This window comes from Mucilaginibacter pineti, assembly GCF_900101875.1.
GTDB lineage: Bacteria > Bacteroidota > Bacteroidia > Sphingobacteriales > Sphingobacteriaceae > Mucilaginibacter > Mucilaginibacter pineti.
This window is the reverse complement of sequence record NZ_FNAI01000005.1, coordinates 345,487-403,157: the sequence shown is the minus strand read 5'-3', so window position 1 is coordinate 403,157 and position 57,671 is coordinate 345,487. Positions and strand designations below refer to the sequence as shown.

Sequence of the window (57,671 nt, the reverse complement as noted above, 5' to 3'; positions counted from 1 at the left end):
CACATCTATGCTGGTCTCATTCGGCATAATCATTCACGCGGCATTATGCCCCTTATGCCGATATCGGCATAAAGGTCACTGGACCGGGCACAAGGACCGGCTGAATCGTCCGATGGAAAGCAAGTTTGGGAGCGAGGCCTATGCGCGGGAAGAATTGCGGGCCGAGATCAGTTCCCTCATGATGGGGAGCGAGCTGAATATCGGCCATGACTTTGGCCAGCATGCCGCCTACGTCGAAAGCTGGGTGAAGATACTAAAAGAGGAACCTTTTGAACTGCACAAAGCTGCGGCCGATGCACAGAAGATCGTGGATTATATGCTCGACCTGGAGCAAAAAAGGGATTTAAAACACGAGGTAACCGAAAAGCCTGCCGTAGCTGTTCTGAATAAAGGCGACCAGATTCCCTATAAAAACACGGAATACAAAGTGGAAGCTATTCTAAAAGGACGGGTCGCGCAGATGCAGGATCTTTCCAACGGCAACCGTTTTAAACTTAGTCCGAAGGATGGCTTATACACTTCGCTGATCGAAGCGAAGAACAACCCGCTGGGCAGAACAACCGAGCGTCAGCAGCCGCAAGCTCAGGAACGGCACCAGGAACCCGCCGAGGCCATCGCCGCAATGGCACTTCCCGAAGAAAAGTCCACTTACCAACGTAAACGCTAAACACCCTTATGAAACAGCAACAATTTGAAGTGCAGGAACTGCCGCTGGCAGAACTGCAAAAGATCGGGCTGGCCCAAAACGGCCGCATTTCTCTACAGGAAGAAGACTTACAGGCCCTGCTTGCTGGCCGCCGAACCGGTATGCTCCGCCTGGAGAACCTAACGGGCGATGGCATGCATATCCCGGTGATCGATGCCAAGCTTTCTTTTAAGCGCAATGCTCAGGGTAATATGGATATGCTTTTGCATCCCATCTATAAAGAAGCCACCTATCCCGACTACCTCACCGATGTGGAGGCCGAGAAATTACAGAACGGCACCGCGGTGAACATTGAAAAAGTGATCACCGACAAGGAAGGCCACCGGCAGGATGTGCTGATCGAATATGATCCCGAAACCAAGGAGTTTATCATAACCGATAGTGAAAAGATCCTGGTACCGGATATGGTTAATAACGAATTTCTGTCGCTGGAACAGCGCGAGCGTTATAAAAAGGGTAAAGAGGTAAAACTGGCAGATGGAACTGTATTCCAATATTCCGGCACGGATAAGCAAGGGCTGACCTCCAATAAGCTGGCGCTGGTTGCTTCCATTGTGATTGATGGAGGCTTATCCTACCTATTGTATAAAGGGCTGAATGCACTGCTTAACAAGAAGCGTGACGAAAAGGAAGCGGCAAGTTTCAGCCGCGGCTATGACCAGGCCGTACTGGACATGAAAGATAACCAACTGATCCCTGACCAGGGGAAAGCCGCTAAACAGGATCAGCAGTATCGCCGGCCGGGCAGGTAATGCACCCGTATCTGATCCGGCTGGGTGTACCGCTTGCGGTACAGGATTTTTTTAGCCCTTACTGGCAAACGGATACCGGTGGCAACCTGCTTTTTAATTACCGGGATAGTTTTGAGCATTACGGCATGGCCTATCACAAGGTGCCTGCCTCTGCGCATTTCTGGACAGCCGGTGATCCGTTTCTAAGCCGCGAGCTTATTGTTACGGGTTCCGCAATTGAAGCCATCGCTTACCTTACCTTACATCCCAATCATATTAGGAATAACTGCGTATGCGTGGCTACCGGAGCCCGTTTAAACATGCAGCAACTCTATTGGATCAGGCAAAATGCCAAAGGAAAGTCCTGTACACTGGTTTTTGAAAACAGCCCGCTCGGACATATCGCCGATCTGAAAATGGCCGCAGGTATCAAAGGCGTACCTGTGGCTGTTTTTACTGAACCCGAAAATAGCCTGCGCATCCGCTTCCGGATGAAAGACTATCGGTTTAACGCCGAACAGTTCACACTGAGCCGTTTTGAGAGAGCCTGCGGTTTTCGTTTCGGACTGCGAACTGCTAAATCAAAGACTGCTATAACTTTTCTTGACCAGCTCAAAGCTGGCCCTTTTATTCCCAACCTTTAATCTGTTTTCTATGAATTATTTGTATTCGCTGCGGCCATCGCCGCTTTATGCCCTGGTCTGTGTAATACCCCTGATCTTACTCAGCTGCGGTTTCCTCGCGCTGGCTTATTACAAGTGGCCGGTTCTTTGCATCCCTGCGGTAGGCTGCCTGCTCATCGCCTGGTATCATTACCTGCAAATTCTTTTTATCCGTTACCACATTTCCGCCGAGGTACTTCAGATCAGCTCTGGCATTTTTTTTAAACAAGCAGATAACCTGGAGCTTTTCCGCATCAAGGATTACAGCATCACTCAGCCGTTCTGGATGCAATTGTTCCGCCTGATGAATGTGCAACTGATCAGTACCGATCAAACCAGCCGGTCCGTTAGCCTTCGCGGCATCCCCAATTCTGACCTGATGGACAGCCTGCGCGAACTGGTGCAGCAGGCCAGATTACGTAACCATATTGTTGAAATAAGTTAAGAAAATCCTTGCAGATAACTAACCTTTTTAGTATTTTTAAGTATTGAATTTTATGAAAACGACGATCTATTTCATCATCACCTGTTTCATCTCCACCGGCGCTTTTATGGCCGCGTTGAACCTTAAAAATCCGTTTCCGGCCTTTGCGGTTGCCTTCGGTATCTGGGGTTTGTTTGTATGGGGTTATGTTCGCCGCTCAAAAAAAGCAGCCGAGCGTGAAAGCCGTGAACGGTTGTTCCAAAGCCACATGCGGCTGCAATACCGCAATCCAAACAAATAATATTTCAGCTATATTGCAGTTCTATTGACGTTGGCGTCTTGCCAACTGTGATAAGGTTTAGGTTGAAAGGCCCGGCAGCGATTGTCCGGGCTTTTCTATTGCTTATCTTAGCGGCTTCAAACCCTGTCATGAAGAAGATTTTTATTTTTTTATTCTCCGTATTTCCTTTCTCTTTAAGTGCACAGGCTCCCAATGCCGCTTATGTCAAAGCACTCTATCTAAAATATCCTACTCAAAAGTCTGACCTGTGCCCCGCCTGTAAACTATGGGTCAACCCTTATTACAAGTCCATCGCAGATACGCAGCAACATACCCCGCTAATCACTTATTACGTCTATACCAAAGCCCACCGGCTGGAACAGGAAAGCGCGGATGTTCCCCGCACCGGAATTTACGCGGGCTGGCACCCGGCCTTCGGTCAACCTGATGAAACACCGGTTTATCGCGAAGCCAACCGTATTATCGCTAAACCCAATTCGCCGGAAATGATTGCCAAAGGCCATTGCCAGGCCTGGATCTTATTGGCCTGGTGCGTTGATGGTGCTATCCTTTCAGACACCTATACTTTCAATGCCGGAATGGAATTTCAGGGACAGAATGTTGGCACCGAGATCGCTACTGAAGAACTCTGCCGAAAACTCACCGGTTACAAAGGCGACGCCGTAACTGATAGCGTAAAGATCTGGTGCGGCACCTATGGGAAACTGCAAACCTATACCAAGAACGGTTTGACCGTTACGGTTCCTTCCCATTATTACAAAGTCATCGCTTACCATGATCAGCAGTCCGGTAATCAGGTTTTCGTAACCTACTGGATGCCTAATGATCCAACAGAAAAGAAAAATAAACTTAAAGAGCGGATGATCACTTATCCCGAATTAGTGGCGAAAATCGGTTTCGATCCGCAACAAATTTTTAATTAACCTTTTTCAATTACTAAATATGTTAGTATATTTGAATAATGGAGGATCCAAAAGTATTTGATGTCGAACTTTACGGCCATCTGGCGCAGGTCTTCGATCATACAATCAAATCGGCCCGTCTTTTTCATATCGTTTTTGGGGACGGAGAACGCCGTCCGCTCAATATAACCATCGCCGAGGCCGAGGGCGGGGAAAAGTTCTGGACTTCGGTTCCTGAAGGACGTCAGGAAGAAGCGGAATTTGCTGGTAAGATTATTGCTGCGTATATTCGTGATTACAGGAGGAACCCAGCATGTGTTACTACAACGGACAAAAAGTTAGCCGCACCGAGTTTATTCGACTGAAAAGCCTGGAGAAGGCGGTCAGTAAATATACTTTTCTCAATGTGGGCGTGCATAACGGTTTTAATTACGCGCCCTGCGCTATTCTTGTCCCATCTGAAGATGGTAAAGACTTTGATATTGTCCAGGCGGAATGGGGCTATGTGCCCGGCTTTGTGAAAACGCGTGCGGAGGCCAATATCTTCCGGGCCAAGTACACGACCCTGAATTTCAAATCTGAAAACCTTTTTGTGAAAGAAGACGGCAAGCCATCGATGTGGGCATCGGCCGCCAAGAACCGTCGATGCCTCGTGCTATCTACGGGCATCGTGGAAAGCCGCCATGTACCGAAAATCGGTAAAAAGGGCCAGCAACTCAAAGAAACCATCAAATATCCCTACTATATTACGGTAAAAGGCCAGGAATATTTCTTTATGCCCGGCTTGTACAATGAATGGCTGGATCCCGAAACGAGCCAGTTCGTCAACACCGTGGCTATCGGTATTACTTCAGCAAACGCCCTGATGAGCCAGATCCACAATTCTAAACTGCGCATGCCGACGATCTTAACGGAAGACCTGGCTTATGAATGGTTGCTGGAAAAACCGGACAAGGAACGTTTGAGCACTATTGCCAGGACGCAGATACCGTCACGCCTGCTGGAGTTTTGCACGATCGACCCGGATTACCGGACCGCAAAAGAAGCGACACCGCGCGAGTTCCAGGAGTTGGCCCCGATCGATACGACCTATTTGTACCGCGAGGAATTGGAATTTGATCACTGGCCTGTGGCACCGTTTGAGACCCAACCTGTCGGTCAGCAGGCGGCGCTAAATGAAGAAACCGTGCTGGCCGGACGGCCAGGAAATCTAACGCTGTTTTAAGCTAACCGATCTATCTGAAATTCCGGCTTTTCGGGAATGGCCTTTGCAGGTCCTCGGCGCTCAGCGTATGCTCGAAATAAGCATCCGCATAAGGGTCGATCTTTTTGGCAGCCGTAGAGTTTTTAAGCTGGCGCGCTTCGGCTGCTTTATCAAGGGTCAGCTGGCCGATCAGCCGCGAATAATCATAACATTTGGTGACGATCAGGTGGGTACTGCCGCCTTCCTGCTGCACGCGGCCTTCGACGCAGAGCACGTCCGAATACAAAATTTCCTTCGTAAATTTCTTAAAGTTTTGTTTAAAGACCACCAGGTTACAGGTATCTTCTTCATCTTCCAGCGTAATAAAGCACACCCCTTTGGCGGTTCCCGGTCGCTGGCAGAACAGCATAATACCGGCCAGCCGTACATAGGTGCCGTTCGGTACAGCTTTAACTTGTTTTGTGGTTAATGCTTTCAATTTTTGCAGTTGCGGCCGCAGGAAGCTCAGCGGGTGCGCTTTGATGGACAGGCCGGTCGTGGCATAATCCTGCAGCACGTGCTCGGAAAGCTGCATGAAGGGCAGCTGCAATTGTGGCTCGAAGGCGCTGTTGGAAGCCTGTCCCGCGAACAAACCGATAGGCCGGTCTTTTAGGGCTTCGGCTTCCCATAAAGCCTGCCGGCGGTCCAAACCGATTGAGCGGAAGGCATCGGCTTTGGCCAGCAGGACGATGCCCGCCTGCGAGACGCCGGCTTCGGCGAGCTGTTCCATGCGGGTAAATGCCTTTGTTCTGGCTGCGGTCAGGAAGTGAGTATCTTCTTCCCGCAATCCTTTGACCTGCCGGAAGCCGAGCCGCATCGCGCAGAACTTGCCCTTGGTTTCTTCCAGTGTATAGTCCCATTGCGAATGGTTGATGTCGATATGGCGCAGCGATACGCCATGCTTATAAGCATCACTGACCAACTGGGCGGGTTGGTAAAAACCCATAGGCTGGCTGTTGAGAATGGCAGCGGCAAATACATCGGGGTAATAGCATTTGATCCAGCAGGAAACGTACACTAAATGCGCAAAACTAATGGCATGACTTTCCGGGAAACCATAACTGCCGAATCCTTCAAGCTGTTTGAAGATACGCTGCGCAAATTCCAGGCTGTAGCCCCTGGAGGTCATGCCATTGATGAGCTTATGCTCGAACTTGGTCACCAGTCCGTTGAATTTGAAGGTCGCCATACTTCTACGCAGGAGGTCGGCCTCGGTCGGCGTAAAACCCGCCGCGACGATGGCCAGTTCCATCGCCTGTTCCTGAAACAACGGGATGCCAAGTGTGCGTTCCAGTATGGCTTTGATCTCATCGGATTCATAAGTAACGGCTTCGAGTCCCTGTCTGCGCCGAATGTAGGGGTGCACCATGTCGCCCTGTATCGGGCCGGGCCTTACAAGCGCAACCTGGATCGCCAGGTCGTAGAAGTTCTTCGGCCGCAATTGCGGGGCCATGACCATTTGCGCGCGGCTTTCGACCTGGAAAGTGCCGGCCGTGTCAGCGGCAGTGACCATCTCAAATACCTTAGGATCATCCTGCGGAATGTTGGCCAGCGTCAGGTCGAGCCCGTGATGCTTTTTGGCGAGGTCAAAAGCCTTACGGATCGCAGTGAGCATACCCAGTGAAAGCAGGTCCACCTTCATAAAGCCCAGCGCATCGATATCATCCTTATTCCATTCGATATTGGTACGGTTGATCATCCGCGCACGAAAGACCGGGCACAGGTCGCTCAGTTTACCTTGCGTAATCACGAAGCCGCCCGTGTGCTGCCCGAGTTGGCGCGGGAAGCCGATCAGCTCGCTGGTCAATTGGATGACCTTGCGCAGGTGCCTTTCTTTGGGATTCAGCCCCAACTTGATGATCGTTTCTTCGTCGATGTGATCCTCCGCGAGCTCTCCGAACGCCTTCGATAACTTTTTAACAGTATCGACCTGCAGGCCCATCGCGCGGCCAACATCCTGGATGGCACCCTTGCTTTGCAGCACAGTGACGGTCGGCAGGATCGCGGCGCGGTCACGACCGAAGCGGTTGAACACATACTGCATCACCTCTTCCCGGCGCTCGTGCTCAAAGTCCACATCGATATCAGGTGGTTCCGGGCGGTCATCGGACATAAAACGTGAAAAGAGCAGCCGGTACTTCATCGGATTCACCGGGGTAATTCCTAAACAATAACACATCGCAGAGTTAGCCGCCGAGCCGCGGCCCTGACAAAGGATTTTTTGCGAACGCGCCCAGGCCACGTAATCATGAACCGTTAGGAAATATTTGGCATGGCCGCGCCTTTTGACAAAATCCAACTCAAAATGAAGCTGCTTTTCCAATTTGGGCGCCAGCTTTTCCCCAAAGAATTCATGCGCTCCTTTGAACGTTATTTCGGCCAGGTATTCATCGGCGGTCATCCCATCCGGCACGAGCTCATCCGGGTATTCGTACTGCAAACTCTTCAGATCGAAGTTGCAGGCCGCTGCGATCTTTTCCGTGTTGGCGATGGCTTGCGGGTAAGCATGAAACAGCCGTTCCATTTCTTTGGCTTCTTTCAGGTAACGCTCTGCATTCTGATGCAGCAGGAACCCGGCGTTGAAGATAGTCCGCTTGTGCCTGACGCAGGTCAAGACATCCTGAAGCTCCCGCCGTGAGGGATCGTGATAATGTACATCATTGGTAGCGACCAGTGGGATGCCCAGTTCGGAGAGCAGGAACAGCCGTTTGGCGTCGCCATCGGTAAACGTCCGGCTGGCCGCGAGATAAAGGTTCCTGATATTTTGCCGGTATTCGGCGGCTTCTTTTTTAAATTTTTTGGGCAGCTCGAAATCGGCGGTGATGCTTTGGGGCGGGATGATCACAAAGATGCTCCCTTCGCTGTACTCGTAAAGATCCTCCTTATAGAGATAGCATTTTTCTTTTTCAGCCCGGAGGTTGCCTAAAGTGAGCAGACCGGAGAGGCGGGAATAAGCGGTCTGGTTGGTGGGATAGGCCAGCAGGCTTGGGCCATCCAGCAAATCGAGCCGAACAGCGGGGATAAATTTGATACCACGGTCTTTGGCGACCACGTAAGCGCGCACCACACCGGCGAACGTATTGCGGTCCGTGATGGCGATAGCGGTATAGCCGAGATCAGCCGCCTGATCGACGAGTTCCTCCGGATGGCTGCCGCCGAGCCGGAAGCTGAAATTGCTCGTGACCTGCAGCTCTGCGTAACTCATGGGAAATAACCGTGTATGAACCAGCGCCGGGTCTGGCCCGGGAGATCGTTCGGCGTGCCGAACAACCAGTAGCGCATGCCTTCTTCATCTTCCGCCACATAATAGTCGCGGTAACCGCCGTCTTCGAGCCACCATTCATGGCTGATGCGTTCCGGTCCGTCAGCAGTAACAATAATATGCCGCTCATGCCGGTAAACAAATTGCCGGGGCGCGTAATCAGGTGTCAATGCCATCGCCTCTATGGGCTCAGGCGGCTCGAGTAATTGGACGGGACGGATCCTGTCTTCCGGCCAGGCGCTTTCGGGTGTTTGCGTCAGATCGGTCGTGTTGCCGGCAGCCCGTTCAGGCCAATGGTGCTCCTGCGGGAGGTAACGGTGGATATGGTCTTTACCAACCCGGGCACCCACATTATCCAGTAATTCAGCGATCTCTTCACTATCCGCAGTTGGTTTGCCGTTCCAAAGCAGGTTTTGCTTATCGCTGGCCGGTTCTGTTTTAGCGGCGTCTAAAATAAATGCTTCGATCCCAAGTCCGGGTGCCACCTGGTCAAATTGCAGCGCAAACAATTTAAAAATATGATCGGTCCGTTGACTGGGATGGTTCGTCCCGATCGTCAACTGTCCCGATTTGCCATCGATCCGCAGGTAGGTCAGGATGGCGCTACGCAGGCCCAGGCCTTCCGCATACAAACGCTTGCATAGTTGGTCAATCAACGCATACACCGTCGTTTCGATGACTTCGCGGGTGCGTATCGGTTCCAGCAGCGAAACCCTTTCACTGTAGGGTACCGGTTCTTTTAAGGGGAGCAGAAACTCCGCTTCCTGGCCCAGCGCTTGGTAAAGCCGCAGCACCATATTGCCGCCGAAGCGACGTTTGAGCACCGATTTCGGCAGGTGGATGAAACTGCCGACCTGGTAAAAACCGAGTTCGCGGAGCTTGATGACGAGCTCCACCCCGAGCCGCAGTGCGGCGGGCGGCAGGGGCATCAGCGCGTTACGCTGGCCGCCGGGTGGAACAAGGAGGCCACTTTCTGCACAGCGGGCCACTGCCCAGGCGCAACCGATGGTATCGGCCATACCGGGACGGATGGTATAGCCTAAAGCACGCAAACGGTTAACGATATCCTTCAGGAATTCGGTCTCGCCGCCTTTCAGGTGAGTACAGCCGGTCACATCCAAAAGCAAGCCGTCGGGCGGATCAACCATGACCAGCGGGGTATAACGCAGGCACCATTCCGCCAAGCCTGTCAGGAGTTTGATGTTTCGACCGGCTTTACATTCAAAAAGTTGGATACCCGGCGCGATGACGCGTGCATCGGCGGCCGCCATGCCTGGCTTAACACCGCAATTTTCGGCATGCCCGTTCATAGCCATGACCAGCATACGCCCATGATCCTGTTCGGTAAAAGCCACAGGCAATTCCCGGAGCGACTTCAGGCGAATGGCCTCCCGGTCGGTCAGTAAATATCTAAACCATATGGATACAAAGCGCTTAGGCATAGCGACGGTTGATATCTGGTTGTTGAACTTGGTCTTTTTGCGGATGGAGAAAAGCATTATTTTTCCATTCCAACGTCCAGGAACCCGGCTGTCCATTCCTGACTTTCAGCAGTTCCACCTGCCAGCGCGGATGTCCAACGCCCGGCATGCCCGGGCGCGGTTTACTCCGGAGCGGCTTCACGGTCCAGCGCGCGGTGCAGGCGGTGTTATTTAGCTGTCTGACATCCTTGCGCAGGATAAAGCCTGTTACCTGGCTTTGCTCAATGGCCAGTTGCAGCCGTCGCGATTCCAATAAGCTGAGCAAGCGGGTTTCACAGATCACGGCGGCGATACCGGAGCATTTCAAAGCTTCTTCGGTAACCCAAAGCACATCCTTTTCGCGGACAACATCAATAAAGATGATCCGGTCGGGATCTACGCCAAAGCGTTTGAGCGCAGGCGGGTAGATCCGGCGAGTATAACTGACCCAAACGCATACACCGCCTTTTTCCAGCAAGGTCTGCATGATGCCAGCGATAAATCCCCCAATAGCCGCGGTAAACTCCGGTCGGGTGCTGATAAACTCATGCAACGCACCGGTTGGGAACATCTGATTAGGAAAGGCATTTTCAATTGGCCCCAACCCAAAGGACTGCCGTTCTTCCGGTGGTAAAGGCCGGAAGCCTTCCCAGCCTAAAAGGTCCCGGCGCAGTTTATCGATCAGTTCTTGTTTGGTAGCGCTCATGGTCATAGGGTTAAAAGTCAAAATGCATCTGATCAAAATTCAGTTTGCGGCTACTGTTATATTCCCGGATCGCCTGGGCGATCTTCTTGACGTCGTCCAGTGCAAACGTCTCGTCCAGGTTAAAGCCAACAGCTTCTTCCGGCGGTAGTGGTTCATCTTCGATATTGACATGAATCACGCCGTTATGGTTAAATGATCGGACCTGATAGCGCATGAAGCCTGTTTCATCCGCCAACTGATCAAGCTGTTCAGCAGAAAGTGTCGTCAGTCTACCGCCTATTTCGAGTTGTAAATTAAATGGTACCATGTCAATCAAATTTGGGACTATAAAGTTATGCTAATATTTTTAGCATTTTCTTACTCTTTTTTACAATTTTTTCTTCACATTTGTTTTTATGAGAAGCAAGTTGTTTGAAGAACGGCTAAAAACAGCCCAGACAAGCACGGAAAGGTGGGTTCGCGTTTTGCCGGATAAAGGGGAAGGTTACCTGCTTTATGATGCAATGGAAGGGCGTCCGATCGGACGTATCCTGGTAGACGCAAACGATCACTGGATCTATGATGGCATAACGCTGAGTGTGGACGAGCAGGAAGATGTAGCCGGTTTTATCACCGGTCATCATAAAGAGATGGACGAATTGATCAGGAGATTATAGGATGGAGCAGTTAAGTTTTTTCGCAGAGGCGGGGCAAAGTAAAGGGTTGCCGACAGATTTTCTGGAATATTTCCCGGGCTTATTGAGCCAGGAAGAGGGCGACTATTTTCTTCAAAAATTTATCGCCGAAGCACCCTGGAAGCAAACCGTTCAAAAAATGTACGATAAAGAAGTATTGACCCCACGTCTGACTGCCTGGTATGGTGATCTGGGCACCGACTACTCGCATCCGGGGCGGATCAGCAACCCTACGCCCTGGACACCGGAATTACTGGCCATCAAGGCCAGAGTGGAACCGCTGGCCGGTATGCATTTCAACAGCGTATTGCTGAATTATTACCGGGACGGCAATGATTCAGTAGCCTGGCACAGTGATAAAGAGAGCATCCTGGGCAAACGCCCCGTCATCGCCTCGGTAAGCTTCGGGCAAGTGCGCAGTTTTGATATCCGGCGCAAAAGTGACCATCATGAAAAGTATTCGGTCAGGTTGGAACATGGTTCGTTTTGTTTGATGAAAGCCGGCTTGCAGGAAGCTTTTGAGCACCGCATCGCTAAATCTGCGAAACCGATGACGCCTCGCGTCAACCTGACGTTTCGGGTCGTGATCTGAATTAAGTGTTGGCTTTGATACGGCGCAGGATCTCTTCCAGCAAATCGCGGTCATAAATATCGCCGCCGGTGATCTCCCAGTCTTCTTCCATGAGTTCGATCTGTGCGGTCGGTTTGCCATTAATCAGCACAATAAAATGACCTTCCATTTCTTCCAGCCGGATATGGCTGACCACCTGATCCTTGCCGTATTTGAAATATAGCGACTCATCCTCCGATTGCTCAGGCTTAGGCAGGATAATGCCGTTGGCCATAGGCTGCATCTTTCCGGCAGCGTAATCCTGGATGCAGTCAACGATTTGCCAAACCTCGTTCTCCTGTAATCGGTCGCCTTCGTATTTCCACTCAAAATAACCGATACCGCTGAAGTGCAATTCACCAAGGTAACCGGGATTATCCTCGCCCATCAGCTCAATGTTTTCCATGTAGCGTTCGCGAAGTGCATCAGCGTCAAATAAATTGCTGTCAAATTCCGGAAAACCCCGGTAAAGCTGATAGGTACCCGTGGGAGTCAATTCATGACCTTCTTCAATCAGCAAAGGTGCAGCTTCGATGATATCCCAGGTTCCATCAGTACGCTTGATCTGTAAATTGATCGGATCGGTCATAGCAAATTTAAAAAAGCAGGTTATCGGGCGGAAGTCTAAAGTCGATAAACGGTAAACGCTCCTGAATGTGCCCAAATTCCATTTTGTAAAAATAAACGATTAAGAAAGTCCTTTAGCACAAAACCTTATTTAAAATGTTTTATTTGTAATGGTAAATAAGATGCAACACCCCGTGATCGGGTTCGGATTAGCGTATGGTCACCAATTGATTTATTGTGAAGCGGTGATGAATGATAACGAATATGAAGCCCTTTTCAACGGTAATGGATGGCGTCGATCGCGCATAATGACGACTGGGACTGGATGCAGTCCTCCGGCGTCATCCTGCCCGAGGAAACGATCGCGGAGATCGGTTTAAGAATAGAAAGTCATTATCAATAATAACAATACACATGCCTGAAATACCTGATCTGAATATATTCTGCACTAACCTCGCTGAGCGGCTGGTTGGCAAAACCCTGACGAATATCAGCATACTTGTTCCGCGCAGGCTGAAAACCCCGGAGGCTGACTTTAAAACAGCACTGGAAGAACAGGTCCTGCTGGCAATCAGCCGGGTCGGCAAGCAATTGTATTTTGAATTTGCGAATAACCACGTATTAAGTCTCCAATTGATGCTCTACGGGTCGATGCACTGGTACGAAAAGAAAAACGAGAATAAGTTTACGATCGCTGAGCTGATGTTCTCCGGGGGTACCGGGCTGGCCATTACCGACTGGCAAAAAGCGGTGATCTTATCGCTGGATCCGGAAGTCTCCAAAGTACCCGACGCGATGCATTTGCCCGCCGGCTACCTGGGTCAGGCGCTGAAAAAGAAGATGAAGCCTATTAAAACCGTATTGCAGGAGGGAAAGGTCGTTCAGGGGATCGGTAATGCTTATGTAGACGAGATACTCTATGCAGCGAAATTATCGCCGTTTTCAATTGCCGACAAGATCCCTGAGCCAAAAATCAGGATACTGACGAAAGCTATCAAAGATGTGCTAACGGAAGCGGAAGCTCATATCCGCAAACACTTCCCGGATACCATCACGGAAAAGGAACGGGATTTTCTAAAGGTCCACCTGCCCAAACACAAGGTGACGCCAAAAGGCGAAGCGATCCTCGTAGCTGAGATCGCCTCACGAAAAACTTATTATACCGAAGGCCAGGAATTATTTGGGTAAGGTTACGTATGCCACTTTAACGCACCAGCTGCAGGGTCGCCGGATCTTTATGGCCGTCAAAGAACTTTTTCAGCACTGCCGTGAAAACAGAATCTGTACCCTCGACCAGCGCAAATAGCGTCATGCTTGAACGTAGTTTCAGATCATCAGGGCTGCCCATCACCTGGGTTGCATTATGGCTGTCCAATTCTAATAAGGCGGCAGCAATTTCCTTTAATCGTTTGCCAAGCACCGGGTGCGCCAGGTATTCTGTCGCCTCAGACAAATCGGCGATGGCAAATCTTTTGGCCATATCACTATAGCCCAGGCCTGCGATCTGCGGAAAAATATACCACATCCAATGACTGCGTTTGCGGCCCGATTTGATTTCGGAAAGCGCCGTGGCATAATCACGCTGCTGGGCATTTAAAAAACGTTTCAGGTCACTCATTCTTTCTGATCCTCAGGCACTTCGTCCGGGTGGTGCTCAAAATGCACACGCGCCTGTTTCAGGCCGGTCGCGATGGCTTCCCCTTCGTTATGGGTGGTCTTTAATACCTCATTAGCGATCTCAACCGCTTTGTCGCGCAGGTATTTGGGTTGGTTCTTATACGATGGCGGATAGTCGCCGTTATACCAGGGCATAGTTCCTCCTTTTTAAAGAATAATTTTTATCGGTAAGGTTTGCATAACCGGTGATGCGGTTACTTGTCAGACGGCCAGATTGCCTTCGGATTTTAGCCTGACGTCTTTCAGTTTGGTAACAATCGCGCGGCCGCCGTATTTTACCCAGATCTTCGACCAATTTTTTTTATCGAACCTTAAAAACGTAACAAAAGGGTTTTCTTCCTGAAAGCCAACGAAAGCTTTTCCTGTATAAAGTAGTTCCAGCCCTTCTAATAATTCTTTCTTCGTGATCATAGCCAAAAATTTAGATGGTGACAAACGCAATTCACTTTTTCCACTCATTTTATAACGGCAGCGCACGCCAAGTGTTTTAAAAAGTCATGTGATATCCTGTAAACAATAAGGTTTTCAAATAGTTGTAAGTATATGGAAAATTACGCGATCACGATCAGCAAGGATAAGGAGGTGCACCATTTCGAGGTTGGCGAATACGCGCACCATGATGATACGAAATGCAAGTTCCGGGTATTTGAGAACGGCAGTTTTGTGGCCAGCTTTGAGCCTGATAATCATGATTTTCTGCATATCTGCCAGAATCCTGGAAATGTTGATGAGGAGGTACTGCATTTGCTGGCGGACAAGATCGAGGCGCACCACCCGCATGGTATGAATGATAACGTTAGAAAATTAAAGCTATGAGAAGTATCTGGACCGGTTCGATCGGCTTTGGCCTGGTAAGCATCCCCATTAAATTATTCTCGGCGGTACAGGAAACGCGCCTGGACCTGGATATGCTGGACAGCCGCGACCACGCGCATATCAAATTCCAGCGGGTGAATGAAAACACGAAGAAAGAAGTACCTTATGATAAAATCGTCAAGGGCTATAAATATGACGATGATTACGTGATCATCGAGGATGCGGACTTTGAAGCAGCTGCGCCGGAGAAAAGTAAGGTCATCGAGATCGAAAGTTTTGTGGACCTCGACTCCGTAAACCCGATGTATTATGAGAATTCCTACTACACAGAACCGGCCACCAAGAAGAATAAGGCTTATGCTTTATTACTGGAGGCGCTGAAGAAATCCGGTAAAGCCGGGTTGGCTCGCTTTGTATTGCGCAGCACGGAAAGCCTGTGTATCGTTCATCCGGTGGAAAAAGATATCGTCGTGACCCGCATCCGTTTTGCGCAGCAGATCCGTGATCAGGACGAGCTGAAACTCGACGATGATATTAAAGTGAGCGATAAGGAACTGAAAATGGGTTTGGCGCTGATCGATCAGTATGCCGAGCCGCTTGATTTATCGAAGTACAAGGACGAATACCACACCGAGCTGATGAACATTATTGAGCAGAAAGCGAAGGGAAAACGGCCGACGATCAAGAAACTGAAACCCAAAGCAGCGAAGAGCGACGATCTGTATGATCAGTTGATGAGCAGTTTGAATGCGAAAAAAGGTGCCTAACAGAACTGGCATCGCTAATTGGCTTCATCCTGCTGGGGTTGTCATGCTGATTTCGCTGAGCATGTTTTCTATCAATATGTACCTGCCGCTTTCCCGGCGATAGCACGTTCGCTGAACACCAGCGTGTTCCGGGTTGGCTTCCTGCTGGGTTTATTTGGTGTCGTCAGGCTTCAAAGGTGCCGGGATCGTAAACCAAAAGCGCGAGCCAATGCCTGGTTCGCTCTGCACACCAATCATGCCGCCATGCTTTTTGACGATCTCGGAACTGATATATAAGCCCAAGCCAAGGCCGGAATATTTGACGCCACTGTGGTCTGCGCGATAATAGCGCTCAAAAAGATGGGCTACCTTTTCTTTGGCGATGCCCGGGCCCTGGTCAGTTACTGAAACTTCCACCATTCCTTCAATGGTAATTGCCTGCAGGATGATCTTTTTGCTGCCGGGCGCATATTTAATGGCATTACTAATCAGATTGACCACGACTTGTTCCATACGGTTCTCGTCGGCGAACACTTCGGCGTTGGTATCACCGGACACTTCTAGACGCTGTTCATTTTCGGTTTGTATAACCGTACAGCAATTACGAAGCAAGTCGCTTATTTGAAAAAGAGTGCGGTTGAGCGGTAGCTGGCCCGTTTTGAGGCGGTCTACGTTGAGTAGGTCATCGATCAAGCCGGCGATCTTGCGCACATTTCGGGATGCCTGGTCAAGCAACTGGGTTTGTTTTTCGCCGCCGCTGTTCATCCGGCTCAACAATTGTAAGGATAGTTTTAACCCGGTAACAGGTGTACGCAGTTCATGACTGGCCACGCTGATAAACTCGTCTTTTTGTTCCACTTCCATCACATGGGCATGTATATCCAGGCAGGAGCCGAGCCATTTGACGATAGCGCCGGTCTGCGGATATGGTACACTTTTCAGCAGGTGCCATTTATAAATCCCGGAAGCATCTTTGAGCCGCAACTGGATCTGGAAAGGTTTGCCGGCACGAATGCCGCGGACCCAGCCGCGCAAACTCTGCAGGCGGTCATCGGGATGGATGCAAGCTGATAAAACAGGGATGCTGTTATTCAGCGGTTCGATGCCCAGGTAATCGGCGAAGCGCTTATTCACATAATTAATCTCACCGGCCGGAGTGGCGGTCCAGATCATTTCAGGGATATAGTCCGAAACGAATTCGAACTGGTCTTTCGCCAGTTCCGCGAACTTCTTCGCATTAAGCAGTTCTGATTCGTATTTTTTGCGGTCGGTGATGTCGATCAGCACGCAGTTAATAGCGACGATCTGCTGCGCCTGATCACGGATGACATTGGCATTCAGCAGGCCCGGAAAAGACGTGCCATCTTTACGAAAAATCTCGAAGCTGATCTCTTTAACCACACCGGTCATTTGGACCAGTGGGTAATAAAACATCTCATAGTAGATCCGGCCGCCTTTGGAAAACAGGTCGGTGATTCTAAGCTGTCCAACAACATCTCCAGCCGCATAGCCGAGCCAGGTCAGTAAGGTCCGGTTGATTTTGATAATGGTACCGTCGGGTCGGAATGAGCAGTAACCGCAGGGCGCATCCTCATAAAGCGCTTCGGCGTCTACGAGCAAATGAGCAATATCTTCGTTTACATTCTTCAATCCGCGCTGTCTTAAATAAAATTCCTGATGGCTGCGATCGTTTCCGCAGGCGCGCTCATGTGGGAGCAGTGCCCTGTGGCTTTCAGAACGACCAGCCGGTTATCAGGCAATACATTATGAATGTATTTGCCAACTTCCAGCGGTGCGATAATATCCGAGGAACACTGTAAGGTCAGGCTGGGTAACTTCAGTTTGGCCAGGTCCTCACGATTGTCGGAGAGGAAGGTCACGCGCGCAAATTGCTGGGCAATGACCGGGTCGGTCGCGCAGAAACTGGTGGTGAGTGTCTCACCCAGTTCAGGCCGGTCCCCGTTAGCCATAATCTGCGGCGCCAGCGCCTGTGCCCAGCCGAGATAATTATTATCCATCATTTCAAAAAGCCCGTCAAGATCGGCTTGTTCAAAGCCGCCGTGATAATCGCCTTTATTCAGGTAGCACGGGGAAGGGCCTAGAAAAATCAGTTTACTAAAAAACTCGGGACGTTGGTTGGCCGCCAGGACGCCGATCATGCTGCTCACCGAGTGGCCGACAAGGATCGCATTCCTGATCTGTAGGGCATCGCAGATCTCAATCAAATCCTGCGCATAACCATTTAAAGAGGAATAGCGTTTGGCGTCATAGGCGCTGAGGTCAGATTCGCCGGAGCCAACATAATCAAAAAGTACTAATTTGTAGTCATCGACAAATGCCGGCACCATATCGCTCCACACGTGTTGGTCGCAGCCATAGCCGTGGGCGAAGATCATGTATTGTTCGCCCTCGCCCATCAGCTGAACGTTGTTGCGTTTTAAAATGTCGTTCATAGGAAGCAATTAATCTCATCAAATATAAACAATCAAACTGGAAACGGATTGTGTTCAACTGACACCGGCCAAGAATATTGAGCTGCATGCGGTAATCTCCATTAATATTTGGGGATCGCAGCTTTAAATATTTGTCAACTTTTGTTAGGCAGGGTGAACCAAAACGTACTGCCTTTACCCGGCTCGCTTTCAACGCCGATCTGGCCATCGTGTTTATGGACGATCTCCGCGCTTAAATAAAGTCCGATACCGAATCCGGCGATAAATTTCATATTTGGTTTTTGGACGCGGTAATAACGGTCAAAGATCTTTTCAGTGTCGGCCTTTTCAATGCCCATGCCCTGATCGATGATCTGGATACGGACGTCATCGGGCCGCGCCTGGCAGGTGACGGTAATGGTCGTCTGCAACGGGGAATACTTGACCGCATTATTCACGAGGTTGGAAATCACAGAGGTGATCTTATCACGGTCCGCATAAACGGTAAGAGGCGCGCAGGGAACCAGCTCAATGGTATGGCTGGCTATCGTCAGCTTAACTTCCGAGATCACTTCTTCCACCAGCTGATCGATATTAAAGTTTTCTTTTTCGATGGCGATCTTTCCGGACTCCAGCCTGGAGACGTTCAAAAATCCATTGATCATGGCTGACATTCTTTTGACCTGGACCACGGCTTTAGTCATCGCGTCATTTAAGAATTTATCTTCACTATTTTTGAGCTTCGACTGCGTTACCTGGATGATGGCCTGTAGCGAGGTAAGCGGCGTTTTCAATTCGTGGCTGGTCATACCAATGAAGTCGTCCTTTTGGCTTTGCAGCTGTCTACTAACGGTCAGCTCTTCTTCCAAACGCTTTTGGATCACTTTTAACTCTTTTTCACTTGCTTCAATTTTTTGCCTTGAGACTACCTGCTCGGTAACGTCGATAGTGATTGCAATCACCCCGGCGATTTGGCGGTCAGCAGTATAAAACGCCTGGTAAACAAAGTTTTGGAAAACCGTCTGCTGTTCTCCGTAACGTGTCAGGGCAACAGGCATTTCATTCGCGTAAAACGTTTTGCCGGTTTCATACACCTCACGCATCACTTCTTCCAACCCTTGCCCGCGGGCGTCAGGCAGCGCCTCAAAAACCGGCTTGTTCATTACTTCCTGCTCCGGCTTGCCCCACAATTCAACGATCAAATGGTTAGCGACTGTAATGACATGCTGCGGGCCTTCCAGGATACATATGGCAACCGGGGCTTGTTCGATAATCTCTTTAAGATTATGCTCACTTTGCGCCAGGCGTTCGCTAATCAAAACGATATCTGAAATTTCGGCCGCCGTATTCATCACTCCGAAAATGTGGCCGTGTTCATCCGTTAGCGGGGTGAAGCTGTAATTAAAATAGAACGGCTGTATGCGGGCGTTTACAAACAGATCTACGCGCTGATTCCTCGCATGGTAAGGCTGCCCAGTTGTAAACACTTCATCCAATTTTGAGTAAATGTCCTGCCCGGCCAATTCAGGAAGCACCTCATGATAGGTTCTCCCTATGATATCTTGTCCTTTGCCCCACACGTCGATCATGGCTTGATTAGCCATCACAATGCGCATTTCACGTCCCTTGTACACGCCGATTGGAAATGGTGCAGCAGCGACAATATCTCTTGATAACAGTTCACTGGCTTTCAATTGTTCAATCGCAGCAAGTTCCTGAACCATCGATGTTTCTAATTGGTGCTGAGTTTCCAGCAATTCTTCATTGATCGCAGTCAATTCCTCGTTGCCGGCTGCTAATTCTTCGTTCGCGGTAGCCAGTTCCTCATTCAGGCTCTGCATTTCTGAAAATGCGTCCTCCAGCGATTTTTTAGACTCTACCTCCTGTGTGATCTCCAGCGTCACACCGACCATACGACCTGCTTTGCCGGTTCCATCGTAAATGACTCTGCCGGAAGCGCTGATCCAATGCAGACTGCCATCCGGCCATTCCACCTGGTATTCACAGCTGTAGGTAGACCGTTCAGCTACCGCCTTTTCAATGCACTCTTGTACGGTTTCGCGGTAAGCCGGCACGATGGATTGCATCAGATCCGCAAAATTAAACGTTGCGTCCGGCCGGTGGCCGAAATTGGCTGTACATTGAGCCGTACACAACATGAGGCCGCTTTCCAGGACCAGCTCATAGGAACCCAACCTGGCCGCTTCCAATGCGATCTCTAGTTTGTTATCCGATTCTTTTAATTCATCCCCCAGCTGGCTGACGAGTTTGAGCAGGAAATAAGCTAATGGAAGGCAGACCAAGCCGGTCAGTGTAATAAGCACGATGGTTTTTGCTGGAGCATCCAGACTGGTGTATCGGGTGACGAAAAGATACATGGCCGCCAGTAATGGCGAGGCGCCCAGTAAATAAACGGCATAGAGGAACCCCCGGTTATTCCGTTTCGCCCGAACATACACAATTTGCACCCAGCCCTGATCAACAGTTCCAAAGAGGATCGCTCCTGCCAGACTCAGGAGTCCGATAGCGGTATTGAACGCAACACCGGAATATTTCCCCAAATGATAAAAGCCGCTGATATGAAAAAGGTGGCCGATAAGTGACAGGTAAACGATCACCAAAACGCAAACGACCATTAACTGCGACACCCAGTACTGTTTGATGAATAATAAATATAAAGCTGTGCCGATCAGTAGGGCATTGATGGCGGTAAGCAGCGAAGTACGGCCCGGTGCTTCAAGCAAGCGATCTGTCGCCCTGTCTTTAAGCCAAAACTGGTCGATTGCGAGATCAACATTCAATAGGTGTTCTGCTAATATGGCGACGCTCAATAAGATGACCAAACCGGCCAATACCGGTGACAAGGCTTTCAGGCTGGTATGCAGCGTCAGGTAGGAAGCAGCTGCGAAGATCAGCAGCAGGGCAGTGTTAACTTTCATACTGGCTCCGTCGGATAAAAAGCTTTTCAGGAACTCGCTGTTAAAAAGCCAGCCGGAGAGCCCGCAACAGCCGGCTAAAAACGCTATGGCTGCTAAAACCTGCGCCCACTTTTTAATATCAATATATGCAATCGGATCGGTTTTATACATAAAAGTTAACGCTAAGATAAGCTAATCCCCGTTTGAGAGCATCAGATAAATCACCTCTACTCTACAATTTTTTTACCATAATGTTCAGTGAATTCGTCAACAAGGTGATAGGTACAATTTCTATTGTCATACAATGAGTAACAAGTTTTATTGTATTTTAACCGTTATTGGAAAATGCAAATATGAAGTCGGCACCGGTTCCTAATGTTTATAGCTAGTGAACAGCCTTAAAAGATTCCCTGCGCCTTTTGAATGGTCGCTGCCAGGTCAATCCCTTCGCCTAATACGCCTTTAAATAAGTCGCCGGTTTCTTTTAAACGTGCGATTGAATTATGAATGGTAAAGTCGTGCATCGTCAATCCGGGCTTCACTTCGTCCCAGGTCAATGGCATGGATACGGTGGCGCCGGGTTTGGGGCGAAGGGAATATACTCCCGCGATGGTCGCATCGGGCCGGTTCTGTAAAAAGTCAAGGTACATCTTGCCGTTGCGGTTTTTAACCATGCGTTCCAGGCTGGTGTATTCGGGGATTTGTTTATGCACTAAGGTTACTATTATTTTAGCGAACATTTGGCTTTGATCATAGGTATATTTCGCCGCGAGCGGAATATAAATATGCATGCCCGTCGAGCCGGATGTTTTGGGATAGCAGGGCACATCGATGGCGTCCAATATCTCCCTTACTTTTTGAGCGGCTTCGATCACCTGATCGAAATGCTGTTTGTCCGGGTCAAGATCGATGACGCAGAAATCCGGATTGTCCGGTGAAGTCACGCGGCTGAACCAGGGGTTGATCTCGATGCAGCCGAGCGAGGCCATCCAGAGCAGACTGGCTTTGTTTTTGGCGACCAGGTACTCTTTTTCGACACCGTCGCTGGTCGTATGCGGCATGGTGCTCATGCAGTCGGGCGCTTTATCCTTCACATCTTTCTGGTAAAAGGCCGGTCCATGGATGCCGTTCGGAAAACGGTGCAGCGACATCGGCCGGTCTTTCAAGTAAGGCACCATATATTCCGCCACCTGGTCATAATAATTGAACATGTCCCGCTTGGTGATCCCGTCCTCCGGCCAGTACAGTTTGGACAGGTGGTTAAAGGTTAAGGGACAGCCATCCACCTGAACGGTTTGGCTGTCTTTCGTGTCATCGAGGAAACTTTTTGTCTTCATCATTTTTTTAGGTTTGCTGTCCGCCAGTCCGATCCAAACTGGGGCATGATCGCTGCTGCCCTCCCAGCCACGGACATGTTTGTCGACTACCGCTGATTTTAATTTGCCGGCGATATTTTTGTTGAGCAAAAAATGGTCCAGCCGCAAGCCCGCATCCCGACCATAGGCATTGCGCAGGTAATCCCAAAACGTATAGATGCGGTCAGTCGGGTGCAAATGCCGGATGGCGTCGGTCCAGCCCTGATCCACGAGGGCTGCGTAAGCGGCGCGCGTCTCGGGGCGAAACAAGGCATTGTTCACGTATTTTTCCGGTTTATAGGTATCCAACTCCGTCGGCATCACATTGTAGTCACCAATGAGAATCACGGGCAGGTCCCGGTTCACCAGGTCCTGCCCGTGTTCGGTCAATCGTTGGAACCAGCGCAGCTTGTAATCAAACTTCGGGCCGGGCCAGGGATTGCCATTGGGCAGGTAAATACAGCCGATGACAAGTCCGTAGGTGAAAGCTTCGATATAACGGCTGTGGGTAAATTCGTCATCTTCGCCAGGCAGGTCGTTGCGCAGTTCTTTAATCTCCGTTTTGGAGAGGATAGCCACACCGTTCCAGCTTTTCTGACCCTGCCAGACGGCGTGGTACCCGGCATCTTTCAGTTGGCGTTCCGGAAACTTATGCTGCTCGCATTTCAGTTCCTGCAGGCAGACAATATCCGGGTCGGCTTCCTTTAACCAGCGCAGAAGGTTGGCCAGGCGGCCATTGATGCCATTGATATTATAGCTTGCGATCTTCATCTGCAATAGGTTAAGCGCTAAGTTGTTTGTCAATAGCCTGGCCGATGGCATGAATGAGGGCGAGATCCGCCCGGCTTTCGCCAAGGGCAACCCATTTGTTATCTTTCTTCACCAGCTTAAGAGGCACTTCAAAGGGCAAAGTAACTTCCCAGACGGTCTGCTTATCATGTTCCTGCGTCCTCGCGTTTAAACGAAGGCTGCTGTTATTGCCGGGAGTTTTAACCAATATTTCCCGGCTGTCATCATCTGGTCCGCGCCTTTCATCAAGGGCACTTCCCCGCCCTATAGGATAGTCATTTTCGTTGCTGTTCATCCCGTTTTCCCCTTATTATCCCAATGATCTTTGCCGCCTTGCAATTGGCGGGCAAATCGTTCCCCTTTGATCTTACCATTTTCATCTGCCTTCCCGATAAATAAAATAACCGGGCGGCCTTCTTCGTCGGTTTTAAAAGCCAGGTCATAGCGGCCGAAGCGCTGGCTGATCATTTCTTCCGGCGTATATGTTTTTGTTAATATTTTGAGCAATTCAGGTCCGATTTTCATAGCTGCTGGCTTTAATGTCATTCAATTCAAAACCAATCTGCCATAACAAATGGTGAGCCGGATGATTTTTAAACGCGTCAGGTTCATCCGTCGCCCACAGGCCGTTCGTCGTCGTGATATGGTATTGCATTTGGCAAAAAACGTCTACCAGTTCTTTCAGGTCAACCGGGATTATTTCCGCATCGCTGATGCGTTTCGGCTGGTTGCTGCCGATGAGTTGATGGTAAACACTGTCAATGTCGGCATCTTCCGGTTCGAGCGCAGCCATGACTTCTTCGGGCACCTGCTCGAAAATGAACTGGTCGCCGCCTTTCAGGTGGATAAACAATTCTTTGTTATAATGTTCGGGGGCATAAAAACCTACGACGCCGGAATTGGGCTGGTGCAGGTGAAAGGCGCTGTCCAGTCCTTTGAGCTCGTAAACCTTACCGTTCACGGTCTGCAGGATCGCATTATAGTCTGTCATAACATCTCCTTTAATATTTTAGTGTTGGCCTTGCGCCATTGGTCATTTAACAGGTCGGCAAACAGGTCGCCTTTCTTTTCCAGCCGCTCCGGCAGTGTATCTATAGTAAATTTGCCCGGATCGAGTTTGTCTTTCACTTCCTTCCAGTCCAGCGGCGTCGAGACAGTCGGATGTTTATACGGCCGCACCGAATAGGCGGCGGCCAGGGTGTCGGCATAATCGTTTTGGCTCGGATCGACAAAAAGTTTGTCGCCGCGGTGGTCGATACTGACCTCGGTGGTGGCGATCTCGGGCACTTGTTTAGCAATCTCGTCGCAAAGTTTTTCGGCTATTGTCCTTGCCTGCGGGTAAGTGAAACCTTGGCAGGGTATAAAAATATGAATGCCAGTCTTGCCGGAGGTTTTGACCAGGCTTTGCAGTTTGTACTGATCAAACACCCTTTTGGCTGCCTGGGCGGTTTTGATTGCTTTGCCGAAATCTTCGTCCGACGGATCGAGATCGATGCTGATCAAATCCGGTTCCTGCGGGTTGCCGGTAGTTGAGCTCCAGGGGTTCAGGTCAATGTTGCCCAGATTGATGAGGTAAAGCAGGGCTGCCTCATTGTTGCAAACGGCATAATCGATCTGGTCGCGCTTGCCTTTCTTTTTGTGGCGGCGCTGGTCACTGAAAATATCGAGGTAGTCCGGCTGGCGGCCTTCCATGTCTTTGATATAAAAGCCGGGCGCGTTAGCACCGTCTTGTTTGATATGCAGGGATAGCGGGCGGTCTTTTAAATACGGCAGGATGTACGGACAGATGCTATGATAATAGGTGATCAGCCGGGCTTTGGTAATGCCGCGCCAGAGTTCCTGCTCGATATTATTCATGGTGACGGTCTGGCCGGCGAACTCAAACTCGCGTTCAGAATTGATCTTTTTGCTGTCGATCTTGGGCCAGTTGCTGTCGGTATCGGCAATAACCGGTTTTGGCGCTTCTTTGATCTGTTCTTCCTGGTCGTCAGAAAGGGGCACTTCCCGCACGACCTGGCTCGCTTTTTTGTCTTTACGGAAGCCCAGGAAGGTGGCAGGTTTACGGATACGCCCCGTTTTTGTCCAGGTCGCAAACTCAAAATTGGCCACCAGTTCCGGTTTTACCCAATGGATCTTTGCGCCTTTGGTATCCAGGACCTTGTTAATGAACGGGGTCTTTTCTATTTCGAGCTGCTGCAGCCTGGCCAAAATGCCGGGCATTTCGCTTTGCTTATAACCGCCGCCGGAACGTCCGATCCACTCGAATTCCCCTTTGTTATTGTAAGCTCCGAAAAGCAGGGAACGGAAGGAACGCGATTTGTCTGATTCGGCCCAGCCTCCGATCACAAATTCCTGGCGTTTACGGGTCGGTGTTTTCAGCCAGCGGTTGTCACGCGCGTCGGGCACATACGCACTGTCTTTGCGCTTGGCTACGATACCCTCCAGGTCAAGATCCAGCGCCTGCTGGTATAACGCAACGCCGTCATCGAAAGATTCGCTGAAGCGCAGCACGTCGTTATCCGCTACCAATTCTTTTAGGATCGCTTTGCGGTCGGTCAGCGGCAAGTTCATCAGGTGATAACCGTCCAGCCAAAGCAAGTCAAATACACAGTAGTTGATCGGTGCATCGTGACCGTTAAAAGTTTGCAAAGCATCAAAATCAGGCTTGCCTTCTTCATTGAAAACCACCACCTCGCCATCCAGTACGGCATCGTGGCCGAGTGCTGCCAAAGCTTTGGCCACTGGCGGGTATTTTTTCGTATAGTCTAGTGCGCTGCGGGAGTCCATGCGGACCTTTTTATTTTCGATATAGGAAATGATGCGGTAACCATCCCATTTTACTTCGTAGAGGTAGTCATCATCCGGCACGACCTCTTTGGTCAGGGTACAGAGCATCGGCTTGACCGAATGCGGCATGGCTTTTCTGATGCCTTGTGTTTTTAGGTCCGGTTCAGGTTTTTCAGGCGCCCGGTTACTGTTCCACACTTCGGCACCCTGTTTTTTTCCCATTTGTTCAACCGTCAGTTTTGATTTGACCGACTTGTCTTTTAATAAAATATCTGCTTTAGTTGCGTATTCATCGTCAGCCTTAATGAGCCGCCAGCCGCCTTCATATTTATCTTCTTTGAACTTGATGAGGATAAAGTCGCCTTTTAGTTTGTGACCGTGCAGCTTGATCTTCAGTGCGTTCTTGTAGTAATTGGACATCATCCAATGTTCTTTGGCGGCTTTGTCCTTCAGCTTTTCATCAGATGCAGGCTCGTACCAGCCCTCGTCCCAGACGATGACGGTTCCACCGCCATATTGGCCTTTAGGGATGATCCCTTCAAAATCTTTATAATCGTAAGGGTGGTCTTCGACCGCCATGGCCAGCCGCCTTTCTTCCGGATCCATCGACGGACCACGGGGAACCGCCCAGCTTTTCAGGACACCTTTGACCTCTAAGCGAAAATCATAATGCAGGTGCGAGGCTGCATGTTTCTGAACCACAAATAGCAACTTGTCCGAGCCGGGCTTACCGCCAGCCGGTTCCGCGGTCTTTTTAAAGTTCCGCTTCTTGGCGTATTCGGTCAGGCCCATAGCTGTTATTTATTTAGATATTCCTTAACGGCGCTTACCGAAGTACCTGCGGCTTTAACTGCCTCTTGCAGTTTCTCTTTACTAATGCCTAATTCTTTGGTCCAGTAGGCCACTTCGTAATCTTCGTTTACATTGATGAATTTGCTGTCCGGGCTGCCGGTCTTTGTTTTATCGTCCATGATGTTTGATTTTTAGTTTTTAATTAATTTATTTTCTAACAATAGAAAAAAATAATGGTTTGACTGCCTGCTGATTAATCAGTTAAGATAGCTGCTATCCCTGGGCATGCCTGCGGCCAGGCTCTCCACTGTATCTTTTGACAAAGGATGTCGCTGCGATCCTTCATGCGGTTTTCCATCTATTAAGACTTGGAGATTTTTAAGCGTCGGAGGTTTTTTATGTAATCATTTTAAAGACAAACGGACAAAAGAGGCGTCAAGTTCGCGTGAGCCTCATTACAGAACGCATAATGTCCGGCCTGCTGCCGTCCACCCTCCGGGACTTATAGTTCTTGCACTCCTGCTCTTTACCGCGCCTTTTTGACTTTCTTTTTTACCGTTTTTGTCTTTTAAAAATAATCACAAGGCAAGGCTCACAAAAGGAAAAGTAAACAACATAAATAGTTCACTAAAAACAAAAAAGGTTATGGAAACCATCACAGGAAGAGTGGTAGCAAACGCTACCGTAAGGACAACAAAATCGGACAAAAAGGTAACAGGCTTTACCATTGCCATTAACGACAGCTACCGCCCGAAAGACGGCGAAAGGGTGACAATCACCCGCTATTTTGAGTGCTCGTACTGGCGCAATGCAGGTTTAGCCGAATACCTGACCAAAGGCACATTGGTGGAACTGCACGGACGTATCGAAGCAGGTGCCTACATCAACAAAGAGGGCAAAGCCGTGGGTACGCTCAACATGCACGTTGAACAGGTGAAACTGTTAGGCAAGACGGTAGCAAATGGCACTGAAAGAGCCGACAACAAAACGCAGAAAGCCGAAGCCTATGCGGACATTAAGCCGGGCGCTGACGACGACGATTTGCCATTCTAATCCAATCATTTACCCGTGTGCCAATTGGTACACGGGTTTTAAAACCAACGAACCATGAGCATCCTATCGAATAAAACAGAAAAGAAAGCCATCAAAGTACTGGCGAACACGCTCCGCTTTTTCAGCAATACCGACCTGCTGTTTGTCAGTAACGAAGATGCTTTTAAAGCAAGGGAAGCCGAAAATATCCTGCGGGGTATCATCGAACAGAATGGCTATAAAGCCACCTATACCAAAGGCAAGGGAACCAAATTAACCAAGAACAGAATTAGCAGAAACCAATATGCAAACGAACTTTTTTAACCATATCGCAGGTTTGGAATTTCAGGGAAATCTGAACCTCATTATCGCCAAAGCGGAAGGCAAACTAACCGTAGCCGTGTTGTTAGCCAATGCCACGACAGACAAAGCAGGGAACGTGATACCGCCCATGATATTACGGGGCGAAGCGACCGAACTGGACGAGGGCTTTTTTACCGCTATCCATAGCCCCTTAAAAGAAACCGCACAACTATTCGCCAATATGGATGCCTACCAAAAAGGTCTGGACGAAGCGCAAAAACAATCCAAAGCGGAACTGGACAAAAAGAATAAGGGTAAAGACAAGGGTAAGACCGCCACAACAACCGATGATGATGATGACGACGAGCCTGAAACCGAAAACCTGTTCAGTACGCAGGAAGCCGAGCAAAAGGCCGTAACGGAAAAGAAAAAGCGCTATGACGATGCGATGCTCCAAATCGCTGAACTCAACAAGAACTGCAAATACAGCGAGGCGATTGCCTTACTGCCAAGTGCCGAAGACTATCCCGACAAAGCGGACGAAATCACCCGCAAGGGCGAGGAACTTGCCAAGCGCAAAACCAAGTACGACGAATTAATGCAGGATTTATAAGCAAGTGTATCACATGGAAATTATCGAAATCAGCAGGGTATTCCTGCACAGAGCAAACGGGCAGGATGTTCGTTTGACCGACCCGAACCCGAGCTTTACCACAGCAGAAGTGCTTAACTTTTATGCTAATCATTATCCCATCCTGACCACCGCCAAGATACGGGGTCCTGAAATCGTGGATGATGAACGGGTGTTCCATTTTGAAACCACAATGGGAACGAAAGGATAAGTGATGAAAGCAACAAAGAACAGAACAATAAAAATCAAAAAGGAAAACGAGCAATGGAAACTATACGCACTATTCAGCAGGTTAACCGTAAGCCTCGACCGCTTACCCGATGCCGGGCAGGTTCAGCGCAACCCGTTAAGAAGCGCACCACCCGAATTAACCGAAATGGTTTTCTGACCCATACATTCCAACCTTTTTGGGCATACGAGGGAAACAAGGCAAGAGCGGAAAAGGAATTTTTCCGCTCCCTTGAAAATATCTGCACTTATTATGATTTGCTGATACCCGATGTAACAGGCTTAACCTTTCCGCAGAATATTTACAGGTCATGGGAAATCACCGCCGAGCGCATCAAAGCGATTGATAAGCATTTGGACTGCATTATTCTCCAAGATGATACCTTTACCGCCACCTTAGCCACTGTCAGGCAATTTGATACGGGCATGACCCTCTATTATATCCCCGTTAAACCGCTATGGAACTGGGTTCAGCAAGCCAAGCAACAAGCTTTATCCGAAATAGTTATAGCCATTTTCGCTTACCTGTACCAAGTTGTACAAGTGCCTTTTTATACCGAGCAAAGCAGCTACCTGCATCATCAGTATCATTATCTCGACGAAATGATTAATGAAGATATGGAGAACGACGAGGAAGAAGATGCCTACAGGCGGGAACAACTGGACGAATTATATACCCTGCAAAACGCAGGCATTCATTTGCTCCGCCAAATCAGCGACCCGCAACAACTGACCAATATGGACACCCTCGTGCTCAATTACAGTAAGGCCGAAAAGTGCGATAACGATTGGGCGATACTGGCTATAGAATTTGTACAGCTATACAATAATTACCCTGACCGCTCATTCTTTGACCATATCCGTCCTGACTTCTGCCATCCTGAAATCGAAGAACGCATCCATGCCGACCAGTATATGAGTTTTTATTGGAGCGGGAATGATTGCTTGCAGGAAAGCCTGTTTTGCATGATTGACAGCGAATTTCAGGAAGCGGGTATCACCGACGAACCGACCGCCGTAGAAGTTTTCGATACGCTGACTGAAAAGAAAAACGAAAACTTTGGATTTGAAACACGCCTGTTAGCGTTAATCAACCGATTGTGCCAACTCTTAACACACCACGACAATGACTAATGTAAGCAACGATTTTAATCAGCAATACGTGCCTCATAAAGCCCTGCTGATTTATGCCCTCAAAGAAATTAACCATGACGGGCAGTACGGAACCGCCGACGATAACAGGCAGACCTACGTAGAAAGCTATGACATTGGCAAATACGGCAATCCAATCAATGCCCATCCCTTAACGCTCCCTGAAATGATCGCTTTAAGTGAGTTATTTCAAAGCACCTCCGACCTGAAAGGCAACTACCTCAAAAGTAAAGGGATGCTACCTAACAAGGTTTTATACATCAATCCGCAAAGCAATGGGTATGCCGTATGGTACACCCCGCCACAGGAAGTAGATATGTACTTCGTTGACGGCTTAAATATTCCCGCAGGTAAAGCCAAAATCCCGGCAATGGTATGGAAAGCGACCAAAGACAGCTTGAATGTTTATGCCCTCAAAAGAAAAAATAAACCCACCGAAAACACCAAGCTCTACCATGCGCCCTACTTCAATATTTATGAAAGCGGTAACGTGTGCATGGGTACGGTCAGCATCCAAATTGAACGCTTTACCTATTTAGAAGAATTTATGGACAAATGGGAAACCTATTTCTTTAACAGCTACTTCAGCCACACCATTGGCGGGCATTCAGGTAGCCAAATTGATATGGCTGAATTATGGCAAGTGCAGGTCAGCACAGGCCGGCCTTTCCCCATCGAAACTTTAGTAAAACATAATATCACCCTTAAAAGATTAATGCAATGAGCAAGCCGAAGAAAATCAAACAGCAGCTAACAGCGGTTCACATCGTAGAAAAGGAATTGCTGCAACCCTACAATCCTATCCTAATCAACTTGATTGGTGCGGGCGGTACGGGCAGTCAAATGCTAACCGCACTCGCCAGAATTAACCAGGCATTGATAGCCTTGAACCACCCCGGCCTGATGGTACATTTATTTGATGATGACAAAGTGGAACGCCCGAATTTGGCAAGGCAGTTATTCACCACAGCCGAACTGGGCTTGTATAAATCAGTCGCCTTAATTAATCGTGTGAACCGTTTTTTCGGCACCAACTGGAAAGCGGAAACCGAACGCTATGACCGCAATTATTGCGCTATCAACAGGGCATTTGCCACGATTACCATATCATGTGTGGATACCGTAGATGCCCGTTTCGAGATAGCAGGGATACTGGATACTTACAAAATACAGTCAGGTAATTACAGGGGCAGACCATTATACTGGATGGACTTTGGCAATAGCAAGGATACAGGTCAGGTAGTGTTATCCACCATCGGCAAAATCCCACAACCTACCTCTAAAAAATATCAGCCCATTGAAAACCTGCCATTCGTAACCGAGGAATTTAAAGAACTGCTTATCCAGTCGGAAAATACCGACAACACCCCAAGCTGTTCCCTTGCCGATGCACTTGCGAAACAGGATTTGTTTATCAATTCTACTTTAGCCAATCTTGGTGCATCACTGTTATGGCAGGTGTTCCGTGAGGGCATCCTGTTTAACAGGGGATTCTTTCTCAATTTAAAAGATTTCAGGACACAGCCACTTAAAGTGGCTTAACTTAGCGATGATGATTACTTACGTAAAAGGTAACTTACTAGAAGATAAAGCCGAAGCATTAGTTAATACGGTGAATACGGTTGGCGTGATGGGTAAGGGTATCGCCCTTGCTTTTAAACAAGCGTTCCCGCATAATTTCAGGGTTTATGCAGATGCTTGTAAAACAGGAACGTTTGGTATCGGCAAAATTTTGCCCGTTCGTGATACGAACCTTTTGTATGGAGATAAATTGATTGTTAACCTGCCGACCAAAGCGCATTGGCGGCAGCCGTCGGAGTATGAATTTGTAGAGGCTGGATTGATTGCGTTGGTAGATTACTTAAAGGCAAATGCTGTAGGCAGTTTGGCACTGCCAGCTTTGGGTTGTGGGAATGGTGGGCTCCGTTGGGATGTTGTTAAGCCGATGATCGAACGGTATTTGGAACAATTCGATATTGATATAGTTGTTTACGAACCATTATAAGTTACTCAAATTATACGGCATTTTACCTAGAACCAATTGAATTGTTATTGGATATTTTGAATGAAAATTCTTATATTGTTATGAATATCAAAACTATTCAGAATGAACGAGCCAATTCATCAACATTTCGTCCCACGTTCTTATTTGAAAAATTTTGCCATAGAGGAGAATGGTCATTTTTTAGTGGATTCGGAGATGCGAGGGTCAAAGGGGCCAATCCCAATGAATATTAAATCTATTTGCGCAAAGAAAAACCTATACACCTTTCCGGACGACAATGGCGATAAGTACGCTTTGGAAAGATTTTATGGAAGAGAGGTCGATGGTGTATATCCTGAAGTTTATAAGATATTAACTGATCCAACAACTTTTAATATTTCGGAGGAAACAAAAAGAAAAATTCTTAATACAATCCTCAGTTTGTTTTTTAGGACGCCAAAGTTTTTAGATAGGAAAAACGACCAACTTACGAAGTTGCTCGATAGAATTGAACAAACTGTTACAAATCCAGATGAAGAAATCGTCCTAAGAAGTAAAAAGGGTGTAGAATTCAAATTCCTGAAAAAAGATATTGCAGAAGCAAGGCAGACATTGAAACAACAAAATAAACAGGATTTTTTAATCGATCATTTTGGTGAGTGGCAAAAGTTTGTCGACTTTAAACTTAATTGTGGTATAGAGGTAATTAAAGTTGATAGCGATGTACCGTTAATAACTTCCGATAATCCAGTACTAGTGATGGATATGAAAGGGAAATTGAATGGCGACAATGTATTCTCTACTGAAAATATATTAGAAATCCCAATAGACCGAGAGCATTATGTGATTATTTATCCTCAAATCTTAAATGACAAAGACGACCAATACCGTATATTTAGAAGCACCAGGGATAAATATTTTGCTGCCGGAGTAAATCTAAGGACAGAGCAGAATAGCGAACTAAGGATAATTGGACAACACGGCGATTTGCAAACTCATTTGGATTCGCAAAATACCTTAGGTGCTCTAACCTCAGAAAATGTAAAAGCAATGAGTGTTACTATTGAGAAAGCTGCTGGCGGACAGGAATTAATGGATTTATTTGCTGAGCACGGCACACCGTATTGCCAAGCGGTTGCCGATAAGGTAAAGGAAATGAGAAAAAATAAAATCTGGAATAATGATCAAATGTTGGGAAAACTTATACTTGGGCTTGCTCAACGAGGTTTTTGGACTGTATAGACTTTGCCTTAAGCGGTAACGATCAGCTTATTTTTGGATGGTCAGGTCACCGAAGAATATAGTTGGTTAACGATATCCACGGAACTGTAGCCGGCGCTCCCCGTCGGCGCTTTCTTTAAACATCGCGATTCGGCGGGTTAACAGGTCCAAATGTTCCAGATAATCATAATGATTTGGTAATTCCGCCTTAATGTAAGCATGGAGCTTTGACAACGCAGCTGCCTTAAAATCGGCCCAGATCTGGTTACCGGTGGAACTGAAATGATTATTATGAAACTCCAATTTCTTAAAAACCTCCATGTCAGGGTTAGCTATCATGATCTTTTTGACAAAGGGGTGGAATTGTTCTCCTAGACTGTTTCTGGTGATATCTAAAATGATGTTGAGCATACGGATGTCATCCTTATGGTCATTTAATAATTGGTCAAGTACTTCTATGCACTTTGGCAAGTCTTCTTCGGAAACCTGTATAAAAAATATGGAACTGAGATGATTTAATGTACTCCAGTAACGCATTTGGCGCATCTTGACAATTGCCCGGTAAACCATTTCCTTCGCATTGCCATAACGCCAGATCTGACTAAGCGTCTTGTTGCCGCAACTAAGCATGCGTTCCTGGCGGCTGGTCAGGTGGTCGATATAAGTATCGAAGAATCTGATATCGTGATCCAGCAGCAAAAACAATTCTTCCGAATAAATATCCGCGTGCGGATCAACCTCTTCCTGTTGCAGATAAAGGTCCTGACAGAACTTCAGATGTTTTTCTACTAAGGCTGGAAATTGCCGCATCAGATCGTGGCTCAGTTTATAGAGGAACTGATTATCGGCTTCACGTTTGTCGAACAAGGTTTTGAGCAGGTCATATATGGTGTCCTCCCTTTCATTTTCATAGCGTATAAAGTGGTCTGGATAGATGCCGTTGTTCGACGAGGCGACCTGTTCATAACACGACAACAATTTTTCTGACCATTCCCTGGTGACTAATTCTTCCGGCAGGCAATAGAAAAAGTTTTCCAGCCAATTTTGTCGGTAAGCAAATTCTGGTTGGGAAATGAGCGCATACAGGCGTGCAGTTTCGGCGGGATAGGACTGCATTAATTGGCGAAAGACGGGATTGGGGTTGATCCAGCACGGATTCCCCATTTTAAGGTAAAAAGCCAGTGCGGAAAGGCCGGTTTCAAGATCCCTTTCGAGCGCTCCTGCTAAAATGATGGCCAGACCTTCGGAGATCACGTTTCTGACGTCCCCGGAGTGGCCCGCGATCTCGGCAATATGGTCGTATAATTTTTTAAACCCTGACAGTGACCGTACCGGTAGTTTTTTGCCAATGGTTTCCCGCCGAGCCTGTGCGATCTTCATATAATCATAATGGTCGCGATAATGATCATAAGATAAGAGGCGATAGATTTGATAGCTACGGTTATTGAACTGTTTTTTTAGCGGTTTATATAATTCCGTCAGACGGCCAATTTTCTTTTCTACAAGCCGGAGATAGTCCTGGACGAAATAGCAATCGGCAAATAGCGCAGGTCGCATATGTTCAGTGATAAAACGGTTGATATAGGGTTCATCGAATTTAAATAAAACTTGATTAAGGTGCGGCTCATCCTTGATATATGCCCGAAGGATCAGATCGACCTGTTCACGGTCATCCTGGTACTTATGGATGATCTTCTCCCACAACATCGTCCTCATCCAGGCGAAGTTTGGCGCCAGTTGATAGCCGGTTCCGGACTGGAGGTAGAAATGATGTTCGTAGTGGGTATTCAGGAAACAACGCGGGAGTACCTGGTAGAATATTTTGCTGGCTTCCGGGCTACTGTTACCAGGGTCGTTCAGCCAACTGAGCAGTTTACTAAGCCGCGGGAAATTTTGCGCAACCTCGTCACCAGCGGGGTGCAGGTTACGTTTAAGTTGGTCGATGTAATTATCGAGATGGTCAGGCCGTTTGGCTACAAAGCGGAAGCCAAGAGCGAGCGCAGTAGTAAAGTCAGGCGTGTCTTGCAGGAAAAACGGGTCTAATAAGTTGAGCAGTCTGCTCTTGCCACTAAAACGCTCATTTTCCCAAATGGGTTCCACATCGATTTGTTGTCCTGGTTCTAAGTTCGTAGTGATCTGCTGGTACACGAATACCAATAATTGTTCAGGCATATAAAAGCCGAACAACTCCAAAAAATCATATGCTAAGTTCGGCTGCGGACGCAGCCCGTCCAATACCTCCAACAACATTGGTTTGTGTTTTTCGATCACTTTCTGCGGGCCGAACACGGTGATGACCGGTAAAAGGGTGTCTTTGAAGCGAAATTGATTTTTTTCGAGGTAATCCTCCAATAGGGTACGGAAGTTCAGCAGGCCTTTGTCGATAAAGGTCTGGTAAAACATATAAGTCGAAAAAATTTGTTCCGTGATCTTGACCACACTACGATCGTAGATCTCGACGATCTCCAGGTCTTCGAGTTGTTCGGCGGTGCTGTAGAACTCTTCAGGACCGACACCGAATGCGGCCAGGATCGGTACATCCAGTTGCGAGCGGATATCGACACTGTTAAAAAAGGAAAGTATACCCAAAACCTTTAGCGAAAATTCATTTTGTCGCAGATAACCATCATCCATAATGGATTGGAAGTATTCATCGTAAATCACGGAAACATCTGAGATCGACTGTAGCACTGGATTTTGACGGTAAACGCGTGCGGCCATGATCGCCAGACGCGGATTGCCTTCGGCGATATCGCTGATGCGTTTGCGCGCGGTCCAGTCTCCAATACTGAAAGGCGGTCCGTAGATCACTTGCTGAATAATGTCGTCGGATAGTTTTGCTAAAGCAAAAAATTCAAAGTCCAGTTTCCGGATATGTTTCAGGACGTCGTCCTTGGCATAGTCACGTACGGTGATGACTATTTTGACCTGCAAGCCTTTATCCAGCATTCGGTCCAGAACGGACAGCAAATTGTCTACTTGCCGGTTGGCATCGTCGACCAAAAGGATATAGGCCTTACCCGGATGCAGAAAAGTGAGCAGGTCTTCAATGATGTCGCCTGATTTGCCAAAAATATAGTAAGGAATAAATTCGGGATTGGCCTCCACAAAATCATCCATGGCCTGTAGCGCAAGTCGGGTTTTGCCGCTACCTGCGCCGCCGAGTAACAGTGTGATCGACCTTTCGCCAATCATGCTCAACAGGTTTTTTAGCTCCAGTTCCCGGCCTAAAAGCACATTAGTAAGCGGCGTGGACAGGTCTTTTTTGTTGTAACGTTCTATAAAGCTATTTTTATCCAGCACCTGGCCGGTATCAAACTTGATATTTAAAAAATCTCGGGCAAATAGCTTACCAGTGCTGGAATAGTAAGTGCTGAGTGTTTCAATGCCAATAATACGCAGGCGGATACCCAGGGGTGAAACGATCTCGTTCAAGGTTTCACCAAATGCGATATCTACGACGGAGTTACAGCAAAGGACGATTTGATCGACCTGGTGCGGTTTGATGCCTAAGGATTCGAATTTCAGGCATTCATCCAGATCATCCCGCAACTTGGTTTCAAACGCACTTTTAAAAGCGTCGTCTTTAGTAGTGAATTCCCCTAGAATATATTGGCCGTCAGGTTTGCGGATATAAGCATCGGGTTGGCCACTGCGGCTTTTTTCCTTGCCCTCCACGGTGCCAATACTTTGCAGGTCGCCAGGATATTCATTTTTTAAAAAGTCATTGCACAAGATCTGGAACCGCCCTTGTTCGATAGCGGCCAATGCCTGGTTCACCTGTATGTATTTGCTCAAAGCGTTTTTAGTATTGTAAAGTTAAATGTACGTGAATATTCGGGATTACCGGAAATAGCTGTTTTAGCAAATAAAAAGTATCTTCGGAGGGAAAACCTAATCATACCATGATCATTCGATTTATACATGCCGGCTGCGGAGACGCGATCCATATCAGGTTCGAGGAACGCCCTGATCAATTCCGTAATATCCTGATCGACGGCGGCACGGAAAAGGGTGACATTTACGATAAAGGATTAAAAAAAGTACTTGAGGGGATCGCTGCGGCTGAGAACGAGAAGATCGATCTTTGGATCATCTCGCATATTGATGACGATCATATCGGCGGTATCCTTCGGTTGCTAAAAGACGAGGAGACATTAGACAAACTGGATCTCTCACAAACGCAATTCTGGTATAATTACGCGAAATACGATTATGATACCGGTATCCGCACCGACCAAAAAAAGAACGTAGCACAAGCGATACGGCTGCGGGACTGGCTCATGTCCGGGTCGCCTGTGAACCAATTTATCACGGATGCTATGGTAACGCTGGACCTTTGGGGTGCGAAATGTTCTGTATTGTCGCCCAACCAGCCTATGATGGAACGCTTACTAAGGCTGTGGTCAAAGGAAGAACTGGTCATTAGGCAGCAGGAGGTTACCGGTAAAAAGACCGCGAGTGGAAACGATTATAAGACCAGATTAAGTGATTTCGACCTCACCAAAGAATATATCGACCAGGGGGAGGAAAACAACAGCAGCATCGCTTTTGCGCTGGAATACCGTGGTGAACGAATCTTATTCAGCGCTGATGCTAAAGCAGCCTTATTGACGGCCGGATTAAGGCGCCTCGGCGGTGGCAAGCCGGTGCTTTTTAAATATGTACAAGTGCCGCACCACGGCAGTAAATACAATATCAGCGATGAATTACTTCAGCTGATCGATTGCCGGGAATACATCATAACTGGTGATGGTTTTAACCGCTCATCGTTGCCAAATAAATACACCCTGGCGAAGATACTGTGCGCTAATACAGGCCAGGAGGTCATCTTTCACCTGACCGAGAAAAACGCGCTGACCAATTCCATTTTTAATGTGGACAAGGAAAGCACCTTTGATGTGCGCTTTCCGGCTCCCGAAACAAATTATTTAACCTTTAATCTCGGAGACCCGGCATGTCAGGCATAAGCGATCAGATCATCCGTTTATCTACGCCGGAAGGCACCGGTACTGGGTTTGTTTACGATCCGAGCAGCAATACTGAGATGATCTATGTGATCACGGCCCGTCATTGCCTGCATAGCAAGGCGGGCACGCCCTGGACAGCCCGCGAACTTACGGTCGGGCACATTTCTGCTAATGTTATAGTGGAATACCCTGTGGCCGACAACGCTCATTTTATTTACGGTAGCAATAACGATACGGAAGATATTGGCCTGATCATGATGGCAAAATCCGCGCTACCCGCAGCCTTATGCGGGATCGCAAAGGACAGTCTGGCGCTGGCACCTGTTGGGAGATCCGTTGCCAGTGTCACGGGCTTTCCGTTGGTCGTGTTGAACGAGCGCAAGCGTACATTGTACCAGTTGCAGTATCTTTCGGACACCGATTACCCAAAACAATTGCAATTTGAACTGAAAGACCGGTTATCAGAGGAATTCAACGATGATATTCTGGTTGAGGGCTATTCGGGGAGCCCCATCCTGATCGATTCGGGGGATGTGCAATACGTGTGCGGCATTTTCCTGGAATATGAAGATAAGCTAAAAAGGGTGATCGGGTTTGATCTGACATTGCTGGATAGGTTGTTGCTCGAAAACGGGAATGCTGGCCTTTGTTTGAAATCTGTTGAAACAGACTTGTCCGTGTTAAAGGATATTGCCTCGCTGAGAAAGAATACCCAGCGGGTGGTCGGGCGTATCCGCGAAAAAGCAGGAACACTGCATTTGCCGAGACAAACCATCGCTGATAGGCTAAGAAAAGCCATTGCTGACCAGCAAATGGTGCTGGTGTCGGGGTCGCCTGGCAGCGGCAAATCCGCACTGGTGAAGCAGGTCGCTATGGAAATGGCGGAGTTCGAACTCATTGCTATACAAGGCGAACAACTCGACCAGGGCAGCATCGACGAAATTTTCAGCGGCGGCGCGTTTAAGCTCGTACATTCCCTGGAAACCATTCTGGATTCTCCCGGGATAAAAGCCCTAAAGATATTGCTGATCGATAGCGTGGAAAAAATACTGGAGACCGCTCACGCGGAAACTATTCTGGATTTTTTCGACCTGATCGGTAAACGAAGTGACATCAAGCTGGTGCTGACCTGCCGCAGCTATGGGCTCGATACCTTAAAGTTGCGATTTTTGCAACAGTTCCCGCCCCATTTGCCTTTGAATGTCGGGCTGTTATCGGATGAAGAATTAGCAAAAGCAGGTGAAGTTTATCCAGCCTTGCTGCCGCTGCTGGAAAAACCAGGGATCAGGGCTTTGCTCCGTATCCCGTTCAACCTGGATAAGGCGGTGATGTTGTCCGGCCAGCAAGCCGCGGCGCTTAATGGCGAGCAAGAGTTTAAGACTGCGATGTGGTCACTTGTCGTAGAGAATCTGACGGCTGAAACGGATGCCGGAATACGTAGCAAACGGGGCGTAGCGCTGATACAGATAGCGATTAAACGGGCGGAGCTGATGTCCCCTTATGTATATATTCCGGAATTGGATCCTGCCATTGTGAATTCTTTAGCGGCGGATCAGATCATTGACCGGGAACCGGGCGGCACGGGCTATGCTGCGGCGCACGATATTTACGAAGACTGGGCGCTGACACGTCATATCGGCCACTTGTACCAGCGACACATCGGCACCAATGGATCGGTACCTCAATTTTTCCATGAACTGGGTGACGCGGCTTCCATCAGGCGATCGTTCCGCCTTTGGGTGGCTGAGCAGGTGCAAATGCCGGACTTCAATATCCGGGATACCATCCATACGGCCCTGAACAGCGCCGAGGTCGCCACTTATTGGCAAGATGCCTTGCTTATCGCCGTTTTGCAGAGTGATTATAGTGCGGCCTTTCTGGAAGAAGAAAAAGCGCTATTGTTCGATCAAGACTTCCGTATTTATAAACGTTGTTTGGTGCTGTTGAATGTGGCTTGCCAGGAACCAGACTTCCGTCATTTGGAGCGGTTCAAACGCGAGGAAAAGATGCAGCTTTATCACCGCATCAACCTGGTGCCTTTCGGTGCCGGCTGGGCAAATATGATATATCTGAGTTATCAGCATTTGGACGAACTTGCAGCGGTGTTGCCGCTCACCGTACAAATGGTGCTGGAGTGGAAGAAAGGATTAAATTTTATAGGATTACCGCCGGAGGCGAAGGAAGCCGGGCAGATAATCTTGCGTTATTTACAGCATCACACAAAAGATTACAGTGACCGGATGAACCGTTCGGCTGACGCAGATGATATCGAAGACTGTTTACGCCTGCTTTTTCAGCTTTCCGGCAAATTGAAGGAAGAAACTGCCGCCCTCATCCGGGTCGCCTTTAATGAAAAAGATAACGCGGAACCCTGGCAATTGCGTAATTTTTACGATAAAATCATCGAACTGACCATATCGGGTTTCGAAGATCAGGAGGTATGCCGCAATTTTCCCGAGCTAATTATAGAAATCGCGGAGAAGGAATGGTTTTATGTACCACCTACCGAAGAAGAGCTGGCCCGCATGTATGCGGGCGCTCCTTTTCTACGTGGCCATCGATCAGGATTAAATAAGGAAAATGATTTTGGCATTAAGGATTCAACGGGTATGGATTATTTTCCACCCGGCCCGTTCCATAGTCCCATGCTGCATTTATTGTTTGCTCAGCCTTTAGCCGCGCTGCGGTTTCTCGTTAAGCTCATGAACCACGCGGCGGACTGCTATTGGGCTTCGGATCTAGGGCAGGAAAATATGTTCCTGGAGGCCCCGGACAATCGCGAAATGATCAGCTATACATTAGCGGACGGAACGTTGATCCGCCAAATGGGCAGTATGACGCTTTGGAATATATACCGCGGGACCTACATCGCCACGCCCAACCTGCTGGAATCGGTTTTGATGGCGCTGGAATACTGGCTGCTCGAAGTCGCGGAAGTGATACACAAAACCAGATCCGAAGAAACCCGGAAGTTATACCAAAGCGTTTTTGACAAATCCTTTGATATATTGCTGCGTGAAAGTAATAATGTGTCTACGACGGCAGTGCTGCTGAGCGTCGCTTACGCGCACCGTGAACTGGCTCGCCCGCATGTTTTGCCGCTACTGTCTGTCGGTGCCTTTTATAACTGGGACTATATCCGGCACCGGCTGGAGGGTCAGGCCATGGCGCCTTTGGGCAGCCGCCGGAATGCGCGGTATTACCAGCAGGAGCAATTTAAATTCAATAAACTTCCTCACCGTTCCCATGACCTGCGCTATCTGGTACTGAATTATAGTCTGGGCGAAGACAGGGAAAAAATATTTGCCATAGTGGATGCCTTGTACCTGCTGGACCCAGGGACGGAATGGCAGTTACAAGTGAACAGCATGGATGCGCGCCGTTGGGAACCAGCGGGGGAACATGAACAAGGCATCCTGGTCCAGCCCAAACTTGAAGGCGAAATGTTGGCGGCGGTAGAGGAAAGCCGGAAGGAGACGGAGCGCACCGGGCCGGCTGAGGCCGCCATGTTATGGTCGATCCAGCGCTGGGAAGACAAAACGGAAGAGCAAGACTTTGCCCACTGGCTGAAGCATTTTAATGCTTATAGAAAAATAGCTAATGATCCATCAGTGCCCAAGCGATTTAAGATGCCCGGTTTGCTGGCCGGGTTGGGCCTGCGCGATCATATTGGGGAGTTAGATGCAGAGCAGGCGAAATGGTGCGCCGGGCAAGTACAAGAAATCACCGAGCATGAATTAAAACGGCGCAACGAAACTATGGACGATTGGCTCAAGCCTGAGTATAATATTTTCGAAGTGAACGCAGCATTTTATGCCTTGCCTATCCTCGCAGTAAATACAAATGGGCCGACACGCAAGCACCTACGCGAAGAAATCCTTTACGTGCTGTTAAATTATGAGCAGGAAAGCCCTCGTAAAGCCTTGCAGGCTTCCTTGCGTAAACATGGTTGGGCGAAAGACCCGCAATTTATGCTGAACTGCATCGGCGGCATGCTGCAATTTGCCTCCGTGTCGCACCATCGCCAAATGGTGGTCAATATGCGGCAATACCGCGAAGCTAACGATGCTTACTGGCTTTTTTGGATCAAGGCACATTTGAAATGGGCAACCCGGCGTTTCAAAGGCAAGCGTCCGCGGCCGGTGAACATCAAAAGGTCCGAAAAGATATTGCAGTCCGAATGGCAAAAAATATTCGATGACGTCGACGGAGATCGCACTGCACTTGACTTCCAGGCTTTCCGTCTGCAGCAAAAGGACAATTTTTATTTTGTCTTTCAGGCGCTGAAACTGATCCCGGCCGATACTACAGAAACGGACTTGATCACGTTTTATGAAACACTGCTGCGTTATCTGCTCGACCATATTCAGGGAGATGAGGATGATTACCGGCAAAGGTTCCATATCACGCATCTGCAGCAGTTCCATAAACGGCTGGCCCACTTCCTGCTACGCCAGCCGGAGGAGGTATCGGGACGATTCTTCTCCTTGCTGACCGACGACGTCTACAATGGGGATTTTAAAAATAATTTCCGTGATAAGAAGTTCGATCTCATCAAAGGCTGTCTCGAAACGCTCATCACCGAGACTTTGCTGGAAGAATCACTGGCACCAAGCTTTTGGTTCGTCTGGCACCGGCTCGCCGGCCGTATCCTGGAAACCGGCATTGGATATTTTTCGGATAAAGTTCTGTTGGACCTGATCTATTTTAAAAGTGACGCCACCGACTGGGCCCCTATCCATGGCCAGAAAGCGCTCTATGAGCGATTTATCCCACAAGTCCGAAACGTAAAATCTTCGGCCAAACTGCTCGCCTCTATCGGGTTTTCAGAAATGATGCCGGAAGGTATTTCCTGGCTGGCCGGATTCATCGGTGAGGAATGGCAGGATGAAAAGAATACCCTGTTCTGGTTCGAACGCATCATTATCAGGTGTTTTTATACGCAGGAATACCGCAAGCTGATCAAAGGCTCATCCCGTTTACGCGCGGATTTTATCAAGATCGTGGATCACCTGATCGATAAGAATGCATCTGCCTCTGCATTTTTGATCCGCGAGGATTTTATTTCCAGAAATCCGGGAGGTGAGTAATTTGAATCCAATTTGGGATGTTCAACAATCAGATATAGTTGCTAATGTTTTTAGGATTTTGTATATTTGAAGAGTTACCGCGATGGTAATACGCATAAACATTATGATCTACTAATTCTAATCATAACAGTGCGAAATGTTTCAATTGTGTTTCAAAGACGAAAAAATATCTTATAACTAATTCAAAAACAGTGGTGTATAGGGGTAGACGATTTCTCTGTTAATCAGAGGGTCGCTGGTTCGAGCCCAGCCTCAGGAGCCAATGCAAAAAGCCTTACCATGTCCGGTAAGGCTTTTTTGTTTAAGGCCTTATCGGGGCAAAAAAGCGGTTTTTCATTTTTTGATCTCCCCCCGGACACTTCAAAAGGCAGACTTCCATAACTCAGTTAGCTCATAGGAATCGTAAAGAATCGGCTTCAAATTATCGAACTTGTTATTACAACTGGCTTACAAAGCAGCTGTTTTGGGCGTAGTAATATTTGCATGAAATCTACTAATGGCGAAGGCTTACGGTGCTTACCTCAGCATGAAAGTACTCAAAAGGTGATAGCCCGGCGCGGAATAGCGTGCATCACTTTGGAAGACACACCTTCACTCCGAAATCATTAAAAAGCGTTTTTACCTTAAATTTCCCTTTTTGCCCCTCTTTTTTTGCTGGTTAGCCCCTTTTGTTTTCTGTGTTTTTCAAAGACTTTGTCCTCTTGAATGGTCAGGCCAAAAGGACCATTCGTATTAACCAATTATTGTATTAATTAAACCATTATGAGAAAAATTCTTAAAGGAGCGGATGCTGTTAAAAGAGAGAAACCGCCAGCATCTTAATTAAAAACACTTTCACGAAATGCCGGGATAAATACCAGGCCCAGGCAATGTCCATTATTGTTAACTCCGGGAACGTCATTGGTTTCTTTGATATCAGTTGTAGGTGTGCCATCGCCAACAGCATTAACATATAACGGCCCTTGCTTATTGAACTAACCAGTTTAAATTTTAATAACCCAATTATGAAACGAAAATTACTTTTTCCAAATTATTTGTATTTCAAGGGGTTTCGCACCACATTTAACACTTTGGCATTATTTATATTGCCAATTGGTGCAAGCGCGTCAGCCCCCAATTTAATAACTCACGGCAATAGTCAGATAATTGCCAAAATTGCTGCTAACAAGGCTGAGATTACTGTAAAAGGCTCCGTGGTAGACGCTGCTAATGGCCAGCCACTGGTGGGTGTTTCTATCAGTGTAAAGGGAACCACCAAAGGTGCCCTAAGTGATATAAAAGGCAACTTTCAACTTACGAATGTGCCGGAAAATGCCGTACTCGTGGTAACCTATATCTCTTATGAAAAAGTTGAAATTGCAGTAGGCGGAAAGACTGATCTTGTAATTAAACTTAAGCCCTCAATGAATACCCTGACTGATGTGGTAGTAGTTGGTTACGGAACGCAGAAGAAAGAAAACCTTACCGGCTCGGTGGGTATTGTAAACACACAGGATTTAGAAAGCAGGCCTTTAACAAACACCAGCCAAGCCTTGCAAGGTACTGTTTCTGGTGTTTTTGCGCTGCAAAGTTCAGGTAAACCCGGAGATGATAACACGGTGATTGACATTCGTGGGGTAGGAACTTTTGGAGATAACTCCCCCTTGGTGTTGGTAGATGGTTTTCCGGGAAGTATCGGAGATGTAAACCCTAACGATGTTCAATCAATTTCAGTGCTGAAAGATGCTGCATCGTCGGCAATTTACGGAAGCCGGGCGGCAAACGGCGTTATTTTAATTACTACCAAGCGAGGATCAGCTGGCAAAGTTCGTGTCAATTATAGCGGATACGCTGGTATTCAAAGCCCCACAAGGTTGCCCAAGGTGTTAAATTCTGTTCAATATACAACGCTTCACAATGAGGCGGATATAAATAGCGGTGCTCCCCCGACATATGCTGATTCGACAATTCAAAAATACGCGGCTCACAACAATCCATTATACCCTGATATCAACTATTTCGACGTATATTATGGTAATGCTTATATGCAAAATCATCGTGTAGGCGTAACCGGCGGAAATGACAACGTAAATTATGCATTTATGCTGGGCCATTTAGATCAGGACGGAATCCTGGTGGCTACCAATTACAAAAAAACAGACTTCCGTCTCAACCTTGATACCTACCACCTAAAAGATAAAAGGCTGCGTGTTTCTGGAAATATCACTGGTAATTTGGGAGTAAAAAACGAACCGACCGACCTTTGGAACGCCGAATGGTATTCAACCCTGGCCCCAATACATCCCCTTAAAGATGCAAACGGAAGCTGGGTGTCAGTTAACGGTGAGCGCAATTATTATGGGGAAATTAAGGAAGGCAGCACAAGCCTGTCAAAGCGTTACAATTTTAACGGGCAGGTAGAAGCAGAATATAAAATTTTGCCAGGTTTGAGTGCTCAGCTTACTTACGGTTATAGTGCCATTTACACAAATACAAATGCCTTTCATGCCAATGTAACGCTGCAAAACCAAAATGGAACAGTTACACAACTGCCTTCAGACCTTAATGTAACCAACGAGCTTGATGGTCACTCATTGCTTACCGGTTTATTGAAATACAATAAGACAATTAATCGTCATTCATTCAATTTATTAGGTGGTTATAGCGAAGAGGAGTTTACCTATGATTGGCAAAGCGGCTATCGCTCACATTTTGTGAATAATACGCAACGCGTATTAAACCTTGGTGACGCTGCAACGCAAACCAACAACTCAGGCGCCTATGATCTTGGCCTTCGCTCGTTTTTTGGCCGTTTTAACTATGCATTTGACGAAAAATATTTATTTGAAGCCAATGTTAGGAGAGATGGTTCTTCCAGATTTGTAAGCGGCAAACAATGGGGTACATTTCCCTCATTTTCAGCTGCATGGGCTATATCGAAAGAGGGTTTTATGAAAGATCTGAACTGGCTGGATTTTGCAAAAATTCGCGCCTCATGGGGCCGTTTAGGTAATCAAAATATAAGTAACTACTATAATGGCAGCGATATCCTGAGCTCAGGTCAGAATTATTCTTTCGGCGGTACTCTTTACTCCGGAGTTGCCATCACTGCGATGACCAACAAGGATCTGACCTGGGAAACAGCCCAACAGTTAGATTTCGGTCTTGACATTTCCCTCCATAATAATATTGAAATTACTGCTGATTATTTTGATAAAAGGACTAAAAACCTGTTGTTGACTCAACCTATTCCGCTAACGATTGCACAAGCGGCGCCATGGGCTAATGCAGGCGAAGTACAAAATAAGGGTGTCGAGCTTGGTATAACCTATAGAAAAACGTTTGATAATGGTATCAAATTAAGGACTTCCTTAAATGTTTCCCACATCATTAACCAGATCACCAAGATGAACGTGCCTCAGCAGTACACCTCTCCAAAAGCGATTGTTGTTGGCTCTGCTATAAACTCATTCTACGGTTATCAGATGACGGGAATTTACCAAATTTCTGACTTTACATGGCAAAATAACAGCGATCCATCCATTCCTTATGCAACCCGTGACTATATACTTAAACCAGGTGTAGTTAAAGTGAACGATTACAAGGCACAACCTGGCGACATTAAATATGCAGACCTTACCGGTGACGGTGTAGTTGACCAAACTAATGATCGCAAAATCATTGGTAAGCAGTTCCCTGATGTAACCTATGCTTTTAACTTCAATGTAGCCTGGAAAGGTTTCGACGTAGGGGCATTTTTACAAGGCGTACAAGGTATGCAGGGCTATACATATTATGAAATAGCTTCGCCTTTTAGCGGCTTTGCAAACCTCGGTACATGGTGGTTAAACAGGTGGACACCACAAAACCCTTCCAATACTTTTCCTCGCCTGACATTGGATGGCGTAAAAAACAATCTCCACTCTTCTTTTTACGTGGAAAACGCATCATATCTGAGGGTTAAAAATATTGAGTTAGGATATACTTTAAGTCCGGGTGCCATTAAGAAGATAGGTTTAAGTTCCCTTAGGATATATGCTAATGTGCAAAACGCTTTCACATTCACCAAATTCAAAGGGTTTGATCCGGAACAGACCACTGATCAAACAAGGGCTGAAGCATATCCGCAGGTGCGCGTAATGACCGCAGGTATAAATGTTAATTTCTAAAGGATAAAATCATGAAGACTATATATAAAATCATATTCTTAGCATCTGTTATTAATCTTGCCGGCTGCAAGAAAAACCTTCTGGACAAGACACCGGAAGACCGTTTGTCGCCCTCGACATTTTATCAGAACGAAACTCAGGTAAAAATGGCCATGGTTGGTATTTATAATGCGATACAACCGAATGCAACGCCGGCTCAATTCTTCCAATTTGATTTTGAATCAGATAACGCCTATTGCCAGGATGCATGGCAGGGCTCAAAAGAAGTTGGAGAATGGCAAACAACAAGCAATAGCTGGGCTCCAAATGCTAAGTGGTCCCAAGACTATACAATAATTTCCAGGGCCAACGAATTCCTGAAGGATGTTGCCGCTGCTAACGTTGATGCTGCCGTAAAAAGCCAAATGTCGGCAGAAGCAAAGTTTTTACGCGGTTATGCATATGCTGATCTGATCGCTTATTTCGGTGACGTACCTTTAATTACCCAGGTTCAAACGCTTTCGGAGGCGTATGTTTCCAGGACAGCTAAGGCCACAGTATTGACCCAGATCATAACTGACCTGACCGATGCAGCGGCCGCGCTACCAACCTCTTATTCTGGCACCGATGTTGGCCGCGCAACAAAAGGCGCCGCCCTGGCCTATAAAGCAAAAGTGCTTCTGTATAATGAAAAGTGGACTGATGCCGCGCAAGCAGCAAAGGATGTGATCGATCTCAACGCCTATAGTTTATATCCCAGCTATGGTTCGCTGTTTGAAGAGGCGCATGAAAACAATAGCGAAGTAATTTTTGACATTCAATATATACCAACTACCCAGGCACAACCCTGGCCATCATCTGCATTATCTTTAAGCGTTTGGCCAACACCAAATGTTACAACAGATTTGATCGATTCATATTATATGACCAATGGATTGCCGATTGGGAACTCGGCCTCGGGCTACGTTTCTCAAAACCCATATGTTAATCGCGATCCAAGATTGGCCGCTTCGGTAGTGTTACCCGGCTCTCAATGGGGCTCAACTACTTACCTTCCTGCTAAAGATGTGGTTCCGTCAGGAGTACGTCCGCGCAAATACGCGGCTATAGGTATTGCCGACCCCAATAATTGCTCTCTCAATACTATTCTGATGCGTTATGCTGACGTTTTGCTGATACGTGCTGAAGCCTTGATTGAATCGGGAAGTACCTCCGGAGAAATTTATACATTAATTGATCAGGTGCGCGCGAGGGTGAGTATGCCTAAAGTTGAAGATGTAGAAGGTGCCAGCTTAAGCCAATCCCAATTACGTGTAGTTTTAAGACATGAGCGCAGGGTTGAATTTTTTATGGAAGGCACCAGATATGCTGATATGTTACGCTGGAAAGATCAGTCGCTGGTTCATGATGCATATGGTTATGACAAATCATTGCTGAGTAACCCGGCAAGCCCATCTACCTGGGAATTTAAGCAAGCTAAGTTAGAGACCAGAACATTTGACGCCTCCAAAGGATGGCTATGGCCGGTGCCTCAAGCTGATATTGACATTAATAAAAAATTGTTGCCCAACAATCCGGGATATTAAGTCGTACTGGCGTTACATAGTTAAATGATGTAATTTACCACCGCTTTAACGATATAACCCTCGATAGAACTGCCAATCGCAGCCTGTCGAGGGTTTCGTTTTTAAATGTAATGTATCTGCTTTTACATGTTTTAAATTTCGCTGTTACCAAAAAAGGCTGCCCTTTTAAGGCAGCCTCCAGTGTAGTGTTTTTTGAATATTTGTTAAATAAAAGCCAGGTACTTATTCACGGCGATCAATGTTTTTAATTAACAATTCATTATTCGTTCCGCATCTTATTTTATAATATTTCTTATTGCGCAATAAGCGTCCATTGCTGATTATTGCTTGTACCGCTTGTCCACTGTTGCATAACAGATCCATTGGCAGTTAAACCCCCGGTATCCAGGCACTTTCCTGTAGCAAGATTGATTATCTTATAGTAACCGCTTCCGGCCGAAACTATTGACCAACGCTGGTTAGTACTGGTGCCTACGGTATATTGTTTAACGGATGATCCATCAGCGGTATTGCCCCCGGTATCCAGGCACTCTTTACCGGTTACACAGCTTAGCGTGTAATAACCATCGGTATAGCTTATGTTCCATTTCTGGTTTGCGCTTGTTCCCGATGCCCATTGCGCTACGGTGGCGCCATCAGTTGTGCTACCCAAATTATCAAGCATGAGGCCCGATGCGCGATTTTGTAGCTTATACCGCCCGTCGGCAATGGCACCCAACCATACAGGAGATGCGGTAAGCTTCCACGACCACCTGAACATATTCGCAGTGCCAGGACTAACTTCAATTAGATTGTTATTTGCCTTATACCAGCGGTAGGTATCAATATCATTAATGCCCGACCACGCTATTGTACCCATAGAGTTGTCCTTGGCATAGGAAAGCGCACCTGTTAAAAATGCCTGATCCTCATATACGCCTGTATCCCATTGCCACCAGAAACTCATATTCCTGAATGTTTCGATACCAATTTCTGTAACCACCGTACGGGCCGCGTAAGAGCCGGTTCTGCTTGACATATCGCTGTAATAGCCCGACCAAACATTATGCGACCCCCAGAACCACCAGTAGCAGTGCAGGCCGAGGTACTGATTAACTAAACGTGAATCGGCGCCAACCGCAGTCACATCGGCTGCGTAACCGGTACCATCCAGGATGCATTTCCCGTCTGCCGGGGTAAATGTGGTCAGGAAACCGGCATATAAATTATTTAAATCGGTACTGGAATAATCAACCGGTTCATTTATAGGCTCATACAAAACAGACGTATTGTTTTTATATACCGTGTTTACAGTTGTCCACATGGTAGTCCATTGCGTGGCATCCGGTACATGATGCACGCCTACCGGCCAGTAGCAAAGTATTACCTTACAGCCATTTGATACAATTGCGTTAATTGCAGCCTGGTACACTGGCCAATAAGTGGAACTTGAGGCCGTCCACGGATTTATGGGCATCCTGATGGTAGTACCACCGCTTGTTTTAACGGCGCTGGAAATGCTGGTACCTAAAGCGGCGGCCTGTGTTGCAGTCAGTGATGTAGTCATGCCGCTGGGCAATACAACCCTTCCATCACCCTCATTACCATTAGGGTCTGCCCAGTTTATACCTCTGAAGCTATTTGTGTTGGTTGTTGTAAGTGCTAATGGCGCCAAACTTTTGTTTGCCACGTTTAATTGGGTAGTTACCTCATTCTTTTTAGAACATGCGGAGAGATATAATACACTGATAATCAATAATGATAGTTTGAAATTGTTTCTCATAATTTTATGTTTAATGTTGAATAATTTGTATTTATGATCAGTTGATTTTAATTTTTAAACATGGCGGGGGCCGTCCTGGCTTCAGCAAAAAGCAAGGGATGCATTCGGTTAATCGGAAAACAACCGAATGCATATGCGGGAACAATCCAAATATTTTTATGGTTGACATAAAGAAAAATTTCGATCTCCCTGGCCAATAAATAACGCTCAATTCACTGCCGGATGTAACCGTCAGTAATTTAATTAGCCAGTGAAAATGGCTTTAAGCAATAATGGTAAAGGAAAATCCGTGTTTATATGGTTTAGCCTAAATCTCTCTTAAAAAGCAGAAATTGAAAAGGGGGAAAGCCTCAATATTGCGGGGGTAAAGTGTCATCTAAATGGGTTTTAAAGCGATAACTGGCTTATTTTCATTTCGTTAATCTCTTTTTTGCATGAACAATGCATGAAGATGCCGTTTTTTAGATGACAGGCATTTATATTATTGTTATATATACAATTAATATTTATCTAAATTTGAGGGCCATATAAACTTAATATTTCAAGTAAAACGAAAGGGTCGGCTATAAATTTAAAAGGAGCGATGAATCATCTAATTTGTGCTAAATGAAGCTTAATTTGTATTGATCCGGGAGGGAGAAGTATATCAGATAATGATTTAATACTTCAATCTTGAAAGATCATTTACCGGAGTTTTAAAGATACCAAAAGGCAATGTTCTTTACTTTGCCTGAATCGGGTATCATTGGTTGTATAAGTGTATTAAGTACAATATTTCTATTAAATGGCTGTTAAAAGAGATTGTGTAGCTTATTTTATACCGGCACAAATTACCCGTAATAACGCGGTGTAGTATTTATCTAATTAAAAGTGATAACGGATTTATGTATAAAGCTGTCTTGTTCCTCCTTGTTAATTTTTTGTGTGTAACTGGCCTGAATGGACAAATTCTAACAACCTTGCCTGCCAATGACATCAAGAATTTTGCGTTAAAATCATATAATACTCATGACGGCCTGCCATCTGAAAATGTAACAGTGGCACTTAAAGACAGCCGCGGATATATGTGGATAGGTACAGATAACGGGCTTTGTAAGTTTGATGGCTATTCCTTTGAAAATTTAGTGAACATTCCAGGAAACACTGCAAGCATAAGTTCAAATTATATTAATGCACTTGCCGAAGATAAAAACGGAAAAATATGGGTTGGCACCATGGACGGCCTAAATGTTTTAGATCCCAACACTGAAAAATTTGAACGGTTTTATCATAATGATAATATCAAACAGTCAATAAGTAACAACAAAATTTTTTCGATCTTTTGTGACAGAGAGGGAACTATCTGGATAGGAACAGACGATGGTTTTGATCAATATGTGGCAAGCCTCCGATCATTTATTACCTATAAACCTAATTCACAAAACGAGTTTTCAATAAAAGGAAAGTCGGTAAATGCAATTGTTGAAGATAACGAGAAAAACCTATGGTTGGGGAACTGGAGTGGCGGATTGAATAAGTTCGATAAGGTTAGTAAGCGTTTTACCAATTATCCGCAAACTGAATCTCTGCATAAAAAAAAGCCTAATGATATTTGGAGTCTTTTGTACGATCAAAAAAACGGCTGTATTTGGGTAGGTACATATTGGAGCGGTCTTTTTAGTTTTGATCCTAAAACCCAACGATATACCACATTTTCAAGTAGTGATAATTTCAACATAGGCACCTTTAGCATTGACAACGTTAATGATTCTACCTTAATTGTTGCAAGTAACGCCGGGTTTTATTTTATAAATAAGGGCAATGGCCAATGGCGAAAAATTGGGTATGTTAATAGCAGTGCCGATGGCTGCGTTTACAATGATAAAGCTGGAATCATTTGGCTCTGCGGTAAAGAAGCTTTAACCAAAGTGGATTTTACACAATATAAATTCAATTTCATTCCATTATCAATTAAACCGCGTGAAGTAAAAAGTATATTGTTACAAGGGAACATGCTGTGGTTGGCAACAAATAACGGGCTTTATCAATTTGATTTATTAAAAAAGAAAACAAAGCTATTTTATCACACAAACAACCCTTCAAGCATAAGCAGCAATCAGATTGGGAAAATATATTTAGACAATGACGGTGTGTTATGGGCTGCCACCGAAAATGGCTTTGATAAGTTTGATGCTAAGAAGAATAGATTTATACACCACTTTCATCATTCTGCCCTGAGCAATTTCTTTAATGAAGATGTTTTCAGAGATATTTTTGAAGTAAATCCCCATGAATACTGGCTCGCTACAGATGCCGGCCTTAAGATATACAATGAGGAAAAGCAGCAATTCAAACATTATTATAACGATGATAGAAACCCTAATTCAATTGCCAGTAACCACATTTATAATCTTTTTAAAGATCATAAAGGCGATGTGTGGATTGGAACAAGTGGAAACGGGGTTGATCGCTTTGACCAGAAAACCGGAATTTTTCATCATTATGCATATAATGACAAAAATACCAGTAGCCTCAGTAATAATATTGTGCATTGCGTATTTGAGGATAGTAAAAAGAATATTTGGATATGCACGGCCGACGGCCTGAATAAATATGTTCCGGCAAGTGATTCTTTTATTGTTTACTCACGTAAAAATGGATTTGCAAGTAACGTTTTCAATAATATCGTTGAAGATAGCGCTGGGAATCTTTGGATTAACTCGGCCACTGGGATATCAAAATTTACTCCCAAAACCTTAACTGTCGCTAATTTCGATGAAGGCGACGGTGTGTTTTCCCACTCTACTATTTACAAGTCTGCAGATGGTCGGATGTATGTAGGCGGAAATTCTGGCGTAGTTGTTTTCGATCCGTCAAAAATTAAATGGAATAATAAAATACCCCAGGTTTACTTTTCCGATTTTCAGGTATTTAATAAATCGGTAAAGCCGGGTGCTAATTCGCCATTGAAAAAGCCTATTAGTATAGCTGATACGGCATTTCTTAATTATGATCAAAATGTATTTTCAATTGAATTTGTTGCGCTCAATTATACCCATTCCGAGAAAAATGTTTATCGGTATAGGTTGGATGGGTTTGACGAAAAATGGAATTTTAACACTGTTCAACGAAGGGTTACTTACACCAACCTTAATCCAGGAACGTATACATTTGAAGTAATTGCAAGTAACAATGATGGCGTATGGAACACGACACCTAAATCCTTGACCATAGTTATTTTCCCACCATGGTACCAAACCTGGTGGGCGTATACAATTTACACCATACTTATTGGCGGGTTGGTTTATCTGTATCTCTTATATAGAGATCATCAGGCTAAACTAAAATACGAAATTCAAGTTGCACACTATGAAAGTGAAAAGGAAAAAGAGCTCAGCGAACGAAAGCTCGCTTTCTTTACAAATATTTCTCATGAATTCAGAACGCCATTAACATTGATCATTAACCCTATCAAAGAACTCTTATATAACGAAAAGAAGGTTATGGATACCTCCAGTTTAACCATCGTTTACAGAAATGCGCGCAGGCTATTAGGCCTGGTTGATCAATTGCTTCTTTTCAAAAAGGCAGAATCAGAATCTGACCATCTGAGAACAAGCAATGTTAATATAATTGATTTATGTAAGGAGGTTTATTTATGTTTTGTACATGAAGCGAAGAGGAAACAAATTCAGCTTGAGTTCGTATCCTCGGCTGATTGTTTGAATATTTATGTAGATAGAGAAAAAACAGAAATCGTGTTATTTAATCTGCTCTCGAATGCAATGAAGTTCACTGCTAAGCATGGAAAAATTCGCGTCTGTGCAGAAGAAACTGAACAAGCGGTATTAATAACCGTTGAGGACACCGGCTGTGGAATCCCGGCCGAAGTTGGCGACAAACTTTTTAGTCGTTTTTACCAGGTATCTGATTTGGCCAGTACATCAACCGGAGGATTTGGTCTTGGCCTCTACCTCGTCAAAGATTTTGTAGAACGCCAGGCCGGAACAGTTGAATATTATAGTCAGATTGGAAAGGGTACATCCTTTACCATTACTTTGAAAAAAGGGAGATCGCACCTCAAAGACCTGGTTATTTTAGAGCAGCCAACAACTACTTCCGAGTTTTTAAAGGAGCTGATTGATTCTGAAACTACAGCCAATGATATGGTGTTAGCAGCAGACCCCGGTGAAGAACAATCGTTGTCTGATCTTAAAACCCTATTAATTATCGATGACCATGAGGATATGAGAGAATACCTCCGTCAGATATTTAAACTTGAATATAATGTTCTTGTAGCGTCAAACGGAGAAGACGGAATAAAAATAATTAACGAGCAATGGCCAGATATTGTTATATGTGATGTAATGATGCAGGGTATTACAGGCATTGAAGTTTGTGCTGCCATTAAGGGGAATAAGATAACCTCACATGTTCCCGTAATTCTTTTAACGGCCAGTGCATCAAATGAGATCAAGCTAAAAGGTATTGAAGGTGGCGCTGATGATTATATGGGAAAACCTTTTGATAAAGATATCTTGAAAGCAAGAGTCGCTGGGCTGCTTAAGAGCAGGAATACCCTCCAGCAATATTTTTATAACGAAATTACGCTGAACAACAACCCACATAGCATCTCTATAGAGTACAAACGTTTTCTGGATTCTTGCATCCGGATTGTTGAAGAACATATAACAGACCCTGATTTTAATCTTCAATCCTTAGCCTCTGAATTAAATATGTCCTATTCGGGGATTTATAAAAAGATCAAAATGATTTCCGGACAGCCCGCAAATAGCTTTATAAGGTTGATCAGATTGAGAAAAGCCGCACAGTTATTTGTACATAGCGATTTAAATATATTGGAAACTGCTTATGCCGTTGGAATAAAAGATATCAAATATTTTCGTGAGCAGTTTAAAAAGGTGTTTGACTTAAAACCTTCTGAATACATCAAAAAATTCAGAAAGAGTTTTAAAAACGCTATGGTCAATCAGATGGCCGAAAGAAAATAAATTTGTTTGCAGCCGCTTTTTTTAGCTTATCTGAAAATGTAAAAAAAGAATTCTTTAACCGGCAATTTAATTGGCGTTGTTTGTCAGTGTCATCGTTGGCCAGGCCGAAATCTCCCCAAAAGAACCTCCACAAGTCTGTTTTAGCAATTTACCCCCTTCAATTTTGCTAATTACCCCCTTTTTATTAATTGATTTTACATCCATTTTAGCACATCAACCAATTATGTAACCAATAACATCTTATATATTTTTTCATGAGATCATTCTTTCTTTTTTTGATAGCGACCATCTTGTTGACGGGCGGCCTGGTCAAAGCCCAACCTAAACATCAATTTACCTTAGGTGATAACGACTTTCTTTTAGATGGCAAACCTTTCCAGATGATTTCGGGTGAGTTACATTATCCCCGTATACCAAGAGAGGCTTGGCGCGACAGAATGAGAATGGCAAAAGCAATGGGCCTTAACACTATAGGTACATATGTTTTTTGGAACTTGCATGAACCCCAGAAAGGACAATTTGATTTTTCAGGTAACAATGATATTGTTGAGTTTATTAAAATAGCCCAACAGGAAGGTTTATGGGTAATACTGCGCCCAAGCCCTTATGTATGTGCCGAGTGGGAATTTGGCGGATATCCATATTGGTTACAAAATGAGGAAGGCTTGGTTGTAAGGAGTAAAAATCAACAATATTTAAGCGAATACGAAGGTTACATTAAAGAATTGGGAAAGCGTTTGTCCCGGTACCAGATAAATCATGGTGGCAACATCTTAATGGTGCAAATTGAAAATGAGTATGGTTCATACGGCGCTGATAAGGATTACCTGGCTATTAACCAGAAAATGTTTAAAGAAGCCGGGTTTGACGGTTTGTTGTATACCTGCGATCCGGCGGCTGATCTGGTAAAAGGACATTTACCTGGTTTGCTGCCTGCGGTAAACGGCCTGGACAATCCCGCTAAGGTAAAGGAACTCATCAATCAAAACCACGATGGTAAAGGACCTTACTATATTGCCGAATGGTATCCAGCTTGGTTTGACTGGTGGGGTACAAAACACCATACAGTGCCGGCAGATCAGTATACCGGCCGGTTAGACTCCGTAATAGCAGCCGGAATTTCCATAAATATGTACATGTTTCATGGCGGAACAACAAGAGGATTTATGAATGGGGCTAATTATAATGACCAAACCCCGTTTGAGCCGCAAATCAGTAGTTACGATTATGATGCGCCACTTGACGAAGCCGGAAATCCAACGCCCAAATTTTTGGCCTTTAGAAACGTAATTCAAAAATATTTATCCCCTGGTATTAATTTGCCTGCCGTTCCTCAGGTTAAACCCACCATCATAATACCTCAATTTGAACTTAAAAATGTGGCAAACCTGGATGACTTAAAACGTGAAAGTAAGAGTAGTCAAGATCCGTTAACCTTTGAAAATATGAAACTTGATTATGGTTTTATGTTATACCGAACAATTATTCCAGGAGGGAAATCCGGAATATTAAAGGTCAAAGAGCTTAGAGATTTTGCGGTGGTTATGATCAATGGGAAAACTATTGGAAACCTCGATCGTCGTACTGGATTAGATAGTATTAACATTAGTTTACCTGATGGGAATGTGACATTGGATATTTTGGTCGAAAACTTAGGTCGCATCAATTTTGGTAAATATCTGTTGCAGAATAAAAAGGGAATTGTAGGTAAGGTATTTTTTAAAGATAATGAAGTAACGGGCTGGCAAAACTTTCCTTTGCCGTTAAAAACCGTGGGCAGTTACAAACCGAAACCCGGTTTGTTGAATTTAAACACACCTGTCATGAAGAAGGGGGTTTTCTCATTGTCTTCATTAGGAGATACCTATCTCGACATGACCGATTGGGGTAAAGGCATAGTTTGGATTAACGGGCATAACTTAGGCAGATACTGGCGAACCGGACCTCAGCAAACGCTGTACGTACCACGCGAATGGTTGCATACCGGTAAAAATGAGATATTGGTGTTTGAGCTGCTAAAACCCGAAAAACAAA

At 46.4% G+C, this 57,671-nt stretch carries 48 protein-coding genes (2 of these 48 only partly in view); 29 read left to right on the top strand and 19 right to left on the bottom strand.

Going from position 1 to position 57,671, the window contains the following annotated elements; all coding sequences use genetic code 11:
- The 8 genes from BLS59_RS31620 to BLS59_RS14040 all read left to right on the top strand — a co-directional run.
- The coding region annotated (locus BLS59_RS31620) for a zincin-like metallopeptidase domain-containing protein (RefSeq protein ID WP_240315236.1) crosses the window boundary (this coding region is incomplete at its 5' end): on the top strand, positions 1-667 show 667 of its 714 nt. Its footprint begins 47 nt before the window's first position.
- A gap of 8 nt (positions 668-675) precedes the next feature.
- Complete coding sequence (locus BLS59_RS14070) at positions 676-1,458, top strand: DUF4099 domain-containing protein (RefSeq protein ID WP_091149907.1); 783 nt, start codon at positions 676-678, stop codon at positions 1,456-1,458.
- On the top strand, positions 1,458-2,081 hold the full coding sequence (locus BLS59_RS14065; RefSeq protein ID WP_091149906.1) for a hypothetical protein: 624 nt from the start codon (positions 1,458-1,460) through the stop codon (positions 2,079-2,081). Before BLS59_RS14070 ends, BLS59_RS14065 begins: the two co-directional genes overlap by 1 nt.
- A gap of 10 nt (positions 2,082-2,091) precedes the next feature.
- Positions 2,092-2,544: a PH domain-containing protein gene (locus tag BLS59_RS14060; protein ID WP_091149905.1), complete on the top strand. Its 453-nt coding sequence runs from the start codon at positions 2,092-2,094 to the stop codon at positions 2,542-2,544.
- Between the two features lie 52 nt (positions 2,545-2,596).
- Complete coding sequence (locus tag BLS59_RS14055; RefSeq protein ID WP_091149904.1) at positions 2,597-2,824, top strand: hypothetical protein; 228 nt, start codon at positions 2,597-2,599, stop codon at positions 2,822-2,824.
- Positions 2,825-2,952: 128 nt separating this feature from the next.
- On the top strand, positions 2,953-3,747 hold the full coding sequence (locus BLS59_RS14050; protein WP_091149903.1) for a DNA/RNA non-specific endonuclease: 795 nt from the start codon (positions 2,953-2,955) through the stop codon (positions 3,745-3,747).
- A 38-nt stretch (positions 3,748-3,785) separates the two neighbouring features.
- Positions 3,786-4,091 (top strand): hypothetical protein, encoded by a 306-nt coding sequence (locus BLS59_RS14045; RefSeq protein WP_091149902.1) that lies wholly within the window; start codon positions 3,786-3,788, stop codon positions 4,089-4,091.
- A complete protein-coding gene (locus tag BLS59_RS14040; protein WP_091149901.1) occupies positions 4,040-4,951 on the top strand; it encodes an SOS response-associated peptidase in 912 nt (303 codons plus the stop codon). The genes BLS59_RS14045 and BLS59_RS14040 overlap by 52 nt, the downstream gene beginning before the upstream one ends.
- Positions 4,952-4,961: 10 nt before the next feature.
- Here the strand turns inward: BLS59_RS14040 and BLS59_RS14035 are convergent, their stop codons facing one another.
- Genes BLS59_RS14035 through BLS59_RS14020 form a run of 4 tightly spaced genes read right to left on the bottom strand, consistent with a single transcriptional unit; the run spans position 4,962 to position 10,704 of the window.
- The gene (locus BLS59_RS14035) at positions 4,962-8,174 is read right to left on the bottom strand and encodes an error-prone DNA polymerase (protein ID WP_091149900.1); all 3,213 of its coding nucleotides are present in this window, start codon (positions 8,172-8,174) and stop codon (positions 4,962-4,964) included.
- The gene (locus BLS59_RS14030) at positions 8,171-9,730 is read right to left on the bottom strand and encodes a Y-family DNA polymerase (RefSeq protein ID WP_240315235.1); all 1,560 of its coding nucleotides are present in this window, start codon (positions 9,728-9,730) and stop codon (positions 8,171-8,173) included. Before BLS59_RS14030 ends, BLS59_RS14035 begins: the two co-directional genes overlap by 4 nt.
- Positions 9,666-10,397 (bottom strand): ImuA family protein, encoded by a 732-nt coding sequence (locus BLS59_RS14025; RefSeq protein ID WP_091149898.1) that lies wholly within the window; start codon positions 10,395-10,397, stop codon positions 9,666-9,668. The genes BLS59_RS14030 and BLS59_RS14025 overlap by 65 nt, the downstream gene beginning before the upstream one ends.
- A gap of 10 nt (positions 10,398-10,407) precedes the next feature.
- A complete protein-coding gene (locus tag BLS59_RS14020) occupies positions 10,408-10,704 on the bottom strand; it encodes a hypothetical protein (protein ID WP_091149897.1) in 297 nt (98 codons plus the stop codon).
- A gap of 88 nt (positions 10,705-10,792) precedes the next feature.
- On the opposite strand from BLS59_RS14020, the gene BLS59_RS14015 reads away from it, so the two are divergent.
- Positions 10,793-11,053: a hypothetical protein gene (locus tag BLS59_RS14015; protein WP_091149896.1), complete on the top strand. Its 261-nt coding sequence runs from the start codon at positions 10,793-10,795 to the stop codon at positions 11,051-11,053.
- A 1-nt stretch (position 11,054) separates the two neighbouring features.
- Complete coding sequence (locus BLS59_RS14010) at positions 11,055-11,663, top strand: alpha-ketoglutarate-dependent dioxygenase AlkB family protein (protein ID WP_091149895.1); 609 nt, start codon at positions 11,055-11,057, stop codon at positions 11,661-11,663.
- A gap of 1 nt (position 11,664) precedes the next feature.
- Here BLS59_RS14010 and BLS59_RS14005 read toward each other — a convergent pair whose 3' ends face one another.
- Complete coding sequence (locus BLS59_RS14005) at positions 11,665-12,270, bottom strand: hypothetical protein (RefSeq protein WP_091149894.1); 606 nt, start codon at positions 12,268-12,270, stop codon at positions 11,665-11,667.
- Positions 12,271-12,662: 392 nt separating this feature from the next.
- On the opposite strand from BLS59_RS14005, the gene BLS59_RS14000 reads away from it, so the two are divergent.
- Positions 12,663-13,436, top strand: a complete 774-nt coding sequence (locus BLS59_RS14000; RefSeq protein WP_091149893.1) for a DNA-formamidopyrimidine glycosylase family protein — start codon at positions 12,663-12,665, stop codon at positions 13,434-13,436.
- Between the two features lie 16 nt (positions 13,437-13,452).
- On the opposite strand, the gene BLS59_RS13995 is transcribed toward BLS59_RS14000, so the two are convergent.
- From BLS59_RS13995 to BLS59_RS13985, 3 genes are all read right to left on the bottom strand, one after another.
- Positions 13,453-13,866: a DUF1810 domain-containing protein gene (locus tag BLS59_RS13995; RefSeq protein ID WP_091149892.1), complete on the bottom strand. Its 414-nt coding sequence runs from the start codon at positions 13,864-13,866 to the stop codon at positions 13,453-13,455.
- Complete coding sequence (locus tag BLS59_RS13990; protein WP_091149891.1) at positions 13,863-14,060, bottom strand: DUF2188 domain-containing protein; 198 nt, start codon at positions 14,058-14,060, stop codon at positions 13,863-13,865. Before BLS59_RS13990 ends, BLS59_RS13995 begins: the two co-directional genes overlap by 4 nt.
- Before the next feature lie 66 nt (positions 14,061-14,126).
- The gene (locus BLS59_RS13985) at positions 14,127-14,336 is read right to left on the bottom strand and encodes a hypothetical protein (protein WP_143014129.1); all 210 of its coding nucleotides are present in this window, start codon (positions 14,334-14,336) and stop codon (positions 14,127-14,129) included.
- 132 nt (positions 14,337-14,468) lie between these two features.
- On the opposite strand from BLS59_RS13985, the gene BLS59_RS13980 reads away from it, so the two are divergent.
- Positions 14,469-14,741 carry a hypothetical protein gene (locus tag BLS59_RS13980; RefSeq protein WP_091149889.1) on the top strand — a complete coding sequence of 91 codons (273 nt, stop codon included), beginning with the start codon at positions 14,469-14,471 and terminating at the stop codon, positions 14,739-14,741.
- Positions 14,738-15,508 carry a non-homologous end joining protein Ku gene (gene ku, locus BLS59_RS13975; RefSeq protein WP_091149888.1) on the top strand — a complete coding sequence of 257 codons (771 nt, stop codon included), beginning with the start codon at positions 14,738-14,740 and terminating at the stop codon, positions 15,506-15,508. The genes BLS59_RS13980 and ku overlap by 4 nt, the downstream gene beginning before the upstream one ends.
- A gap of 150 nt (positions 15,509-15,658) precedes the next feature.
- On the opposite strand, the gene BLS59_RS13970 is transcribed toward ku, so the two are convergent.
- The 9 genes from BLS59_RS13970 to BLS59_RS13930 all read right to left on the bottom strand — a co-directional run bounded on the left by BLS59_RS13970 (position 15,659) and on the right by BLS59_RS13930 (position 26,739).
- Positions 15,659-17,137 carry a sensor histidine kinase gene (locus BLS59_RS13970; protein ID WP_091149887.1) on the bottom strand — a complete coding sequence of 493 codons (1,479 nt, stop codon included), beginning with the start codon at positions 17,135-17,137 and terminating at the stop codon, positions 15,659-15,661.
- An 11-nt stretch (positions 17,138-17,148) separates the two neighbouring features.
- A complete protein-coding gene (locus BLS59_RS13965; protein ID WP_091149886.1) occupies positions 17,149-17,940 on the bottom strand; it encodes an alpha/beta fold hydrolase in 792 nt (263 codons plus the stop codon).
- A gap of 134 nt (positions 17,941-18,074) precedes the next feature.
- The gene (locus BLS59_RS13960; RefSeq protein ID WP_091149885.1) at positions 18,075-21,008 is read right to left on the bottom strand and encodes an ATP-binding protein; all 2,934 of its coding nucleotides are present in this window, start codon (positions 21,006-21,008) and stop codon (positions 18,075-18,077) included.
- A gap of 227 nt (positions 21,009-21,235) precedes the next feature.
- On the bottom strand, positions 21,236-22,963 hold the full coding sequence (ligD, locus tag BLS59_RS13955) for a non-homologous end-joining DNA ligase (protein WP_091149884.1): 1,728 nt from the start codon (positions 22,961-22,963) through the stop codon (positions 21,236-21,238).
- 10 nt (positions 22,964-22,973) lie between these two features.
- Positions 22,974-23,276, bottom strand: coding sequence for a hypothetical protein (locus BLS59_RS13950; RefSeq protein WP_091149883.1), 303 nt, complete (start codon positions 23,274-23,276; stop codon positions 22,974-22,976).
- A complete protein-coding gene (locus BLS59_RS13945) occupies positions 23,273-23,506 on the bottom strand; it encodes a hypothetical protein (RefSeq protein ID WP_091149882.1) in 234 nt (77 codons plus the stop codon). The genes BLS59_RS13950 and BLS59_RS13945 overlap by 4 nt, the downstream gene beginning before the upstream one ends.
- A complete protein-coding gene (locus BLS59_RS13940; protein ID WP_091149881.1) occupies positions 23,490-23,972 on the bottom strand; it encodes a hypothetical protein in 483 nt (160 codons plus the stop codon). The genes BLS59_RS13945 and BLS59_RS13940 overlap by 17 nt, the downstream gene beginning before the upstream one ends.
- Positions 23,969-26,560 carry a DNA ligase D gene (gene ligD, locus BLS59_RS13935; RefSeq protein ID WP_091149880.1) on the bottom strand — a complete coding sequence of 864 codons (2,592 nt, stop codon included), beginning with the start codon at positions 26,558-26,560 and terminating at the stop codon, positions 23,969-23,971. Before ligD (BLS59_RS13935) ends, BLS59_RS13940 begins: the two co-directional genes overlap by 4 nt.
- 5 nt (positions 26,561-26,565) lie before the next feature.
- Positions 26,566-26,739, bottom strand: coding sequence for a DUF3606 domain-containing protein (locus BLS59_RS13930; RefSeq protein ID WP_205411267.1), 174 nt, complete (start codon positions 26,737-26,739; stop codon positions 26,566-26,568).
- Between the two features lie 466 nt (positions 26,740-27,205).
- Between BLS59_RS13930 and BLS59_RS13925 the strand changes: the two genes are divergently transcribed.
- From BLS59_RS13925 to BLS59_RS13885, 10 genes are all read left to right on the top strand, one after another.
- Positions 27,206-27,613: a single-stranded DNA-binding protein gene (locus tag BLS59_RS13925; RefSeq protein ID WP_143014128.1), complete on the top strand. Its 408-nt coding sequence runs from the start codon at positions 27,206-27,208 to the stop codon at positions 27,611-27,613.
- Positions 27,614-27,667: 54 nt separating this feature from the next.
- The gene (locus tag BLS59_RS13920) at positions 27,668-27,916 is read left to right on the top strand and encodes a hypothetical protein (protein WP_091149877.1); all 249 of its coding nucleotides are present in this window, start codon (positions 27,668-27,670) and stop codon (positions 27,914-27,916) included.
- The gene (locus BLS59_RS13915) at positions 27,897-28,508 is read left to right on the top strand and encodes a PRTRC system protein E (protein ID WP_091149876.1); all 612 of its coding nucleotides are present in this window, start codon (positions 27,897-27,899) and stop codon (positions 28,506-28,508) included. The genes BLS59_RS13920 and BLS59_RS13915 overlap by 20 nt, the downstream gene beginning before the upstream one ends.
- 13 nt (positions 28,509-28,521) lie before the next feature.
- Positions 28,522-28,737 (top strand): PRTRC system protein C, encoded by a 216-nt coding sequence (locus tag BLS59_RS13910; protein ID WP_091149875.1) that lies wholly within the window; start codon positions 28,522-28,524, stop codon positions 28,735-28,737.
- A gap of 3 nt (positions 28,738-28,740) precedes the next feature.
- Complete coding sequence (locus BLS59_RS31615; RefSeq protein WP_162842632.1) at positions 28,741-28,914, top strand: hypothetical protein; 174 nt, start codon at positions 28,741-28,743, stop codon at positions 28,912-28,914.
- A gap of 98 nt (positions 28,915-29,012) precedes the next feature.
- A complete protein-coding gene (locus tag BLS59_RS13905) occupies positions 29,013-29,888 on the top strand; it encodes a hypothetical protein (RefSeq protein ID WP_091149874.1) in 876 nt (291 codons plus the stop codon).
- Positions 29,881-30,630, top strand: coding sequence for a hypothetical protein (locus BLS59_RS13900; protein WP_091149873.1), 750 nt, complete (start codon positions 29,881-29,883; stop codon positions 30,628-30,630). The genes BLS59_RS13905 and BLS59_RS13900 overlap by 8 nt, the downstream gene beginning before the upstream one ends.
- Positions 30,627-31,448 carry a PRTRC system ThiF family protein gene (locus BLS59_RS13895; protein WP_205411266.1) on the top strand — a complete coding sequence of 274 codons (822 nt, stop codon included), beginning with the start codon at positions 30,627-30,629 and terminating at the stop codon, positions 31,446-31,448. The genes BLS59_RS13900 and BLS59_RS13895 overlap by 4 nt, the downstream gene beginning before the upstream one ends.
- Positions 31,449-31,455: 7 nt before the next feature.
- The gene (locus tag BLS59_RS13890) at positions 31,456-31,911 is read left to right on the top strand and encodes a macro domain-containing protein (RefSeq protein ID WP_091149872.1); all 456 of its coding nucleotides are present in this window, start codon (positions 31,456-31,458) and stop codon (positions 31,909-31,911) included.
- 102 nt (positions 31,912-32,013) lie between these two features.
- Positions 32,014-33,132 (top strand): DUF4238 domain-containing protein, encoded by a 1,119-nt coding sequence (locus tag BLS59_RS13885; protein ID WP_091149871.1) that lies wholly within the window; start codon positions 32,014-32,016, stop codon positions 33,130-33,132.
- Between the two features lie 66 nt (positions 33,133-33,198).
- On the opposite strand, the gene BLS59_RS13880 is transcribed toward BLS59_RS13885, so the two are convergent.
- The gene (locus BLS59_RS13880; protein ID WP_091149870.1) at positions 33,199-36,909 is read right to left on the bottom strand and encodes an NACHT domain-containing protein; all 3,711 of its coding nucleotides are present in this window, start codon (positions 36,907-36,909) and stop codon (positions 33,199-33,201) included.
- Positions 36,910-37,016: 107 nt separating this feature from the next.
- Between BLS59_RS13880 and BLS59_RS13875 the strand changes: the two genes are divergently transcribed.
- From BLS59_RS13875 to BLS59_RS13860, 4 genes are all read left to right on the top strand, one after another.
- Positions 37,017-38,081: a ComEC/Rec2 family competence protein gene (locus tag BLS59_RS13875; RefSeq protein ID WP_091149869.1), complete on the top strand. Its 1,065-nt coding sequence runs from the start codon at positions 37,017-37,019 to the stop codon at positions 38,079-38,081.
- Complete coding sequence (locus BLS59_RS13870) at positions 38,069-43,171, top strand: ATP-binding protein (RefSeq protein WP_091149868.1); 5,103 nt, start codon at positions 38,069-38,071, stop codon at positions 43,169-43,171. The genes BLS59_RS13875 and BLS59_RS13870 overlap by 13 nt, the downstream gene beginning before the upstream one ends.
- A 1,004-nt stretch (positions 43,172-44,175) precedes the next feature.
- Positions 44,176-47,319, top strand: coding sequence for a SusC/RagA family TonB-linked outer membrane protein (locus BLS59_RS13865; RefSeq protein ID WP_091149867.1), 3,144 nt, complete (start codon positions 44,176-44,178; stop codon positions 47,317-47,319).
- Positions 47,320-47,330: 11 nt separating this feature from the next.
- Positions 47,331-48,884 carry a RagB/SusD family nutrient uptake outer membrane protein gene (locus BLS59_RS13860; RefSeq protein ID WP_091149866.1) on the top strand — a complete coding sequence of 518 codons (1,554 nt, stop codon included), beginning with the start codon at positions 47,331-47,333 and terminating at the stop codon, positions 48,882-48,884.
- A 292-nt stretch (positions 48,885-49,176) separates the two neighbouring features.
- Here the strand turns inward: BLS59_RS13860 and BLS59_RS13855 are convergent, their stop codons facing one another.
- Positions 49,177-50,646 carry an RICIN domain-containing protein gene (locus BLS59_RS13855; RefSeq protein WP_091149865.1) on the bottom strand — a complete coding sequence of 490 codons (1,470 nt, stop codon included), beginning with the start codon at positions 50,644-50,646 and terminating at the stop codon, positions 49,177-49,179.
- Between the two features lie 884 nt (positions 50,647-51,530).
- Here BLS59_RS13855 and BLS59_RS13850 point away from each other — a divergent pair.
- Together BLS59_RS13850 and BLS59_RS13845 are read left to right on the top strand one after the other, a co-directional pair.
- Complete coding sequence (locus BLS59_RS13850; RefSeq protein WP_091149864.1) at positions 51,531-55,637, top strand: hybrid sensor histidine kinase/response regulator transcription factor; 4,107 nt, start codon at positions 51,531-51,533, stop codon at positions 55,635-55,637.
- Positions 55,638-55,891: 254 nt separating this feature from the next.
- Positions 55,892-57,671, top strand: partial view of a glycoside hydrolase family 35 protein gene (locus BLS59_RS13845; RefSeq protein WP_091149863.1) — the 5' portion only. The gene runs 44 nt beyond the window's last position; the window shows 1,780 of its 1,824 coding nt (coding positions 1-1,780); it begins with the start codon at positions 55,892-55,894; its stop codon lies off the right edge, out of view.

Bases quoted from the DNA above. Each gene is read 5' to 3' on its own strand.
- BLS59_RS14070 (WP_091149907.1), top strand. From the start codon at position 676: ATGAAACAGCAACAATTTGAAGTGCAGGAACTGCCGCTGGCAGAACTG.
- BLS59_RS14065 (WP_091149906.1), top strand. From the start codon at position 1,458: ATGCACCCGTATCTGATCCGGCTGGGTGTACCGCTTGCGGTACAGGAT.
- BLS59_RS14060 (WP_091149905.1), top strand. From the start codon at position 2,092: ATGAATTATTTGTATTCGCTGCGGCCATCGCCGCTTTATGCCCTGGTC.
- BLS59_RS14055 (WP_091149904.1), top strand. From the start codon at position 2,597: ATGAAAACGACGATCTATTTCATCATCACCTGTTTCATCTCCACCGGC.
- BLS59_RS14050 (WP_091149903.1), top strand. From the start codon at position 2,953: ATGAAGAAGATTTTTATTTTTTTATTCTCCGTATTTCCTTTCTCTTTA.
- BLS59_RS14045 (WP_091149902.1), top strand. From the start codon at position 3,786: ATGGAGGATCCAAAAGTATTTGATGTCGAACTTTACGGCCATCTGGCG.
- BLS59_RS14040 (WP_091149901.1), top strand. From the start codon at position 4,040: ATGTGTTACTACAACGGACAAAAAGTTAGCCGCACCGAGTTTATTCGA.
- BLS59_RS14035 (WP_091149900.1), bottom strand. From the start codon at position 8,174: ATGAGTTACGCAGAGCTGCAGGTCACGAGCAATTTCAGCTTCCGGCTC.
- BLS59_RS14030 (WP_240315235.1), bottom strand. From the start codon at position 9,730: ATGCTTTTCTCCATCCGCAAAAAGACCAAGTTCAACAACCAGATATCA.
- BLS59_RS14025 (WP_091149898.1), bottom strand. From the start codon at position 10,397: ATGAGCGCTACCAAACAAGAACTGATCGATAAACTGCGCCGGGACCTT.
- BLS59_RS14020 (WP_091149897.1), bottom strand. From the start codon at position 10,704: ATGGTACCATTTAATTTACAACTCGAAATAGGCGGTAGACTGACGACA.
- BLS59_RS14015 (WP_091149896.1), top strand. From the start codon at position 10,793: ATGAGAAGCAAGTTGTTTGAAGAACGGCTAAAAACAGCCCAGACAAGC.
- BLS59_RS14010 (WP_091149895.1), top strand. From the start codon at position 11,055: ATGGAGCAGTTAAGTTTTTTCGCAGAGGCGGGGCAAAGTAAAGGGTTG.
- BLS59_RS14005 (WP_091149894.1), bottom strand. From the start codon at position 12,270: ATGACCGATCCGATCAATTTACAGATCAAGCGTACTGATGGAACCTGG.
- BLS59_RS14000 (WP_091149893.1), top strand. From the start codon at position 12,663: ATGCCTGAAATACCTGATCTGAATATATTCTGCACTAACCTCGCTGAG.
- BLS59_RS13995 (WP_091149892.1), bottom strand. From the start codon at position 13,866: ATGAGTGACCTGAAACGTTTTTTAAATGCCCAGCAGCGTGATTATGCC.
- BLS59_RS13990 (WP_091149891.1), bottom strand. From the start codon at position 14,060: ATGCCCTGGTATAACGGCGACTATCCGCCATCGTATAAGAACCAACCC.
- BLS59_RS13985 (WP_143014129.1), bottom strand. From the start codon at position 14,336: ATGATCACGAAGAAAGAATTATTAGAAGGGCTGGAACTACTTTATACA.
- BLS59_RS13980 (WP_091149889.1), top strand. From the start codon at position 14,469: ATGGAAAATTACGCGATCACGATCAGCAAGGATAAGGAGGTGCACCAT.
- ku (WP_091149888.1), top strand. From the start codon at position 14,738: ATGAGAAGTATCTGGACCGGTTCGATCGGCTTTGGCCTGGTAAGCATC.
- BLS59_RS13965 (WP_091149886.1), bottom strand. From the start codon at position 17,940: ATGAACGACATTTTAAAACGCAACAACGTTCAGCTGATGGGCGAGGGC.
- BLS59_RS13960 (WP_091149885.1), bottom strand. From the start codon at position 21,008: ATGTATAAAACCGATCCGATTGCATATATTGATATTAAAAAGTGGGCG.
- ligD (WP_091149884.1), bottom strand. From the start codon at position 22,963: ATGAAGATCGCAAGCTATAATATCAATGGCATCAATGGCCGCCTGGCC.
- BLS59_RS13950 (WP_091149883.1), bottom strand. From the start codon at position 23,276: ATGAACAGCAACGAAAATGACTATCCTATAGGGCGGGGAAGTGCCCTT.
- BLS59_RS13945 (WP_091149882.1), bottom strand. From the start codon at position 23,506: ATGAAAATCGGACCTGAATTGCTCAAAATATTAACAAAAACATATACG.
- BLS59_RS13940 (WP_091149881.1), bottom strand. From the start codon at position 23,972: ATGACAGACTATAATGCGATCCTGCAGACCGTGAACGGTAAGGTTTAC.
- ligD (WP_091149880.1), bottom strand. From the start codon at position 26,560: ATGGGCCTGACCGAATACGCCAAGAAGCGGAACTTTAAAAAGACCGCG.
- BLS59_RS13930 (WP_205411267.1), bottom strand. From the start codon at position 26,739: ATGGACGATAAAACAAAGACCGGCAGCCCGGACAGCAAATTCATCAAT.
- BLS59_RS13925 (WP_143014128.1), top strand. From the start codon at position 27,206: ATGGAAACCATCACAGGAAGAGTGGTAGCAAACGCTACCGTAAGGACA.
- BLS59_RS13920 (WP_091149877.1), top strand. From the start codon at position 27,668: ATGAGCATCCTATCGAATAAAACAGAAAAGAAAGCCATCAAAGTACTG.
- BLS59_RS13915 (WP_091149876.1), top strand. From the start codon at position 27,897: ATGCAAACGAACTTTTTTAACCATATCGCAGGTTTGGAATTTCAGGGA.
- BLS59_RS13910 (WP_091149875.1), top strand. From the start codon at position 28,522: ATGGAAATTATCGAAATCAGCAGGGTATTCCTGCACAGAGCAAACGGG.
- BLS59_RS31615 (WP_162842632.1), top strand. From the start codon at position 28,741: ATGAAAGCAACAAAGAACAGAACAATAAAAATCAAAAAGGAAAACGAG.
- BLS59_RS13900 (WP_091149873.1), top strand. From the start codon at position 29,881: ATGACTAATGTAAGCAACGATTTTAATCAGCAATACGTGCCTCATAAA.
- BLS59_RS13895 (WP_205411266.1), top strand. From the start codon at position 30,627: ATGAGCAAGCCGAAGAAAATCAAACAGCAGCTAACAGCGGTTCACATC.
- BLS59_RS13890 (WP_091149872.1), top strand. From the start codon at position 31,456: ATGATGATTACTTACGTAAAAGGTAACTTACTAGAAGATAAAGCCGAA.
- BLS59_RS13885 (WP_091149871.1), top strand. From the start codon at position 32,014: ATGAACGAGCCAATTCATCAACATTTCGTCCCACGTTCTTATTTGAAA.
- BLS59_RS13875 (WP_091149869.1), top strand. From the start codon at position 37,017: ATGATCATTCGATTTATACATGCCGGCTGCGGAGACGCGATCCATATC.
- BLS59_RS13870 (WP_091149868.1), top strand. From the start codon at position 38,069: ATGTCAGGCATAAGCGATCAGATCATCCGTTTATCTACGCCGGAAGGC.
- BLS59_RS13865 (WP_091149867.1), top strand. From the start codon at position 44,176: ATGAAACGAAAATTACTTTTTCCAAATTATTTGTATTTCAAGGGGTTT.
- BLS59_RS13860 (WP_091149866.1), top strand. From the start codon at position 47,331: ATGAAGACTATATATAAAATCATATTCTTAGCATCTGTTATTAATCTT.
- BLS59_RS13855 (WP_091149865.1), bottom strand. From the start codon at position 50,646: ATGAGAAACAATTTCAAACTATCATTATTGATTATCAGTGTATTATAT.
- BLS59_RS13850 (WP_091149864.1), top strand. From the start codon at position 51,531: ATGTATAAAGCTGTCTTGTTCCTCCTTGTTAATTTTTTGTGTGTAACT.